47 protein-coding genes and 1 pseudogene are annotated in these 45,612 nt (G+C 68.6%); 29 read left to right on the plus strand and 19 right to left on the minus strand.

From position 1 onward, the window contains the following. From CON77_RS01825 to CON77_RS01835, 3 genes are all read left to right on the plus strand, one after another. Positions 1-663 (plus strand): metal ABC transporter ATP-binding protein (locus CON77_RS01825; protein WP_101047253.1); only part of this gene is annotated, 663 nt, incomplete at its 5' end. Further along, a complete protein-coding gene (locus CON77_RS01830; protein ID WP_198552238.1) occupies positions 663-1,532 on the plus strand; it encodes a metal ABC transporter permease in 870 nt (289 codons plus the stop codon). The genes CON77_RS01825 and CON77_RS01830, both read left to right, overlap by 1 nt. 8 nt (positions 1,533-1,540) lie before the next feature. After that, positions 1,541-2,488: a metal ABC transporter solute-binding protein, Zn/Mn family gene (locus CON77_RS01835; protein WP_101047257.1), complete on the plus strand. Its 948-nt coding sequence runs from the start codon at positions 1,541-1,543 to the stop codon at positions 2,486-2,488. 18 nt (positions 2,489-2,506) lie between these two features. On the opposite strand, the gene CON77_RS01840 is transcribed toward CON77_RS01835, so the two are convergent. The 8 genes from CON77_RS01840 to CON77_RS01875 form a co-directional block, all read right to left on the minus strand. Then, positions 2,507-3,178, minus strand: coding sequence for a DsbA family oxidoreductase (locus CON77_RS01840; protein WP_101047259.1), 672 nt, complete (start codon positions 3,176-3,178; stop codon positions 2,507-2,509). Positions 3,179-3,214: 36 nt separating this feature from the next. After that, positions 3,215-4,471, minus strand: a complete 1,257-nt coding sequence (locus CON77_RS01845) for a putative Na+/H+ antiporter (protein WP_101047261.1) — start codon at positions 4,469-4,471, stop codon at positions 3,215-3,217. A gap of 156 nt (positions 4,472-4,627) precedes the next feature. Further along, complete coding sequence (minE, locus tag CON77_RS01850) at positions 4,628-4,888, minus strand: cell division topological specificity factor MinE (protein ID WP_101047336.1); 261 nt, start codon at positions 4,886-4,888, stop codon at positions 4,628-4,630. A gap of 5 nt (positions 4,889-4,893) precedes the next feature. Continuing rightward, a complete protein-coding gene (gene minD / locus CON77_RS01855) occupies positions 4,894-5,706 on the minus strand; it encodes a septum site-determining protein MinD (protein ID WP_101047263.1) in 813 nt (270 codons plus the stop codon). Between the two features lie 21 nt (positions 5,707-5,727). Further along, positions 5,728-6,465, minus strand: a complete 738-nt coding sequence (minC, locus tag CON77_RS01860) for a septum site-determining protein MinC (RefSeq protein WP_101047265.1) — start codon at positions 6,463-6,465, stop codon at positions 5,728-5,730. 384 nt (positions 6,466-6,849) lie between these two features. After that, positions 6,850-7,365, minus strand: coding sequence for a Spy/CpxP family protein refolding chaperone (locus CON77_RS01865; RefSeq protein WP_101047267.1), 516 nt, complete (start codon positions 7,363-7,365; stop codon positions 6,850-6,852). A 112-nt stretch (positions 7,366-7,477) separates the two neighbouring features. Further along, positions 7,478-7,918: a Cu(I)-responsive transcriptional regulator gene (gene cueR, locus CON77_RS01870; protein WP_101047269.1), complete on the minus strand. Its 441-nt coding sequence runs from the start codon at positions 7,916-7,918 to the stop codon at positions 7,478-7,480. Positions 7,919-7,929: 11 nt separating this feature from the next. Continuing rightward, complete coding sequence (locus CON77_RS01875) at positions 7,930-8,127, minus strand: heavy-metal-associated domain-containing protein (RefSeq protein ID WP_101047271.1); 198 nt, start codon at positions 8,125-8,127, stop codon at positions 7,930-7,932. Positions 8,128-8,260: 133 nt separating this feature from the next. Here CON77_RS01875 and CON77_RS01880 point away from each other — a divergent pair, with 133 nt between their 5' ends. Then, on the plus strand, positions 8,261-10,570 hold the full coding sequence (locus CON77_RS01880; RefSeq protein WP_101047273.1) for a heavy metal translocating P-type ATPase: 2,310 nt from the start codon (positions 8,261-8,263) through the stop codon (positions 10,568-10,570). 338 nt (positions 10,571-10,908) lie between these two features. Then, positions 10,909-11,493 (plus strand): hemerythrin domain-containing protein, encoded by a 585-nt coding sequence (locus tag CON77_RS01885; protein ID WP_101047338.1) that lies wholly within the window; start codon positions 10,909-10,911, stop codon positions 11,491-11,493. 13 nt (positions 11,494-11,506) lie between these two features. On the opposite strand, the gene CON77_RS01890 is transcribed toward CON77_RS01885, so the two are convergent. Further along, on the minus strand, positions 11,507-12,871 hold the full coding sequence (locus CON77_RS01890) for an aspartate aminotransferase family protein (RefSeq protein WP_101047275.1): 1,365 nt from the start codon (positions 12,869-12,871) through the stop codon (positions 11,507-11,509). A gap of 42 nt (positions 12,872-12,913) precedes the next feature. Between CON77_RS01890 and CON77_RS01895 the strand changes: the two genes are divergently transcribed. From CON77_RS01895 to CON77_RS01905, 3 genes are all read left to right on the plus strand, one after another. Next, entirely contained in the window at positions 12,914-14,161 is a 1,248-nt protein-coding gene (locus tag CON77_RS01895) for a YbfB/YjiJ family MFS transporter (protein WP_101047277.1), read from the plus strand. Between the two features lie 169 nt (positions 14,162-14,330). Beyond that, a complete protein-coding gene (speB, locus tag CON77_RS01900; protein WP_101047279.1) occupies positions 14,331-15,272 on the plus strand; it encodes an agmatinase in 942 nt (313 codons plus the stop codon). Positions 15,273-15,284: 12 nt separating this feature from the next. Further along, a complete protein-coding gene (locus CON77_RS01905; RefSeq protein WP_101047281.1) occupies positions 15,285-16,607 on the plus strand; it encodes an NAD(P)/FAD-dependent oxidoreductase in 1,323 nt (440 codons plus the stop codon). Positions 16,608-16,641: 34 nt separating this feature from the next. Here the strand turns inward: CON77_RS01905 and scpC are convergent, their stop codons facing one another. Then, positions 16,642-18,168, minus strand: coding sequence for a succinyl-CoA:acetate CoA-transferase ScpC (gene scpC, locus CON77_RS01910; protein ID WP_101047283.1), 1,527 nt, complete (start codon positions 18,166-18,168; stop codon positions 16,642-16,644). 83 nt (positions 18,169-18,251) lie between these two features. Further along, the gene (gene pdxR, locus CON77_RS01915; RefSeq protein ID WP_101047285.1) at positions 18,252-19,721 is read right to left on the minus strand and encodes a MocR-like pyridoxine biosynthesis transcription factor PdxR; all 1,470 of its coding nucleotides are present in this window, start codon (positions 19,719-19,721) and stop codon (positions 18,252-18,254) included. A gap of 126 nt (positions 19,722-19,847) precedes the next feature. On the opposite strand from pdxR, the gene CON77_RS01920 reads away from it, so the two are divergent. The 7 genes from CON77_RS01920 to CON77_RS01950 all read left to right on the plus strand — a co-directional run bounded on the left by CON77_RS01920 (position 19,848) and on the right by CON77_RS01950 (position 27,772). Then, the gene (locus CON77_RS01920) at positions 19,848-20,651 is read left to right on the plus strand and encodes a gamma-glutamyl-gamma-aminobutyrate hydrolase family protein (protein ID WP_101047340.1); all 804 of its coding nucleotides are present in this window, start codon (positions 19,848-19,850) and stop codon (positions 20,649-20,651) included. Between the two features lie 69 nt (positions 20,652-20,720). Next, positions 20,721-22,094, plus strand: coding sequence for a glutamine synthetase family protein (locus CON77_RS01925; protein WP_101047287.1), 1,374 nt, complete (start codon positions 20,721-20,723; stop codon positions 22,092-22,094). 28 nt (positions 22,095-22,122) lie between these two features. Then, positions 22,123-23,532 carry an aspartate aminotransferase family protein gene (locus tag CON77_RS01930; protein WP_101047289.1) on the plus strand — a complete coding sequence of 470 codons (1,410 nt, stop codon included), beginning with the start codon at positions 22,123-22,125 and terminating at the stop codon, positions 23,530-23,532. A gap of 94 nt (positions 23,533-23,626) precedes the next feature. Then, a complete protein-coding gene (locus CON77_RS01935; RefSeq protein WP_101047291.1) occupies positions 23,627-24,772 on the plus strand; it encodes an extracellular solute-binding protein in 1,146 nt (381 codons plus the stop codon). Positions 24,773-24,867: 95 nt separating this feature from the next. Next, positions 24,868-25,971, plus strand: a complete 1,104-nt coding sequence (locus CON77_RS01940) for an ABC transporter ATP-binding protein (RefSeq protein ID WP_101047293.1) — start codon at positions 24,868-24,870, stop codon at positions 25,969-25,971. Positions 25,972-25,989: 18 nt separating this feature from the next. Further along, the gene (locus CON77_RS01945; RefSeq protein ID WP_101047295.1) at positions 25,990-26,901 is read left to right on the plus strand and encodes an ABC transporter permease; all 912 of its coding nucleotides are present in this window, start codon (positions 25,990-25,992) and stop codon (positions 26,899-26,901) included. Between the two features lie 13 nt (positions 26,902-26,914). Continuing rightward, complete coding sequence (locus CON77_RS01950; protein WP_101047297.1) at positions 26,915-27,772, plus strand: ABC transporter permease; 858 nt, start codon at positions 26,915-26,917, stop codon at positions 27,770-27,772. 30 nt (positions 27,773-27,802) lie between these two features. Here CON77_RS01950 and CON77_RS01955 read toward each other — a convergent pair whose 3' ends face one another. Continuing rightward, a complete protein-coding gene (locus tag CON77_RS01955; protein WP_101047299.1) occupies positions 27,803-28,792 on the minus strand; it encodes a LysR substrate-binding domain-containing protein in 990 nt (329 codons plus the stop codon). Positions 28,793-28,905: 113 nt separating this feature from the next. On the opposite strand from CON77_RS01955, the gene CON77_RS15780 reads away from it, so the two are divergent. From CON77_RS15780 to CON77_RS15455, 3 genes are all read left to right on the plus strand, one after another. Next, positions 28,906-29,262 (plus strand): DUF2917 domain-containing protein, encoded by a 357-nt coding sequence (locus CON77_RS15780; RefSeq protein WP_101047301.1) that lies wholly within the window; start codon positions 28,906-28,908, stop codon positions 29,260-29,262. Between the two features lie 118 nt (positions 29,263-29,380). Continuing rightward, a complete protein-coding gene (locus tag CON77_RS01965) occupies positions 29,381-30,859 on the plus strand; it encodes an aldehyde dehydrogenase (RefSeq protein WP_101047303.1) in 1,479 nt (492 codons plus the stop codon). Positions 30,860-30,866: 7 nt separating this feature from the next. Further along, positions 30,867-32,261, plus strand: coding sequence for a putative bifunctional diguanylate cyclase/phosphodiesterase (locus CON77_RS15455; RefSeq protein ID WP_101047305.1), 1,395 nt, complete (start codon positions 30,867-30,869; stop codon positions 32,259-32,261). On the opposite strand, the gene CON77_RS01975 is transcribed toward CON77_RS15455, so the two are convergent. Continuing rightward, complete coding sequence (locus CON77_RS01975; protein WP_101047307.1) at positions 32,240-33,373, minus strand: alkene reductase; 1,134 nt, start codon at positions 33,371-33,373, stop codon at positions 32,240-32,242. The two genes, CON77_RS15455 and CON77_RS01975, sit on opposite strands and share 22 nt — an antisense overlap. Before the next feature lie 88 nt (positions 33,374-33,461). Between CON77_RS01975 and CON77_RS01980 the strand changes: the two genes are divergently transcribed. Next, a complete protein-coding gene (locus CON77_RS01980) occupies positions 33,462-34,352 on the plus strand; it encodes a lysophospholipid acyltransferase family protein (RefSeq protein WP_101047309.1) in 891 nt (296 codons plus the stop codon). A gap of 10 nt (positions 34,353-34,362) precedes the next feature. On the opposite strand, the gene CON77_RS01985 is transcribed toward CON77_RS01980, so the two are convergent. After that, positions 34,363-34,554 (minus strand): YgaP family membrane protein, encoded by a 192-nt coding sequence (locus tag CON77_RS01985; RefSeq protein ID WP_101047311.1) that lies wholly within the window; start codon positions 34,552-34,554, stop codon positions 34,363-34,365. A gap of 104 nt (positions 34,555-34,658) precedes the next feature. Continuing rightward, positions 34,659-35,333: a Crp/Fnr family transcriptional regulator gene (locus tag CON77_RS01990; protein ID WP_232788368.1), complete on the minus strand. Its 675-nt coding sequence runs from the start codon at positions 35,331-35,333 to the stop codon at positions 34,659-34,661. A gap of 127 nt (positions 35,334-35,460) precedes the next feature. On the opposite strand from CON77_RS01990, the gene CON77_RS01995 reads away from it, so the two are divergent. The 3 genes from CON77_RS01995 to CON77_RS02005 all read left to right on the plus strand — a co-directional run bounded on the left by CON77_RS01995 (position 35,461) and on the right by CON77_RS02005 (position 37,270). Next, complete coding sequence (locus CON77_RS01995; protein WP_101047314.1) at positions 35,461-36,030, plus strand: cytochrome b; 570 nt, start codon at positions 35,461-35,463, stop codon at positions 36,028-36,030. Between the two features lie 35 nt (positions 36,031-36,065). After that, complete coding sequence (locus tag CON77_RS02000; protein ID WP_439650502.1) at positions 36,066-36,635, plus strand: YceI family protein; 570 nt, start codon at positions 36,066-36,068, stop codon at positions 36,633-36,635. Between the two features lie 62 nt (positions 36,636-36,697). Then, positions 36,698-37,270, plus strand: a complete 573-nt coding sequence (locus CON77_RS02005) for a YceI family protein (RefSeq protein WP_101047343.1) — start codon at positions 36,698-36,700, stop codon at positions 37,268-37,270. A gap of 79 nt (positions 37,271-37,349) precedes the next feature. Here CON77_RS02005 and CON77_RS02010 read toward each other — a convergent pair whose 3' ends face one another. The 4 genes from CON77_RS02010 to CON77_RS02025 all read right to left on the minus strand — a co-directional run bounded on the left by CON77_RS02010 (position 37,350) and on the right by CON77_RS02025 (position 39,378). Next, positions 37,350-37,583, minus strand: coding sequence for a DUF2789 domain-containing protein (locus CON77_RS02010; RefSeq protein ID WP_101047316.1), 234 nt, complete (start codon positions 37,581-37,583; stop codon positions 37,350-37,352). A gap of 97 nt (positions 37,584-37,680) precedes the next feature. Continuing rightward, entirely contained in the window at positions 37,681-38,514 is an 834-nt protein-coding gene (locus CON77_RS02015; protein ID WP_101047318.1) for a Rossmann-like domain-containing protein, read from the minus strand. Positions 38,515-38,530: 16 nt separating this feature from the next. Then, positions 38,531-38,788: a YkgJ family cysteine cluster protein gene (locus tag CON77_RS02020; RefSeq protein WP_101047320.1), complete on the minus strand. Its 258-nt coding sequence runs from the start codon at positions 38,786-38,788 to the stop codon at positions 38,531-38,533. Then, entirely contained in the window at positions 38,788-39,378 is a 591-nt protein-coding gene (locus CON77_RS02025; RefSeq protein WP_101047323.1) for an NADPH-dependent FMN reductase, read from the minus strand. The genes CON77_RS02020 and CON77_RS02025 overlap by 1 nt, the downstream gene beginning before the upstream one ends. Positions 39,379-39,519: 141 nt before the next feature. On the opposite strand from CON77_RS02025, the gene mnmG reads away from it, so the two are divergent. The 7 genes and pseudogenes from mnmG to CON77_RS02060 all read left to right on the plus strand — a co-directional run. Next, positions 39,520-41,532 carry a tRNA uridine-5-carboxymethylaminomethyl(34) synthesis enzyme MnmG gene (mnmG, locus tag CON77_RS02030; RefSeq protein WP_101047325.1) on the plus strand — a complete coding sequence of 671 codons (2,013 nt, stop codon included), beginning with the start codon at positions 39,520-39,522 and terminating at the stop codon, positions 41,530-41,532. Continuing rightward, positions 41,529-42,215, plus strand: a complete 687-nt coding sequence (rsmG, locus tag CON77_RS02035; protein WP_101047327.1) for a 16S rRNA (guanine(527)-N(7))-methyltransferase RsmG — start codon at positions 41,529-41,531, stop codon at positions 42,213-42,215. Before mnmG ends, rsmG begins: the two co-directional genes overlap by 4 nt. 67 nt (positions 42,216-42,282) lie before the next feature. Further along, positions 42,283-42,897: a LysE family transporter gene (locus tag CON77_RS02040; RefSeq protein WP_101047329.1), complete on the plus strand. Its 615-nt coding sequence runs from the start codon at positions 42,283-42,285 to the stop codon at positions 42,895-42,897. 30 nt (positions 42,898-42,927) lie between these two features. Then, the gene (locus CON77_RS02045) at positions 42,928-43,698 is read left to right on the plus strand and encodes a ParA family protein (protein ID WP_101047331.1); all 771 of its coding nucleotides are present in this window, start codon (positions 42,928-42,930) and stop codon (positions 43,696-43,698) included. A 1-nt stretch (position 43,699) separates the two neighbouring features. Then, positions 43,700-44,290: an RBBP9/YdeN family alpha/beta hydrolase gene (locus CON77_RS02050; protein ID WP_101047333.1), complete on the plus strand. Its 591-nt coding sequence runs from the start codon at positions 43,700-43,702 to the stop codon at positions 44,288-44,290. 39 nt (positions 44,291-44,329) lie between these two features. Further along, complete coding sequence (locus tag CON77_RS02055) at positions 44,330-45,313, plus strand: ParB/RepB/Spo0J family partition protein (RefSeq protein ID WP_101047335.1); 984 nt, start codon at positions 44,330-44,332, stop codon at positions 45,311-45,313. Between the two features lie 100 nt (positions 45,314-45,413). After that, a pseudogene (locus tag CON77_RS02060) lies at positions 45,414-45,612 on the plus strand (hypothetical protein); the annotation flags it as partial.

Raw genomic sequence — 45,612 nt, forward strand, 5'->3', positions numbered from 1 at the left:
CCCAACGGCGCCGGCAAAAGCACGCTGCTCAAAGGGCTGGCCGGCCTGATGCGGCCGCTGCAAGGCCGCGTCCAGGGCCCGGCAGCGCACGAAGTGGCCTACATGCCGCAAACGTCCCAGATCGACCGCAGCTTTCCCATCGGCGTGTTCGACATGGTGGCCATGGGCCTGTGGCGCGAGACCGGCGCCCTCGGTCGGCTCGACCGGGCCCAGCGCGAACGCTGCCACGAGGCGCTGGCGGCGGTCGGCCTGTCCGGTTTCGGCCAGCGCACCCTCGACACCCTCTCGGGCGGACAGTTCCAGCGCGCGCTGTTTGCCCGCCTGTCGCTGCAGAACGCCGCGCTGATCCTGCTGGACGAGCCCTTTGCCGCCGTGGACGAGCGCACCACCGAGGAACTCACCGCCATGCTGCAGCACTGGCAGCGCGAGGGCCGCACCGTCATCGCCGTGCTGCACGACCTGGAACTGGTGCGGCGCCATTTCGACCACGTGCTGCTGCTGGCGCGCGAGGCCCTGGGCTGGGGGCGGCCGGACGAGGTGCTGGTGCCCGAACGCCTGGCGCGGGCGCGCGGCCTGCACGAAGCCTTCGACGACGACGCCCCGCTGTGTGAGGCCTCCACCCCGGCCCGCCCCGGCGCCACAGAAAGCGCGGTGCACGCATGATGGACCTGCTCTGGCAGGGGCTGCTCGGCCCCTTCGTCGAATTCGGCTTCATGAAACGCGCCTGGGCCGGCAGTCTGGTGCTGTCGCTCAGCGCCGCGCCACTCGGGGTCTTCCTGATGCTGCGCCGCATGAGCCTGATGGGCGACGCCGTGGCCCACGGCATCCTGCCGGGTGCCGCGCTGGGCTACCTCTACGCCGGCCTGTCGCTGGGCTGGATGACGCTGGGCGGCATCGCCGCCGGCATGGTGGTGGCGGTGGTTTCGGGCCTGGTGGCGCGCTCCACCGTGCTCAAGGAAGACGCCAGCCTGGCCGCCTTCTACCTCCTGTCGCTGGCGGTGGGGGTGCTCATCGTCTCGACCCGCGGCAACAACGTGGATCTGCTGCACGTGCTCTTCGGTACGGTGCTGTCGCTCGACAACGACGCCCTGCTGCTGTTGGGCGCCCTGTCCAGCACCACCCTGCTGGGGCTGGCCCTCTTGTACCGGCCGCTGGTGCTGGAGTGCCTGGACCCGGCCTTTTTGCGCCAGGTCAGCCGCTGGAGTCCGGTGGCGCACTACGGCTTCCTGGGCCTGCTGGTGATCAACCTGGTGGCCGGCTTCCACGCCCTGGGCACCCTGATGTCGGTCGGCCTGTTGGTGCTGCCGGCCGCGTCGGCGCGTTTCTGGGTGCAGAAAGTCGGCGCCATGCTGGCGCTGGCGGCGGGCTTTGCGCTGCTGGGCTGCACCGCCGGCCTGCTGCTGTCCTTCCACGCCGACTGGCCCAGCGGCCCCACCATCGTCCTGTGCCTGGGCGGCATTTACCTGCTCTCACTCGTGCTGGGCCGCCAGGGCCTGTACCCATCCCGTCCCCATTCTCACCTCAGGGCCTGAAGCTGCGCATGAAAACCCCCTCCATATCCACCCGCCTCCGCCACACCGCAGGGCTGCTGCTCAGCACCCTCGGCCTGGCCGTGGCCGCACCGGCCCCGGCCAGCGACAAGGTCCAGGCCGTGGCCACCTTCAGCATCCTGGGCGACCTGGTGCAACAGATTGGCGGCGACCGGGTGGACGTGACGGTGCTGGTGGCCCCGGGGGGCGACAGCCACATGTTCCAGCCCAGCCCCACCCAGGCTCGCCGCGTGGGCCAGGCACAGGTGCTGTTTTCCAACGGCCTGGGCTACGAGCCCTGGGTGCTTCGGCTGTTGCAGTCGGCCCGCTTCAAGGGCCAGCACACGGTCGTGAGCGCAGGCGTCAGCCCCCTCAAGGCGGGTGGCGGCGCTGCGCCGGACGCGCACGGCCACCAGCACGGCCACGGCGCCAACGACCCGCACGCCTGGCAGGACGTGGCCCGCGTCAAACGCTACGCCCAGAACATCGCCACCGGCCTGTGCACGGCCGACCGCACGGGCTGCCCCGTGTACCAGCGCAACGAACAGGCCTACCAGGCCGAACTCGACGCCCTGGACCGCGAAATCCGCGCGGCCTGGAGCGCGGTGCCCCCGGCACAGCGCCAGGTCATCACCTCGCACGACGCCTTCGCCTACTACGGCCAGGCCTATGGCGTGCGCTTCCTCGCGGCGCAGGGGTCGAACACCGGTTCCAACGCCTCGGTGCAGAACGTGGCCAAGCTGGTGCGCCAGATCAAGGCCGAGCGCATCCAGGCCCTGTTCGTGGAAAACATCTCGGACCCGCGGCTGGTCGAACAGATCGCCCGCGAAACCGGCACCCGGCCCGCCGGCACCCTGTTTTCCGACTCGCTCACCGCCGCAGACGGCCCCGCGCCCAGCTACCTGGCGCTGATGCGCCACAACACGCACGCCCTGGTCAAAGCCGTGCAGGGCCGCTGAGCCCCAAGCCGGCGCCGCTCAGGCGTCGGCGGCTGAAGCGGCCTGGGCCGCGATTTCGCGCAGGGCCTGTTCGTAGGCCTCGACCGGCTGGCCGCCCGAGATCAGGTGGCGCCGGTTGACGATGACGGCCGGCACCGCGCGGATGCCGGCCTGGGTGAAGAAGGCTTCGCTCTCGCGCACAGCGTCGGCGTATTCGTCACTGGCCAGGATGGCGTGGGCCCGGGCCGAATCCAGCCCGGCGTCCACCGCGGCCTGCACCAGCACAGCCGGCTCGTCCATGGCCTGGCGGTCGCGGTGGCAGGCCATCAGCAGGGCCATTTTCAGGGCCAGCTGGCGCTCGGGGTGTGCCTCGCCGGCCCAGTGCAACAGGCGGTGGGCGTTGAAGGTGTTGTAGATGCGGCCCCGGCCATCGGGGTTGAACTCGAAGCCCACCGCGGCCCCGCGCTCGCGGATGGTCTGGCGGATCTGCGCCTGCTGTTCGGAAGTGGAGCCGTATTTTTCGCTCAGGTGTTCGCCAATGTCCTGGCCCCCCGGGCCCATGCCCGGGTTCAACTCGAAGGGGTGGACACGCACCAAGGCCACCACCTCGGGGTGCAGGCGCTCCAGGGCCAAGGCCAGGGACGACAGGCCCACGGCACACCAGGGGCAGGAAATGTCGGAAACGAAATCGATCTGCACGGTCTGTGTCATGGCCAGGAAAGGGAATTGGAGGTGTGGGGCCCGGGGTCAAAGCAGGCGGAACGCCAGCACCGCCACCAGGGTTGGGGGCAGGGCGGCTACCAGCAGACCCAAGGGGTTGATGGTGCCATCCTCGAATTTTCCACGCAGGATGGACACCCCGGCCGGGTTGGGGGCATTGGCGATCACCGTCAGGCCGCCACCGGTGACGGCACCGGCCACCAGGGCGATCTTGAACTCGTCGCTCAAGCCTTCCACCAACGAACCGAGGTAGGTGAGCGCGGCGTTGTCGGTGATGGCCGTCAACGCCGTGGCCCCAAAATACACCGTGGTGGCATCCATCTGCATCAGCACCGGCTGCAACCACCACTGCTGCTGCCCACCCAGCACCACCAGCCCTGCCAGGAAGAAGGCCACCAGCAGGCCTTCACGCAGGATCAGGCGGTCCTGGTGACGGGCGTAAGCGGTGGCAAAGCCCATGAAGAACAGGAACAAGCCCATGAACACGGCCGCGTGGTGGGCAAACACCACGACGCCCAACAGAAACAGCAGGTGCACCGCCACCACCGGCCAAGGCACCGCAGCCGTCTGCTGCACCGGCGACTGGGCCATGTGCCCCAGTTCGCGGCGGAACAGCAACATGGCAGAACCGGCATTCACCAACACCGCCACAGCGGCTTTCCAGCCGAAGTTGGACACCATGAACCACAGGTCCCAGTTCCACTGGGCCGCCACCATCAGCACCGGGGGTGCGGCAAAGGGGGTGAGCGTGCCTCCGATCGAAATGTTGACGAACAGCACCCCCACCGTGGTGTAGCGCAGCACACGCGACACCGGCTGCGCGAACAGGGTGTCGCGCAGCATCAGGGCGGCCAGGGTCATGGCCGCCGGTTCGGTGATGAAAGACCCGAGCAGGGGCACCAGGGCCAGCACCAGAAAGTACATGGCCATGCCCCGCGGCATGGGCAAAAAAGTGGCCACCAGGCGCACCAAGGCACCGGCGAACTGCAAGATGGCCCGGGTGCCTGCGATCACCATGATCGCGAACACGAACATGGGTTCGGTGAAGTTCCGGCTGTCGAGGTAGGCGGTGGCGGCCTGCTTGCCGCTGATGGCGAACATGAAGACCATGAGCACCATGGCCCAGAAACCGAACACCACCTCGACCTCGCCCAGCAGGTGCCAGATGCCGGCGTGGCGCGGCTGGGCGTGCGCCAGGCGCTCGAAAAATTTGGTGGAAAACGTGTGCAGGACGGCCAGCCCGAACAGGGCAGCACCGATGGTCTGGATCAGTGTGGGATTCATGGGTCGAGGAAGTGCCGCGAGGCGGCCCGACCTTCGCATGAACCTGCCCACCACCCATCCGCGGAATGGACACCCGTTTGCAGTTTAGTCCGAAACGCAATTCCCCGCGTGTGCACAGGGAACTGGCGCGGCGAACCCTGGCCTGTACCGCCCGGGTCAGCGGGCGTCCGGCAGCTCGATCTTGACTTCCAGCACTTCCAGGTTGTCCTGGCGGTCCAGCTGCACCTTGATGTCGTCCGGGTTGATCTTGATGTACTTGCCGATCACCGCCACCAATTCCTGCTGCAAGGCAGGCAGGTAGTCGGGTTCGGCGGCGTTGCGGCCGGACCGTTCGTGGGCCAGGATGATCTGCAGGCGTTCTTTGGCGACGCTGGCCGTCTTCTTTTTTTCGCCCAACAGGAAAGACAGGAAGGACATGCCGCTCACCTCCCGAACAGGCGTTTGAAGAAGCCCGGTTTTTCGGCCTCAATGAAGCGCAGCGGCTTGTCTTCGCCGAGGAAGCGCTCGATCACGTCCTTGTAGGCCTCGGACACGTCGCTGCCCTGCATGTGCACCGCCGGCACGCCTTGGTTGGAGGCTTGCAGCACGCTTTCGCTTTCCGGGATCACGCCGATCAGCGGGATGCGCAGGATGTCCTGGATGTCTTCCAGCGACAGCATCTGCCCGTCTTGCACCCGGGTCGGGTTGTAGCGGGTGATGAGCAGGTGCTCCTTGATCGGCTCGCCGCCGTCCATGGCGCGCTGGGTCTTGCTGCCCAGCATGCCCAGGATGCGGTCGCTGTCGCGCACGCTGGAAACCTCGGGGTTTGTCACCACCAGGGCCTCGTCGGCGTAGTGCATGGCCATGAGCGCACCGGTCTCAATGCCCGCGGGCGAATCGCAGACGATGTAGTCGAACTCCATGGCGGCCAGGTTTTTGAGCACGCGCTCCACGCCTTCCTGGGTGAGTGCGTCCTTGTCGCGCGTCTGGCTGGCGGCCAGCACGTACAAGTTCTCGCACTGCTTGTCTTTGATGAGCGCCTGGTTCAGGTTGGCTTCGTTGTGGATGACGTTGATGAAGTCGTACACCACGCGCCGTTCACAGCCCATGATCAGGTCGAGGTTGCGCAAGCCGACGTCGAAGTCGATGACGACGGTCTTGAAGCCCTTGAGCGCGAGGCCGGTGGCAAAGCTGGCGCTGGTGGTGGTTTTGCCCACACCGCCCTTGCCGGAAGTCACGACAACGATTTTGGCCATTTTGGGGGTTCTTTCAATGCATCAAAGGATGAGTTCGAGCAACAGCTTGTCGCCGTCGGGGCCGCTGTGCAGGCGCACCTGGGCCGGTTTGCCGCGCACATTGTCGGGCAAAGCCACGTCGCTGGTGCGGTACACGCCGGCGATGGAGACCAGTTCGGCCTCCAGCGACTGGGCGAAGATGCGCGCGTCGGCGTTGCCCAGGGCACCGGCGATGGCCTTGCCGCGCAGGGGCGCGTAAACGTGGATGTGGCCGTCGGCGATGACTTCGGCCCCGGGGTTGACCATGGCCAGCACCACCAGGTCGCGCCCACGGGCGTAGACCTGCTGGCCGGAGCGCAGTGGCCGGTCCACCACCAGGGCTGGGGGAGTATTGGGCACGGCCGCAGGTGCGGGCGGCGGGGGGGGCGGTGCCGCGTTCTGGGCCCGCACCCAACTGGCTTCGTCTGCCCGCACCAGCCCGGCACTGGCCGCGGCATTCTGGTGTGCCGGGCTGCCACCGCGGTAGGCCACCGGTTTCAGGCGGAAGCGGCGCAACACCGCCAGCACGGCCTGCATTTCCAAGGGGCTGGTGGCACCTTCCAGGCCGGTCATGTCGATCAGCAGCGGGTCCTGGTCGAAAAAGTCGGGGGTGCTGCCGAAACGCCCGGTCAGGTCCTGTTCCAGCACCGCCGGGTCGGCCGAACGCAGCAACAGCGCCACCAAGGGCAGTTGTGCGCTCTTGATTTCGAAGGACACGGCGCCGGCGGCGGGAGAAGACATGCGGTGTGGGCGGGGAAAACTCAAATCTTAACAGTCGGCACCACACATTCTGGAGAGTGCTGGGCCATGGTGCACCCGGGTTCCTGGCGCACGCCCAGGTTTGCCATGGCTATTTGTCTTTGTTCTTATTTTTCAAAATAGTCGTAGTAGTAGAGCCCGCCCCTGGCTGTGCACAAGACCCAAAAAACCCGTCGGATCATGCACTTGCTTGCGTGTCAAAGGTGTGGACCGAGGGCCGGCAAGGGCGTGGGCGATTGGGTACAACTTTCCACTTGCTCTTCGAGCTGTGGATAAGATTCAACTTGTTCAAGTTTTGTCCACAGGGTTGTGGATGGCAAAAAAAAACCAGCCCGGAGGCTGGTGTGGGGCAAAAGTGGCCAGGATTCAGCCGTGGCGGTGTCCATGCGGGCCACCATGGCGGCCGGGACCGCCCATGCCGTCGAGGCGCAGGTGCTGGGCGTCGAACACTTTTTGCTGTTCGGGGCTGAGCGTGGCGTAGAAGCGCTGCAGGGCTTCGATCCGTTGGCCCATGCGGGCCTGGCGGGCAGCCTGGAAGGCCTGCATCTTTTCCAGGCGTTGCGGCGTGGTGAGCCGCGTCCAGTCGTCACGCTCCAGCCCTTGGTGCGGGGTGGGACTGGTTTGCAGGGCCTGGGTGAACTGCTTCCAGGCGCCTTCCTGGGCCGGGGTCAGTTTTAGGGCGGCCTTCAGTTGGGCCTGGTGTTCGGCCATGCGTTGGGCCCCACGTTCGGCGTGGCGCTGGTGCAGGCGTTCGGCGCGCGGACCATCGGCCGGGCCGTGGCAGGTGCCGCGGTCGCCGGTGGCGGCCCAGGCGGCGGCGGTGGTGCCCAGCACGCCGGCGGCGGCCAGGGTCAGGAGAAGGCGTTGGGTGCGGCGTTTCATGGTGTGTCCTTTCGTGTGAACCACCCGGTGGTGGGGTGTGTTCAGTGTCCGTGGCCCATGTGTCGCGGGTGTGCGCCAAAAGTTGCGCTTGTGTAAAGCCTGGCCGCGGCGTTCAGGGGCGGGCCAGGTCGTCGAGGATGGGGCAATCCGGCCGGTCGTTGCCCTGGCAGCACTGGGTCAGGTGTTGCAGGCTGCGCTCCATGGCCTGCAGCTGTTCGATGCGCAGCCGCAGTGCCGCGACGTGGCGCTGGGCGATGCGCTTGACCTGGCCGCTGGTGCGGGCCTGGTCGTGCCACAGACCGACGAGCTCGCCGATGTCGGCCATGGAGAAACCCAGGTCGCGGGCGCGCTTGACGAAGCGCAGGGTGTGCACGTCGGCGGCGCTGTAGAGGCGGTAGCCGCTGTCGGTGCGGCCCACCGGGGCCAGCAGCCCGAGCGCCTCGTAGTGCCGCACCATCTTGGCCGACACGCCCGACAGGGCCGCGGCCTGGCCGATGTGCACCGGCCAGTTGCTGCCGCCGCGGTCGGACGGCGGGGTGGCATGGGCCTGCATTCGGGCGGGTGTCAGGCCTCGACCCGGTAGCCTTCTTCGGCGATGGCCTGGGCGATGGTGTCGCGGGTTTGGGTGGAATCGACCTCGACCTTGTTCTGCTGGCGGTCGATGCGCACCTGGGCCTGAGGGTCGGCGGCCTTGATGGCCTGGGTGACGGCTTTTTCGCAGTGGCCGCAGGTCATGCCGGTGACGGTGAGGGTGTGGGTCATGGGGGCTCCAAAGGGGGGATCAACAAGGGAACGTATGGGAGTATGAACCTTTCCATGGTGGGAAGGTCAAGGGGGCGACCGGTGGTCGGTGGGGGCTTGACTCTGACACGGTGTCAAGGTTCATACTGCTCGTATGAACACAAAAACCGCTCCCCTGGACGGTGCCGATGGCACCGTCTGCGAACTGGACCTGGGTATCGGCGGCATGACCTGCGCCTCCTGCGTGTCGCGGGTGGAAAAGGCCCTGAAAAAGCTCCCTGGCGTGCAGGACGTCACGGTGAACCTGGCGACCGAATCGGCCCGGGTGCGCTGGACCGACAACGCGGCCGCCGAGGACGCTGCCGGCCAGCCGGCCATGGCCGCCCGCATCCAGCGTGCGGTGCGCGACGCGGGTTACGAACCCCGGCCGGTGCTGGCAGACGACCACACGCAGCAGGCCGCCGTGCTGGGGGTGCCGCGCGACGCCTGGCCGGTGCTGCTGGGGGTGGTTTTGTCGCTGCCGCTGGCCGGTCCCATGGTGGGCGACCTGTTCGGTCAACACTGGATGCTGCCGGCCTGGGTGCAGTTCGTGCTGGCCACACCGGTGCAGTTTGTGCTGGGCTGGCGCTTTTACCGGGCGGGCTGGCACGCGCTGAAAGCGCGCACCGGCAACATGGAACTGCTGGTGTCCATCGGCACCAGCGCCGCCTGGGGTATGAGCACCTGGTTGTGGTGGCGCGCCGAACCGGGCGAGATGGTGCACCTGTACTTCGAGGCCTCGGCCGTGGTCATCACCCTGGTGCTGCTGGGCAAATGGCTGGAAGCGCGCGCCAAACGCCAGACGACCGAGGCCATCCGCGCCCTGCACGCGCTGCGCCCCGAACTGGCGCACCTGATGCCCGACGGCGTCAAGCGCGAAGACGTGCAGGACGTGCCCGTGGCCGAACTCTTGCCCGGCGACGTGGTGCTGGTGCGCCCGGGCGAACGCATGCCCGCCGACGGCGAAGTGCGGCAGGGCCAGACGCAGGTGGACGAATCGATGCTGACCGGCGAACCCATGCCGGTGGCCAAACAGCCCGGCGACCGTGTCACCGGCGGCAGCCTGAACGGCGACGGCGCGGTGCAGGTGACCGTGACGGCGGTGGGTTCACAGAGCGTGCTCAACCGCATCATCGCGCTGGTGCAGGACGCGCAGGCGGCCAAGGCCCCGGTGCAGCGACTGGTGGACCGGGTGGCGGCGGTGTTCGTGCCCACGGTGCTGGTGATTGCGCTGATCACCTGCCTGGCTTGGTGGTGGCAGGGCGCGCCGCTGGAAGACGCTTTGCTGCACGCCGTGGCGGTGCTGGTGATCGCCTGTCCCTGTGCCCTGGGCCTGGCCACGCCCGCGGCCATCATGGCCGGCACCGGGGTGGCGGCCCGGTACGGCATCCTGATCAAAGACGCCGAAGCCCTGGAAGTGGCGCACCGGGTGGACACCGTGGCCTTCGACAAGACCGGCACCCTGACCGTGGGCGAACCCCGGCTGGTGAAGCTGGTGCCCGCCGCCGGCGTGGACGAAGCCGGGGCCTTGCAGGCCGCGGCCGCCTTGCAGGCGCAAAGCGAACACCCGCTGGCGCGGGCGGTGGTGCAGGCCGCTGCAGCGGCCACTGCCGACGCGCAGACCGCCGAGGACGTGCAATCCGTGCCCGGCCGCGGCACGCATGGGCGGGTGCAGGGCGCCTGGATTTACGTGGGCAGCCTGCGCTGGATGGAGGAACTGGGGCTGACACTGGGGCCCTTGGCTGCACAGGCCCAGGCGCTGCAGGCCGAGGGCGCCACCGTGTCCATGCTGGCCATGGGGCAAGGTGCCGAGGGTGGCGAGCCGGACCGGGTACAGCCCCTGGCGCTGCTGGCCTTTGCCGACGAAGCCAAACCCGGGGCCGCCGAGGCCGTGGCCGAACTGCGCGCGCGCGGCCTGCGCCTGACCATGATTTCCGGCGACAACCGGGGCGCGGCCGAGGCCATGGCGCGCCGCCTGGGGTTGCGGCCCGACGAAGGCGAGGTGCTGGCAGAAGTGCTGCCCGGCGACAAGGCCGCGCGCGTGGCCGAGTTGAAGGCCGGTGGCCACCGCGTGGCCATGGTGGGCGATGGCGTGAACGACGCCCCGGCCCTGGCGGCGGCCGACGTGGGCTTGGCCATGAGCCATGCACAGGGCGGGTCCGATGTGGCCATGCACGCCGCCGGCATCACCCTGATGCGCGGCGACCCCCGGCTGGTGGCCGCGGCGCTGGACATCTCGCGCCGCACCGTGGGCAAGATCCGGCAGAACCTGTTCTGGGCCTTTGTTTACAACGTGGCCGGCATCCCGCTGGCGGCGCTGGGCTTCCTGAACCCGGTGGTGGCCGGTGCCGCGATGGCGCTGAGTTCGGTGAGCGTGGTGACCAATGCGCTGTTGCTCAAACGGTGGCGTCCGCCGGGGGTGTGAAGCGGTGTTGTGGGGCGGCCAAGGGCTTTCTGACTGTCTTCATATGAATCTATTTTTCAAAGTAGTGGTAGTAATAGAAGCGCCATCGACCTTGTGCACAAGCCCGGAAAGTTTTTAAAAATCAAAGGCTTGCCCTGGCGCAAAGGGTGTGGACCAGGCCCCCGGATCGCCGCGGGCGATTGGGGACAACTTCCTACTTGTTCCATGGGGTGTGAACAACTTTTAGGTTGTGCCTTTTTTGTCCACAGGGTTGTGGGGGCCGAACCCCGCTTGACCTGCGTCAAGCCCCCGACCGTGGGCTGCTGCCATGCTCTGGGGCCATGAAGGAGACCTTGCCCATGGCCACCCCCGCTTCCCTGCGCATCATCCGCGACGAACACATGGCGCTGTCGGCCATGCTGCGGTCGCTGCACCTGCTGGTCCAGCAAGGGCCGGGCACCGACCCGAAACGCTTTTTCGACAGCCTGCGCGCCATGCTGTTCTACATCGACGAATTTCCCGAGCGCCTGCACCACCCGAAAGAGTCGAATCTGCTGTTCCCGCGCGTGGTGCGGCTGGCGCCGCAGACCATGGCCACGGTCGAACGGCTGGAGCAGGACCACCTGCGCGGCGAGGCCGCGGTGCGCGAGCTGCAGCACCTTTTGCTGGCCTGGGAACTGCTGGGCGAGACCCGCCGCGCGGCCTTTGTGGACGCCTATGAGCGTTACCACCGTTTCTATCTGGAGCACATGAGGCTGGAAGAGCAGGACATCCTGCCCGAGGCGGAAAAGCACCTGAGCGCCGAGGACTGGCGCGAGCTGGACCAGGCCTTTGCCAGCAACCGCGACCCTTTGACCGGCCAGTACCCGGCCGCGCCCGAATACGAGCGGCTGTTCCAGCGCATCCTGCACGACGCGCCGGCCCCCATCGGTCTGGGCGCTTGAGCGGCGCGCCCGTTCAGGCGGGTAGGGTGGCCAGCAGTTCGTCGAAGTGGCGCAGCAGTTGCTGCACCTCCTTTTCGCCGGTGGCGGGGGCGCAGAGCATCATGCTGTGGAAGGGGGTGAGCAGCACGCCCCGGTTGAGCATGAACAGGTGGGTGAAGGCTTCCAGCTCGGGCTGCCCGTGGTCGCGCACGTCTTGGGCGTGGCGCGGGGTGTGGGGCATGAACTGCAGTTCCAGGCGCGCGCCGATGCGGGTCACGGTCCAGGGCCGGCCCGCCGACCGAATGCGTTGCAGCAGCCCGGTTTCCAGGGATTCGGCCTGTGCCAGCATGGGCCGGTAGCTGTCGGGCGTGTGCAGGTGTTGCAGGGCGGCGTGGAGCGCGGCCACCGTCAGCGGGTTGGCGGTGAGCGTGGTGCCGATGCCGCTGTGGCCTTCGGGCGCCTGGTCTTTGGCTTGGCGCATGCGCCAGGCCAGGGCGTCGGTGAAACCATAGACGGCACACGGCAGGCCACCGGCCACGGCCTTGCCCGCCACCAGCAGGTCGGGTTGCAGGCCGTGGTGGCGGGCGTAACCGCCGGGACCGCTGGAGAGGGTGTGGGTTTCGTCCAGCACCAGCAGGGTGCCGTGGCGCCGGCACAGGGCTTGGGCCGCGTCCCAGAAACCGGGGGTGGGCGGCACCAGGCCACAGTTGGTGAGCGCAGGTTCGGCCAGCAGCGCGGCCACCTGGCCGTCGGCCAGGGCGGCTTCCAGCGCGTCCAGGTCGTTGAAAGGGACGACGCGGGTGTAGGCGTGGTGGTTGTGCACCTGGCCCAGCACCGAGGGCCGGGCCAGGGTGGCGCCACTGGCCGGGTCCCGGTCCACCAGGGTGTCGTCCACGGCGCCGTGGTAGCAACCGTCGAACACCAGCAGCTGGGGCCGGCGCGTCACGGCGCGGGCCCAGCGCAGCACGAAGCGGTTGGCGTCGCTGGCCGTCAGGGCCAGTTGCCAGCAGGGCAGGCCGAAGCGCTGCGCCAGCAGTTCGCCGACTTCGGGGGTTTGTGTGGCGGGCAGCATGCAGGTCAGGCCGCGCGCCGCCTGGCGGGCGATGGCCTCGGCCACGGGCGCCGGGCTGTGGCCGAACATGGCGCCGGTGTCGCCCAGGCAGAAGTCGGTGTGCTGCAGGCCGTCGGCGCATTCCAGCGTCACGCCCTGGGCCTGGCGCACGAACAGCGTGGCCGGGGTGGGCCAGTCGCGCATCCAGTGCAGGGGCACACCGAACAGAAAGTGCGCCTGCGCCTGCTGGGCTAGGGCCAGCGATTGGGGGTGCGCGGCGACGAAGCGCTGGCGTTCGGCCTCGAACAGCGGCGCCAGCCAGGGTTTGGGTGGGGCGGTGTCACTCATGGTGCCACAGCTTAAGGGGGGCTTGCCGCAGAATGCGGAACCATGTCCACCTTGCCCGACAGGTCCGCTTCGACCCCATCCGCCGCCTGGGACCGGCGCGGCCTGCTGCTGGCCGTGGTGCTGTCGCTGGGGGCGGCGGTGTCGCTCGGCGTCACGCGCTTTGCCTATGGCCTGCTGCTGCCGCCGATGCGCGCCGACCTGGGCTGGAGCTACACCCTGGCCGGGGCCATGAACACCTTCAACGCCATCGGCTACCTGCTGGGGGCCTTGGGCGCGCCCTGGCTGATGCGGCGCCTGGGGCCGGAGCGGCTGCTGCTCTGGGGTGCGGGGCTGGCCAGCGTGTTCATGGCGGGCAGTGGCTTTTTTGTGGACGCCACGCCTTTGTTGGTGCAACGCTTGCTGGCTGGATTGGCCAGTGCCTGGGTGTTCGTGGCCGGGGGCCTGCTGGCCGCCCGGCTGGGGGCGCACTGGCCCCGGCGCAGCGGCCTGCTGCTGGGCCTGTACTACGGGGGCACGGGTTGGGGCATTGTGGCCTCAGCGGTGTCGGTGCCGTGGGTGTTGCAGGCCATGGTCGACCGGCCCCACGCCTGGACCTGGGCCTGGTGGTGGCTGGCCGGGCTGTGCGTGGCGGCCACCGCGGCCCTGGCCTGGGTGGCGCGGGCCCTGCGCCGGCACGAGACCGGAGTGAGCAGCGCACCCGTACCGGCGTCGGCGCAGGCCGTGGGCGTGCCCGCCCCCGTGTCGCTCTGGCGTTTTGGCCCGGCATTGGCGGGTTACACCTTGTTCGGGGTGGGCTACATCGGCTACATGACTTTTGTGATCGCGCTGCTGCGCGACCAGGGCCACGCCAGCGCGGCCATCACCTTTTTTTACAGCCTGCTGGGGCTGGCGGTGGTGGCGTCTTCCCGCATCTGGGCCGGCCTGTTGGACCGGCACCGCGACGGCCAGCCCCTGGCCCGGCTGAACGCGCTGCTGGGGGTGGCCACGGTGCTGCCCGCGCTCACCTCGACCTGGCCGGTGCTGCTGCTGTCGGGGCTGATGTTCGGTGGGGTGTTCCTCTCGGTGGTGGCCTCCACCACGGCCTTGGTGCGGCACAACCTGCCGGCGGCGCGCTGGGCGGCGGGCATCAGCGCCTTCACCACCGTGTTCGCGGCCGGGCAGATCGTGGGGCCCACGGTGGTGGGCTTCATCGCCGACGGTCCGGGCGGGCTGGAGCGTGGCCTGCTGTTCTCGGCGGTGGCGCTGTGGCTGGGCGCGGCGTTGGCCTGGCGGCAGAAAGCCCTGGTCTGACCTCTGCGGCCGAACGCCCCTGCACCGGTCGCGTGGTCCGGTCCGGGCGCCGAGTGGCCGCCACACCGGCCCTGCCAATGGCACCATGGGCACGGCGGCTTGGCGCTAAGGTACAGGGCCATGGGCAGGCCTTGGGGGGCTTGCCGCCACGGATGGAAAAGGACGCTCCATGGCCCTGGGTGAATTTGCCTACGCGCAGAACAGCAACCGTTTTCTGGCCGCCGCGCCGCTGGCCGGCCAGCCCTTCGCGGTGGTGGGCGTGCCGTTCGACGGTGCCGTGACCCACCGACCCGGGGCCCGGTTCGGCCCGCAGGCCATCCGCGCCGCCAGCCTGATGCTGTGCGACGGCATCCACCCGGTGTTCGACGTGTCGCCCCTGCCACATCTGGGCGATGCGGGCGACCTGCGCCTGCCCAACGCCTCGCCGTTGGCCGAGGTGCGCAGCCACATCCAGCGCCAGGCGGCGGCGCTGATGGCGCGGCACCACTGCGTGTTTCTGGGGGGCGACCATTCGGTGACTTTGGCCTTGCTGCGCGCGGCCCGGGAACGCCACGGCCAGCCGCTGGCGCTGCTGCACTTCGACGCCCATTGCGACACCTGGACCGACCATTTCGGCGAACCCTCGGGCCACGGCACCTGGACCTACGAGGCCCTGCAGGAAGGCTTGGTCAGCCCCGCGCACACGGTGCAGATCGGTATCCGCTCCAGCGGCGAACGGGCGGCGCGCGAGTACGTCAAGGACCAGGGCGGGCAGATTTTCACGGCGCGCGCCTTGCGCGGTCTGGACGGGGCAGGGCTGGCGCCGGTGTTGCAGTCCGTCCGCGAGCGCATCGGGGCGCGGCCCTGCTACCTGACGCTGGACATCGACTGCCTGGACCCGGCCTTTGCGCCCGGCACGGGCACGCCCGAGCCGGGGGGCATGACGAGTTCGCAGGTGCTCACGGTGCTCGAAGGGCTGGCCGACCTGAACTGGGTGGGCATGGACTGCGTGGAAGTGGCGCCGGCCTACGACCACGCCGAGCTGACCAGCCACGCCGCCGCCACCTTCGTCTGGACCTACCTGAGCGCGCAGGTGGCGCGGCGTGGCGCCTCGACCACGCCGGCGGCCTGAGGCGGGTGACCCATGGTGTTCAAACCCTCCCTGCTCCAGTCCGACACGCAGCTCAACCAGCGCAGCTATTACGAGGCCAGTGTGCAGCGTGCGCCGTCTCTGCCGCCCCTGCGGGGCGAAGCCGAGGCCGATGTGCTGGTGGTGGGGGCCGGTTTTGCCGGGCTGAGCGCGGCGCTGGAACTGGCCGATCGGGGCTTCAGCGTGGTGGTGCTGGAGGCCGACCGCGTCTGCGCCGGGGCCAGTGGCCGCAACGGCGGACAGGCCATCGTCGGTTTTGCTTCCGGCCAGGGGCCGTTCGAGCAACAGCTGGGCCGTGCCGACGCCCGCCGCGCCTGGGACCTGTCGCTGCAGGCACTGGACCTGATCGACCGGCGCATTGCGCGCTTCGGCATCGCCTGCGATGCGGTCAAGGGCTACCTCTACGTGGCCGATTCCCCGGGCAAGGCCAAGGCGCTGCTGGCCGACCTGGAGGCGCAGGAACGCGACTACGGCCTGCGTTGCGAGGTGGCCACCGGGGCCGATGTGCAGCGCCACATCGCCAGCGCGCGCTACCACGCCGCTGGCTACGAGCGCCTGTCGGGCCACCTGCACCCGCTCAAGTACGGCCTCGGGCTGGCCCGGGCGGCGCAGCGCCTGGGGGTGAGGCTGCACGAGCACACCCCCGTGCGTTCGCTGGCGCAGACCGGTGCCGGTGTGGTGGTGCAGACACCGTACGGCACGGTGCGGGCCCGGTTCGCCGTGGTGGCGGGCAACTGCACCCTGCCCGAGCACGGTCCGGGCGTGCTGCCACCCATCCACACCCGGACCATGCCGGTGGGCACTTACATCGTCGGCACGGCGCCGCTGGCGCCCGAGCTGTGCCAGCGGCTCATCGCGCGCAATGCCGCGGTGTGCGACAACAACTTCGTGCTCGACTACTTCCGCTTCAGCGCCGACCACCGGCTGCTGTTCGGCGGGCGCGTCAGCTACACCACCCGCACGCCGCCGCGCCTGGAGCAGGTGATGCGCCAGCGCATGGTGGCCATCTTTCCCGAACTGGCCAGTGTGCCGGTGGAGTTTGTGTGGGGCGGCTTTGTCGACATCAGCATGAACCGCGCACCCGACTTTGGCCGGGTCGGCCCGCACATTTACTACCTGCAGGGTTTCAGTGGCCACGGCGTGGCGCTGACCGGGCTGGCCGGGCAGTTGGTGGCCGAAGCGGTGGCGGGCCAGGCCGAGCGTTTCGACCTGTTCGCACGTTTGCAGCACCGGCCCTTCCCCGGCGGGCCCCAGCTGCGCACCCCGATGCTGGCCCTGGGCATGCTGTGGCACCGGTTGAAAGACGCGCTGGGCTGAAGCGCCGCCGCCATGCCGGTGCCGGCCCGGGCCTTCAGGCCACCATGCGCCCTTCGCGCTCAAAGCGGCTGTGCCAGCTCAGGGCCTCGTCCAGCAGGTGCGGGGTGTGCAGGCCCCCCAGGCCCTGGCGCGCGCTGCGTTCGGCGCGGGCCACGTAGTCGCGCAGCGCCGGGCGGAAGTCGGGGTGGGCACAGCGCTCGATCACCACCTGGGCGCGCTGGCGTGGCGCCAGGCCGCGCAGGTCGGCCAGGCCCTGCTCGGTCACCACCACCTGCACGTCGTGCTCGGTGTGGTCCACGTGGCTCACCATGGGCACGATGCAGGAAATGGCCCCGTCTTTGGCGGTGGACGGCGTCATGAACATGGCCAGGTAGGCGTTGCGGGCGAAGTCGCCCGAGCCGCCAATGCCGTTCATGATGCGCGTGCCCATGATGTGGGTGGAGTTCACGTTGCCGTAGAGGTCGGCCTCGATCATGCCGTTCATCGAGATGATGCCCAGGCGGCGGATCACTTCGGGGTGGTTGGAAATCTCCTGCGGGCGCAGCACGATGCGTTCGCGGTAGAAGTCCAGGTGGTCCAGGAACTCGGTCATGCCGGCCGGGCTGAGCGACAGGGCGGTGGCCGAGGCCATGGCCAGCTTGCCGGATTTCAGCATCTCCAGCATGCCGTCCTGCAGCACCTCGGTGTAGCCGGTCATGCGCTCGAAGGGGCCCTGGTTCAGCCCCGACAGCACGGCGTTGGCGATGTTGCCCACGCCCGACTGCAGCGGCAGCAGCTCGGGCGGCAGGCGGCCTTTTTTCACCTCGTGGCCCAAAAAGTCCAGGATGTGCGCGGCGATGCGGTTGGATGTCTCGTCCGGCGGGGTGAAGCTGGAGTTGCGGTCGGGCAAGTGGGTTTCCACCACCGCCACCACCTTGTCCAGGTCCACGTGCAGGTAAGGCTCGCCAATGCGGTCGCCGGGGTGTTCCAGCGGGATCGGCTTGCGGTGCGGCGGGCGGTGGGTGCCGTAGTAGATGTCGTGCATGCCCTCCAGCCCGGCCGGCTGCCAGCTGTTCACCTCCAGAATCACCTTGTCGGCCTGGTCCAGCCAGGTCTTGTTGTTGCCCACCGACGAGGCCGGGATCAGGCGGCCGTCTTCCAGAATGCCGGCCACCTCCACCACCGCCACGTTGAGTTGGCCCAGGAAGCCGAACCAGACGAACTGCGCCACGTGCGAGAGGTGGATGTCGATGTACTCCATCTGCCCGGCGTTGATGCGGGCGCGGCAGGTCGGGTCGGACTGGTAGGGCAGGCGCATCTCGATGCCGCCGACCTGGGCCAGCGCGCCGTCCAGCTCGGGCGCGGTAGAGGCGCCGGTCCAGACGCCGATGCGGAAGGTTTCGCCGCTGGCGTTGGCCTGTTCGATGTGCCGCGCCAGCGCCGCCGGCACCAACTTGGGGTAGCCGGCGCCGGTGAAGCCGCTCATGCCCACGTGGTCGCCGTGGCGGATCAGCGCGGCGGCGGCCTCGGCCGACATGATTTTCTGGCGCAGGCCGGCGTGCTGGATGCGGGATGCGGACATCGGAACTCCTCAAAACCTAGGGTTAACCCTGATGGAAAAGCTGGGTTTATACAACACCGCCTTCCATCCCCTGGGCGGGTGCTTCAGCCGCGGCCCAGGCCCTGGGCCACCAGTTCGGCCAGTTGGCGGCCGTAGCGGTCGATCAAGGCCGGTGCGGCGTAGCCGTAACCGATGGCCAGCCCACGCAGGTCCTGGCGTTGCAGGCAGTAGGCCGACAGGGGCCGCACCGTCAGGCCGCGTTGCGCCGCCTGCTGGGCCAGCGCCCGGTCGTCGGCGCAGGCGGGCAGGCGCAGGCACAGGTGCAGGCCCTGGGCCGCGCCGTGGATGCGCCCCTGGCCGCTGTGCAGCACCGGGGCCAGCGCGTCCACCAGTTTCTGGCGGCGTTCGGCGTAGGTCTGCCGGGCGCGGCGCAGCGCGCTGGCAAAGTGGCCCATTTCGATGAACTCGGCCAGCGCCGCCTGCAGCGGCATCTGCCCGGGGCGGTTCAGGTCGTAGTGGGCTCCCTTGAAGGCCGCCACCAGCGCCTTGGGCACCACCAGGTAACCCAGCTTCAGGCCGGGGTAGAGCATTTTCGAGAAGGTGCCCATGTAGAGCACGCGGCCTTCGGTGTCCAGCCCTTCCAGCGAGGAAATGGGCGGCCCGCTGAAGCGGAATTCGCTGTCGTAGTCGTCCTCCAGCACCCAGGCCTGGCAGCGCGCGGCACAGGCCAGCAGCTGCTGGCGCCGCGCCAGCGACATGACCGCACCGGTGGGGTACTGGTGCGACGGGGTCACGTAAATCAGCCGGGGAGGGTGCGCCTCGTCCGCCGCGCTCGGGGCCATGCCTTCGTCGTCCACCGGCACCGGGTGGATGGCCAGCCCGGTGGCGGTGAAGGCCTTGACCGCGCCCCAGTAAGCCGGGTCTTCCAGCCAGACGGTGTCGCCGTTGTCGGCCAGCAGGTGTGCACACAGCTCCAGCGACTGCTGCGTGCCGCTGGTGATCAGCACTTGGTCGGCGTCCAGCCGCACGCTGCGGAACACGCGCAGGTAGTCGGCCACGGCGCGGCGCAGTGGGCCGTGGCCCCCCGAGTCGTTGTAGTCCAGCATCTCGGGCTGGGCGCTGCGCCAGTGCTTGTTCTGCAGGCGCTGCCACAGGGCGATGGGGAAGGCGCTGAAGTCGGCCACGCCCGGGGTGAAGGGCTGGATCTCCAGGTCCCGGGCGCGGTGCTGGTGGGCCAAGGCCTCGCCCCGGCGCGAAAGCCGGGCGTCTGGCGCCGCTTGCCCGGCCCGCGGACGCACCCCCGGCTGGGGCACGTGTTCGTGCACGTAGGTGCCGCTGCCCACGTGGCTCACCAGGTAGCCCTCCACCGTGAGCTGGCCCAGGGCGGCGACCACGGTGTTGCGCGACAGGTCCAGGTCGTGTGCCAGGTCGCGGCTGGACGGCAGGCGGTCGCCGGCGCCCAGCTTGCCGTCGAGCACGGCGCGGCGCAAGGCCTCGTACAGTTGGCGGTGCAGCGGCAGGTCGCCCTGCGCGGCCAAGCGGCCCATTTCGGCCAGGAGGTGTTCGGACAGCATGGCGCGGTTCCTGCGTGTGGCTGGGGCTGGGTGGCCGGGGCAAGTGGCACCGTCCGATTGGCCCAAATGGCCCCCATTTTGAACCAATTTCCCCCGCAGAATGGTCCTCAACTTATGGAGTTTGCGATGAACCCCCCACCGTGCATGGTCTGGCTGCCGGCCGACCACCGCCTCATGGGCAACCACGGTCACCAGATGCCCTACCTGCTGCTGGGCGACAAATACGCCCGTGCGGTGAAGGTCGGCGCCCAGGCCCAGCCGGTCATGTTTCCCCTGGCCGACGCGGCCCAGGTGCCGGAGCTGCTGTCGCTGGTCGATGGCGTGATGCTCACCGGCTCGCCGTCCAACGTGCACCCCTCGCACTTTGACGAATCCGTGCACAACCCGGCGCTGCCGCTGGACCCCGAGCGCGACTCGCTCACCCTCACCCTGGTGCGCGCCTGTGTGGCCGAAGGCGTGCCGCTGCTGGGCATCTGCCGGGGGTTCCAGGAAATCAACGTCGCCCTGGGCGGCAGCCTGCACCAGACGGTGCACGCCGTGCCCGGCCTGATGGACCACCGCGAGCCCGGCGGCACGCCCGACGAGCAGTACGCCCCCAGCCACCCGATCGACATCGTGCCCGGCAGTGTGCTGGAACGCTGGGCCGGCGGCACTCGGGCCATGGTCAACTCCCTGCACGGGCAGGGCGTGGGCCGGCTGGCCCCCGGTCTGCGCGCCCTGGCGCACGCGCCCGACGGCCTGGTCGAGGCCTTCGAGGTCGAAGGCGCCCGCACCTTCGCCTGCGCCATGCAGTGGCACCCCGAGTGGCGCTGCTGGGACAACCCCTTCTACCTCGCCATCTTCCAGACCTTCGGTGAGGCCGTGCGCCAGCGCCAGGCCACCCGCCTGCGCGACGCCCGCGCCTACGCCACCGCCCCCGAAAAGCCTTGAGACCGTGATCCCACGGCGGGCCCGATCCGTTCTACGATCCGGCCCAGGTACCCACCCACAAGGCGAGACATGAGCAGCACCCCCACCACCCCGCACAATTTCAACGAACTGGAACACTGGCTCAACCAGCGCCGCGTCACCGAGGTCGAATGCCTGGTGCCCGACCTCACTGGCGTGGCCCGCGGCAAGATCCTGCCGCGCGAAAAATTCACCGAAGACCGCGGCATGCGCCTGCCCCAGGCCATCGTTGGCATGGGCGTGACCGGCGAGTTTCCCGAAAGCGGCCCCTACTACGACGTGGTCGATCCGACCGACAAGGACATGCAGCTGCGCCCGGACCCGACCACCGTGCGCATCGTGCCCTGGGCCACCGACCCCACTGCCCAGGTGATCCACGACTGTTTCGACCACAAAGGCCAACTGGTGCCGTTCGCGCCGCGCAGCGTGCTGCGCAAGATCTGCGACCTGTACGCCGCCGAAGGCTGGGACCCGGTGGTGGCCCCCGAACTGGAGTTTTACCTGACCGCGCGCAACACCGACGCCAACACCCCGCTGCGCCCGCCCATCGGCCGCAGCGGCCGCGCCGAGACCTCGCGCCAGGCCTACAGCATCGACGCCGTCAACGAATTCGACCCGCTGTTCGAGGAAATCTACGACTACTGCGACAAGATGGGCCTGAACGTGGACACCCTGATCCACGAGGTCGGCGCCGGGCAGATGGAGATCAACTTCTTCCACGCCCACCCGCTGGGCCTGGCCGATGAGGTTTTCTTCTTCAAGCGCACCGTGCGCGAGGCCGCGCTGCGCCACGACATGTACGCCACCTTCATGGCCAAGCCCATCGCCGGCGAGCCGGGCAGCGCCATGCACATCCACCAAAGCATCGTGGACAAGGCCAGCGGCCGCAACATCTTCAGCAACCCGGACGGCTCGCCTTCCGACGCCTTTTTCCACTACATCGGCGGCCTGCAGCGCTACATCCCCGCCGCCATGGCGCTGGTGGCGCCCTACGTGAACAGCTACCGCCGGCTGGCGCGCCACACCGCCGCGCCCATCAACATCGAATGGGGGCACGACAACCGCACCGTCGGCATCCGTTCGCCCATCGCCTCGCCGCAGGCGCGCCGCGTCGAGAACCGCGTCATCGGCGCCGACGCCAACCCCTACGTCGCCATGGCCATGACGCTGGCCTGCGGTTACCTGGGCATGAAAAACAAGATCCAGCCCAAGCCCGAGATGAAGGGCGACGCCTACCTGGCGCCTTACTCGCTGCCGCGCAGCCTGGGCGAGGCGCTGGACTGGTTGCGCCGCGAAACCGACCTGCACGAGGTGCTGGGCGAGGGCTTCATCACCATCTACACCGAGATCAAGGAACTCGAATTCGAAGAGTTCATGAAAGTCATTTCGCCCTGGGAACGCGAGCACCTGCTGCTGCACGTCTGACCCGAACGCCACGTTGAGGAGCCCGCCCATGAACGCCGCCACCGACCCCAAGCACCTGAGCACCGCCGAACTGCAGGCGCTCGACAGCGCCCATTTCCTGCACCCCTTCACCGACCACAAAGGGCTGGCGGCCAAAGGCGCGCGCGTCATCACCCACGCCGACGGCATCTACGTCTGGGACAGCGAGGGCAAGCAAATCCTCGACGCCATGAGCGGCCTGTGGTGCGTCAACGCCGGCTACGGCCGGCGCGAGCTGGCCGACGCCGCCCACGCGCAGATGCTCAGGCTGCCCTTCTACAACAGCTTCTTCAACACCACCAACGAACCGGCGGTGCGCCTGGCCGCGCGCCTGGCCGAGCTGGCGCCCAGCGTCGGCGGGCGCACTTTCCAGCACGTGTTCTTCAGCTCCAGTGGCAGCGAGAGCAACGACACCAACGTGCGCATGGTGCGCCGCTACTGGGACCTGCTGGGCCAGCCGCAGCGCAAGGTCATCATCAGTCGCCACAACGCCTACCACGGCTCCACCATGGCCGGGGCCTCGCTCGGCGGCATGGGCGGCATGCACGCCCAGGGCGACCTGCCCATCCCCAACATCACCCACATCCAGCAACCCTATTTCCATGAGTTGGCCGAACCGGGCGAGAGCAAGGAGGCGTTCGGCCTGCGCGCCGCGCGCTGGCTGGAAGCGAAAATCCTGGAAGTCGGCCCCGACAAGGTGGCCGCCTTCATCGCCGAGCCGGTCCAGGGCGCGGGTGGCGTCATCATCCCGCCCGACAGCTACTGGCCCGAGATCCAGCGCATCGTGGACCAATACGGCATCCTGCTCATCAGCGACGAGGTGATCTGTGCCTTCGGCCGCCTGGGCCACTGGTTCGCCTACGAGAAATTCGGCATCCGCCCCGACCTGGTCACCTTCGCCAAGGCCGTCACCAGCGGCTACATCCCGCTGGGCGGCGTCATGGTGGGCGACCGCGTGGCCCAGGTGCTGATCGAAAAAGGCGGCGAATTCAACCATGGCTACACCTACAGCGGCCACCCGGTGGCCTGTGCCGTGGCCCTGGCCAACCTCGACCTGATGGCCCGCGAAGACCTGCCGGGCCGGGTGAAGCACGATACCGGCCCCTACCTGGCCCAGCGTTTCACCGAATTGAAAGACCACCCCCTGGTGGGCGACGCCGAAACCTGCGGCTTCGTCGCCGGTCTGGTGCTGGTCAAAGACAAAGCCACCGGCGCACATTTCCCCGAAGACCTGGCCGTGGGCATGGTCTGCCGGGCGCACTGTTTCAACAACGGGCTCATCATGCGCGCCGTGGGCGACCGCATGATCATCGCCCCGCCGCTGACCATGGACCGGGCCCAGGTGGACGAGATGATGGCCCTGATCCGCCAGGCCCTGGATTTGACCCTGGCCGAGCTGCAGCAACGCGGGATTCTGTGATTTTCCTGACTAGAATGGTTCTGGGTGCGGATATTGCTTGACGGTGGTGTCCGCTTTTCGTTGTTGGATCCGCGCACCTTTTTGGAGCCCGTAAATGAACAAAAACCTCTTGGCCTTGGCCCTGTCCGCCGTTTTCCTGGTGGCCTGCGGCAAGAAGGAAGAACCCGTTGCTGCCGCCCCCACCCCCGCACCGGCGCCCGCCGCCCCGGCCGAGGAAAAGGTCCTCAACATCTACAACTGGCCCGATTACATCCCCGAAGGCATGATCGCCGCCTTCGAGAAGGAAACCGGCATCAAGGTCAACTACGACACCTTTGAGACCAACGAGGCCCTGCACGCCAAGCTGGTCGCCGGCAACACCGGTTACGACATCGTGGTGCCAGGCACCGTCTTCGCCAAGCCGCAGATCGAAGGCGGTCTGCTGCAGCCGCTGGACAAGGCCAAGATCCCCAACCTGGCCAACCTCGACCCCGAGTTCATGAAGACCATGGCCACGGCCGACCCGGACAACAAGCACCTGGTGCCCTGGGCCTGGGGCTTCACCACCGTGGGCGTCAACAAGACCAAGCTGGAAAAGGCCCTGGGCAAGACCCCCATGCCCGAGAACGCCTGGGACCTGGTGTTCAACCCCGAATACACCAAGAAGGTGAAGGCCTGCGGCATCGCCTACCTGGATTCGCCCACCGAAATCATGCCGGTGGCGCTGCACTACATCGGCAAGAACGCCTACTCCAACGACCCGGCCGACTACGCCGCCGCCAACGAAATGCTGGCCAAGGTGCGCAAGGACATCCGCCTGTTCAGCTCCACCATGATCGACGACGTCGCCGGCGGCAAGGCCTGCGTCGCCATCGGTTGGTCGGGTGACATGAACATCGCTGCCCAGCGCGCCAAGGAAAACGGCTCCAAGGACGTGATCGAGGCGCTGCTGCCGTCCACCGGCGCGCTCATCTTCATCGACTCCATCGGCATCACCAAGGACGCCAAGCACCCGGGCAACGCGCACGCCTTCATCGACTTCTACCTGCGTGCCGAGAACGCCGCCGCCATGGCCAACGAGATGAGCTACCCCACCGGCAACAAGGCCGCGCTGGAGAAGATCAACCCCGAGATCGCCGGCAACAAGACCATCTTCGTTGACAGCGGCTACATGGGCAAGATGATCCCGCCGAGCAGTTTCACCAACGAAGCGCGCGAAGCCATGGCCACCGCTTACAACACCTTCAAGCAAGGCAAGTAAGTCCACACCGACTCCGCCACCGGGGGCTGTTTGTACGCACCGTATGAACAGCCCCTGTTTTTTTGTATCTGCGCATTGGGATGAGGGGGCCGAGCATGGCTGAAACGGGCGTGAAAGAGGGTTACCTGGTCACGGAAAAACTGGTCAAGCGTTTCGACGAAGCGCTGGCCGTGGACGAGGTGTCCCTGTCCATCGGGCGTGGGGAGATCTTCGCCCTGCTGGGCAGTTCCGGTTGCGGCAAGTCCACCCTGCTGCGCATGCTGGCCGGCTTCGAGAAGCCCACCTCCGGCCGCATCCTGCTCGGCGGGCAGGACGTGGCCGGCCTGCCGCCCTACGACCGCCCCATCAACATGATGTTCCAGTCGTATGCGCTGTTCCCGCACTTGGACATCTGGGAGAACATCGCCTTCGGCCTCAAGCGCGAAGGCTGCCCCAAGGCCGAGGTGCAGCAGCGCGTGGGCGAAATGCTCGACCTGGTGCAACTAGGCCAGTACGCCAGGCGCAAGCCGCACCAGCTCTCGGGTGGCCAGCAGCAACGCGTGGCGCTGGCGCGCAGCCTGGCCAAGCGGCCCAAGCTGCTGCTGCTCGACGAGCCCCTGGGCGCGCTCGACAAAAAGCTGCGCGAGCAGACCCAGTTCGAGCTGGTCAACATCATCGAAAAAGTGGGCGTGACCGTGGTCATGGTGACGCACGACCAGGAAGAGGCCATGACCATGGCCAGCCGCATCGCCATCATGAGCAAGGGCCGCGTGCTGCAGGTCGGCAGCCCGGAGGAGGTGTACGAACACCCGGCCAACCGCTTCGTGGCCGACTTCATCGGCAACGTCAACCTGTTCCAGGGCAAGCTCAGCACCGACGAGCCCGACCACTGCGCCGTCACCGCCGCCATCGGCGAGATGCACGTGGGCCACGGCGTCAGCGGGGCGCTGGGCATGCCGGTGGCGCTGGCCGTGCGGCCCGAGAAGATCGAGATCGCCAAGGAGCGCCCCGCTGGCGTGAGCCACAACCTGTTCACCGGCCGCGTCAAGGAAATCGCCTACTTCGGCTCCTACAACACCTACATCGTGGTGGCCGGCGACGGCACCAAGGTCAAGATCACCGAGGCCAACACCTCGCGCCACGAGCTGTCGGACATCACCTGGGAAGACGAGGTCTTCTTCTGGTGGCACGACAAGGCCGGCATCGTGCTGCGCGACTGAACCCGGGGGACACGCACCATGGCCGCTCCCTTCTCCATGCCCGGCAAGCGCTTCGTCATAGGGGTGCCCTACGCCTGGCTGTTCGTCTTTTTCTTCCTGCCCTTCCTCATCCTGCTGTACATCAGCTTTGTGGACATGGGCAACGACATCCACCCCTTCAAGCCCCTGTGGGACCCGGACACCGGCATCCTCAAGCTGAAGTACGAGAACTACTGGACCATCTTCCGCAGCGAAGAAGGCGCCCTGTTCGACACGCTCTACATCGAGGCCTACCTGCGCTCCATCTGGTACGCGCTGTGGACGGCCCTGCTCAGCCTGGGCATCGGCTACCCGTTTGCCTACTTCATCGCCCGCTCGGCCCCCAGCGTGCGCCCGGCCCTGCTGCTGATGGTGATGCTGCCGTTCTGGACCAGCTTCCTGCTGCGCGTGTACGCGTGGAAGGGCATCCTGGCCGACCAGGGCGTGATCAACCAGCTGCTGATGGCGCTGGGTGTGGTGAGCGAGCCGGTCCAGATGCTCTACACCAACGTCTCCATGCTGGTGGGCATGACCTACGTCTACCTGCCCTTCATGGTGCTGCCGTTGTACGCCAACCTGGTGAAGATGGACTTCCGCCTGCTCGAAGCCGCCTACGACCTGGGGGCCTCCCCCTTCCGCGCCTTCTGGCTGGTCACGGTGCCGCTGTCCAAAGCCGGCATCGTGGCGGGCTTCATGCTGGTGTTCATCCCCTCGCTGGGCGAGTTCGTCATTCCTTCGCTGCTGGGCGGACCCGAAAACCTGATGATCGGCCGCGTGGTGTGGGACGAGATGTTCACCAGCAACAATTGGCCGCGCGCCACCGCGCTGGCGGTGGTGATGATCGCGCTGATCGTGGTGCCCCTGGCGTTTTATTACCACTACAGCGGCCGGCAGGCCGAAGGCCAGGCCTGAAGGAGCCCATGCGATGAAACCCTTCCTGGAAAAGCATTTCGGCAAGGCCTGGATGGCGCTGGTCTACCTGTTCCTGTACCTGCCGCTGTTCTTCATGGTGCTGTTCTCCTTCAACAGCACGCGGCAGGACGCGCGCTTCACCGGCTTTTCGCTGCGCTGGTACGAGGCGCTGACGCGCGACACCAAGATCGTCGAGGGCTTCTGGCTGTCGCTCAAGGTGGCGGCTGTCACCGGCGTGCTGTCGGCGGTGCTGGGCACCTTCGCGGCTTTTGTGCTGGTGCGCTACCGCCGCTTCATCGGGCGAACGGTGTTTTCCGGCATGGTCAACGCGCCGCTGGTCATGCCCGAGGTGATCATCGGCCTGTCGCTGCTGCTGCTGATGGTGGGGGCGCAAAACCTGTTCGGCTGGCCGCAGCGCGGCATGCTCACCATCATCCTGGGCCACACCCTGCTGGGCATGGCCTACGGCATGGTGGTCATCCAGAGTCGCCTGATGGAGATGGACCGCCGCATTGAGGAAGCCGCCATGGACCTGGGCGCCCGCCCGCACCAGGTGTTCTTTTTGGTGACGTTGCCCAACATTTTCCAGGCCATCCTGGCGGCGTTTTTGCTGTCGTTCACGTTGTCGTTTGATGACGTGGTGATCTCGGAATTCCTCTCGGGCCCGGGGGTGAATACCCTGCCGCAGGTCATCTTCGGCTACGCGCGGCGCGGCATCAACCCCACCATCTACGCGGCGGCCACCATCCTCATCGCCACCGTCACGCTGGTCATCGTCGGCTACGCGGTGTGGGTGGCGCGCAGCACCCGCAAGCGCGAGCGCGAAATGGCCGCTGCCGCGCGGCAGGAGTTGAAGGCGCTGGGGGGCTGACCTGCCCCGGCCCGGGCCGGCGGGGCTGCCTCAAGAGGCGTCGCCCATGGCCACGCGGGTCTCAGCGGCCTCTTCCAGCAGCCAGTCCCGGAAGGCCCGCACTTCCGCGCGCGGTGTGCTGTGGGGGGCCGGCACCAACCAGTAGACGTAGGGCGAGCCCAGGCGCGTGTCGGGCAGGGGCTCCACCAGATCGCCGCTGGCCAGGCTGTGCGCCACCATGGGCAGGCGGGCCAGGGCCACGCCCTGGCCGGTGAGCGCGGCCTGCACGATCTGGCTGGCGTAATTGAAGTACAGCCACCGGTGCGGCTGGAGGCTGGGCCGGGGGCCGGCGCTTGCCGTGCGGTCGCCGCTGGGCGCGGCGTGGGTGTCCAGCCAGCGCTGCCAGCTCAGCCATTCTTGGTGGGCCGGGTGGATGTCGCCGGCCTCGATCAGGGTGAGCTGGCGCAAATCCTCGGCCGACCTCAGGGGGTGCTCCCGCAGCAGCCAGGGGCTGGCCACTGGGGTGAGTTGTTCGCCAAACAGGCGCACCGCGTCTGCCGTCACCGACTGCGGCACCGCGTAGCGCAGTGCCAGGTCCACGTCGGAGGTGGCCAGGTCCTGCGTCGCATCGCCCGCGTCGATGCGGATGTCGATGTCCGGGTGCCTGCGCTGGAAGGCCTCCAGCCGGGGGATGAGCCACATCGAGGCGAACGATGCCCAGGTGGTGAGCGTCACCGTGCGCCGGCCCGCGCGCTGGCGGATCTGCCGCACCGCCCCGTCGATGCGCTCCAGCGCCGTGCCGGTGGCGCGCAGCAGCGTCAGGCCGGCGCCCGTCAGCTCCACGGCGCGGGTGTGGCGCAGGAACAGCGGGCTGCCTACGTCGTCTTCCAGCGCCTGGATCTGGCGGCTCACCGCACTTTGGGTCAGGTACAGCTCCTCGGCGGCGGCGCGGAAGTTCAGGTGCCGGGCCACCGCTTCGAAGGCGCGGAGCTGGCCCACCGGGATGGGACGCGAGCGGGCAGTGCGTGTGCCGGTGGACATGCCGGGGTCTCCAATTGATGCCTGAAAGGAATCAATAGATTACCGCAGTTTCATTGGACGCAAAGGGCCAGGGGCCGGATCATTGGTCCATCTCGTCATCACTGGAGCAAGCCATGTTTTACCCCTCATTCGGTCTGTGGTCTGCGGCGTCCCTGTTCTGGGCCCGTGCCTTGGGCAAGCCGACCCCGCCTGCACCTTGCTGGCCCGCGGGGCGCTGGTGCCTGGCGCCAGGCCGGGCCGTCTCCTTGTCCGCTACCCGCCTGAGTCGGTTGCGCGTGGTCCAAGGCCGCGCGTGGGTGACGTTGGCCCGCCCATGCGCGGGCTCACTCGACGATCAGGGTGACCGCTTCCTGGCACCTGGCGACACGCTGGATGTGCCGGCCGGAGCGCGGCTGGTGGTGGAGCCGCTGGTGCTGCGCGGCGAGGGCGGTGCGGTGTGGTTTGATTGGGACAGTGGCGCAGGTCGTTGAGCGAAATGGCCGGTCAACAGATACCGGCCCTCCGTCCTTGCCCGAAAGTGGTCGCCTTCGTCGCTGTCTTTCGGCGGTACCATGGGTCCAATCCCCGTTTTCCGCCCGGAGCCCACCCATGACGACCCACTCCATCCCCACCTTCGACGGTCGCGCCCTCATCAACGGCCAGCGCGTCGCGGCCCGCAGCGGTGCCGTGTTTGACTGCATCTCCCCGGTCGATGGCCGCGTGCTGACCCAGGTGGCGCGCGGCGCCGAGGCCGACATCGACGCCGCGGTGCAGGCCGCCCGCGCCGCCTTCGAGGACCGCCGCTGGGCCGGCAAACCGCCCGCCGCGCGCAAGCGCATCCTCATCAAGTTCGCGGAACTGATCCAGGTGCACGGCGACGAACTGGCGCTGACCGAAACCCTGGACATGGGCAAGCCGGTCAAGTACGCCAAGGGCGTGGACGTGCACAGCGCGGCCAATTGCATCCGCTGGTACGGCGAGGCGGTGGACAAGGTCTACGACGAAATCGCTCCCACGGCCGACACGGCGCTGGCCCTCATCACCCGCGAGCCAGTGGGCGTGGTGGGCGTGATCGTGCCGTGGAACTACCCCATGATCATGGCGGCGTGGAAGATCGCGCCGGCGCTGGCGGCAGGCAATTCGGTGGTGCTCAAACCGAGCGAAAAATCCCCGCTGACCGCGCTGCGCCTGGCCGAACTGGCGCTGGAAGCCGGCATCCCGTCCGGGGTGTTCAACGTGGTGCCGGGCTTTGGGCCGGAGGCCGGCAGCCCGCTGGCGCTGCACATGGACGTGGACTGCATCGCCTTCACCGGCAGCACCCGCGTGGGCAAACAGATCCACGTCATGGCCGGGCAGAGCAACCTCAAGCGCGCCTGGACCGAACTGGGCGGCAAGTCGCCCAACATCGTGTTCGCCGATTGCCCCGACCTGGACCGCGCGGTGGAGGCCGCCGTGGGCAGCATCTTCTTCAACCAGGGCGAAAGCTGCAACGCGCCGTCGCGCCTGTTTGTGGAGGCGTCCATCAAGGACGCTTTCCTGGAAAAAGCCCTGGTCAAGGTGCCCGCCTACCAGCCCGCCAACCCGCTGGACAAGAACACGGTGATGGGCGCGCTGGTGGACACCACCCAGCTCCACACGGTGATGCGCTACATCGAGTCCGGCAAAGCCGAAGGCGCCAAGTTGTTGGCCGGCGGCGAGGCGGTGCAGCCCGTGGCCGGCGGCTGCTACGTGCAGCCCACCATTTTTGACGGCGTGCACAACACCATGACCATTGCGCGCGAGGAAATCTTCGGCCCGGTGTTGAGCGTGTTGAGCTTCACCGACGCTGCCGACGTGGTGCGCCAAGCCAATAGCAGCGTTTACGGCCTGCAGGCCGCGGTGTGGACGCGCGACCTGAACAAGGCCCACGGCGTGGCGCGCGCCCTGCGCGCCGGCACGGTGCACGTGAACCAGTACGACGAGGACGACATCACCGTGCCTTTCGGCGGTTTCAAGCAGAGCGGGGTGGGGCGCGACAAGTCGCTGCACGCTTTCGACAAGTACACCGAAACCAAAACCACTTGGATCCGCATCGACAGTCCGATATGATGAAAATATGAACTTGCCCCGCCCCAGCGCCGCCGCCGATTGGGACCTGTCGGCCGAGGAGGCGCTGCACCGCCGTCGCGTGCGCCGCATGCTCCTGACGGGGGGCACGGTGATGGTGCTGGCCTCGCTCTGGTGGGGGAGCTACTTCGCCGCGCAGCGGTGGTGGGGGATGGTCGCGTCGGACGTGCTGATCTGTGCCGCGGGGCTGGCGGTGGTGGTCTTGGCCTGGCGCCAGCGCTTGCGCGCCTCGTCCCTGCTGATCCTGCCGGTGGTCGTGCTGGTGCTGGTGCTGCAGTCGCTGCTGCTGGACGTGCCCACGCTGGCCGCCCCGCGGTCGGTGCACCTCTACCTGCTGCCCCTGGGCGTGTTCGCGCTGGTGGCGTTCCGCCACGAAAAACCCTGGCTGGCGCGCGGGGCACCGCTGCTCTGCTTGGCGCTGTTCCTCGGGTTTTCCGCGACCCAGGCCGGCCTGGACAGCCCCTTCCAGCTGCCCGACGCGCTGCGCGTCTGGGGCACCTGGGTCAACGCCCTGCTGGCCGTCTCCACCCTGTTCGTGATGCTGCACATCCTGCAGACCGATGCTTCGCCGCTGACCGCGCGCCAGATCGAGCTGCGCAAGGCCATCGAGCGCGGCCAGATGGTGCTGCACTACCAGCCGCAGGTGGATGCCGAACGCGGCGTGGTCGGGGCCGAGGCCCTGGTGCGCTGGCGCCACCCGGCGCGTGGCCTGGTCATGCCCGGGGACTTCATCCCCCTGGCCGAACGCACCGGCCTGATCCTGCCCTTGGGCGACTGGGTGCTGGACGAAGCCTGCCGGCAATTGGCACAGTGGGGCCGCGACCCGGTGCTGGCGCCGCTGGTTCTGTCGGTGAACGTGAGCGCGGCGCAGTTGCACCAGGCCGATTTCGTGCCCCGGGTGATCGACGGCCTGCGGGCCGCCGCCGTGGCGCCCGAGCGCCTGCGCCTGGAGCTGACCGAAAGCGTGCTGGTGCAGGACCTGCAGACCATCGCTGACAAGATGGCGGCGCTCAAAACCCACGGCGTCACCCTGTCGCTGGACGATTTCGGCACGGGCTTTTCCTCGCTCAGCTACCTCAAACGCCTGCCGCTGGACGAACTCAAGATCGACCAGAGCTTCGTGCAGGACCTGCTGGAGGTCGAGAGCGACGCCACCATCGTCGACTCCATGCTGGCGCTTGGCCGCAGCCTGGGCCTGAAGGTGATCGCCGAGGGGGTGGAAACCGAGGCCCAGTGGCGCTACCTGCGCGACCACGGCTGCCACCTGTTCCAGGGCTACTGGTTTTCGCCGCCGCTGCCGCAGGAGGCGTTCGAGGCCTGGGTGCGCCAGCCCAAGGCCCCGCTGGCCGACGGCGACCGGCCTCAGGCCGCCAGCGCCGGGTAGTCGGTGTAGCCCCGGGCGTCGCCGCCGTAGAAGGTGCTGCGGTCGGCGGCGTTGAACGGGCCGTCCTGGCGCAACCGGCGCGTCAGGTCCGGGTTGGCGATGAAGCCCTTGCCAAAGGCCACCAGGTCGGCGCCATCGGCCAGGGCCTGCTGGGCCAGTGTGGCGTCGTAGCCGTTGTTCACCATCCAGGCGGCTTGGCCGCCCGCGTCGCGGTAAGCCTGGCGCAGGGCGGCGTAGTCGAACGGCGCCGGGCCTTGTTGGAAGTCGCGGGCACCGCCAGTCTGGCCTTCGATCACATGCAGGTAGGCCAGCCCCAGGGGGGCGAGTTGCCGTACCACGTGCTCGAACAGCGGCTGCGGCTCGTCGTCCTGGGCGTCGTTGGCCGCGGTCACCGGGGACAGGCGCAGGCCGACGCGGTCGCCCCCGATCTCGTCCACCACCGCCCGCATCACCTCCAACAACAGGCGGGCGCGGTGCTCGATGGCGCCGCCGTAGGCGTCGTCCCGGTGGTTGCTGCCGCGCCGCAGGAACTGGTCCAGCAGGTAGCCGTTGGCGCCGTGGATCTCGATGCCGTCAAAGCCGGCCTCGATGGCGCGGCGCGCCGCGTCGCGGTAGGCCTGCACGATGCCGGGCAGCTCGTCCAGGCGCAGTGCGCGCGGCTCGGAGGTGTCCACAAAAGCGCCGACCTTTTGCCCGTTCTGTTCCTGGAAGACGAAGGTCTTGGCGTTGGCGCGCACCGCCGACGGCGCCACCGGCGCCTGCCCGTTCGGCTGCAGGCTGGTGTGCGACACCCGGCCCACGTGCCACAGCTGCACCACGATGTGGCCGCCCACGGCGTGGACCGCGTCGGTCACGGCTTTCCAGGCGCGCACCTGTTCGTCGCTGTGCAGGCCGGGGGTGTCGGCGTAGCCGTGGCCCTCGGGGCAGATCGGCGTGGCCTCGGTGACGATCAGGCCGGCGCCGTGCTGCGGGTGGGCGCGCTGGGCGTAGTAGGTGGCCATCAGGGCGGTGGGCAGCTGGCCGGGGGCGCGGTTGCGGGTCAGGGGCGCCATGACGCTGCGGTTGGGCAGCGACCAGGCGCCGACGCGGATGGGGTCGAAAAGGGTGCTCATGGCGCACGATGATAGGTCGCCCGCCCGGGCCGCGTCTGTCGCCTCGGCGAAGCCCTCTTGCATAATCCGGCTTCCGCTGCGTCCCACCATGCCCGATCCGCAATCCACCTCTCCCCCGGCCGAGCGCCCCTGGCTGCGCCGGTTGGCGCGCCTGCCCTTGCCGCTGTTCCGCGCGGCGGGCTGGGTGGTGGGCGCGGCCCTCTACCTGGGCGCGGCGCGGCGCCGGCGCATCGTGCAGCAGAACCTGGACCTGTGCTTCCCGGGCGAAAGCGCGGCCACCCGGCGCCGTTGGACCTGGGAGACGTTCAAGCATTTTGGCCAGTCCTTTGTGGACCGGGTGTGGCTGTGGCACGGCCCGGCCGCCCTGGTGGAACGCCGGGTGGCGCTGACCGGGGCGCTGGAGGTGTTGTCGCGGCCCGGGGCGGTGCTGCATTTCGTGCCGCATTTCTACGGCATGGACGCCGGCTGGGCCCGCCTGACCCTCTCGGTGGACAAACCCTGGTGGACCTTCTATTCCCCGCAGGACAGCGAGGCCCTGGACCGCTGGGTGCGCGAAGGCCGCCAACGCTTTGGCGCGCCGCGTCTGATTTCGCGCCACGAAGGCACCCGCCCGCTGCTGCGCGGCCTGCGCGAAGGCGCGGCCCTGTGCCTGCTGCCCGACATGGACCTGGGCGCGCGCGACTCGGTGTTCGTGCCTTTCTTCGGGCTGGAAACGGCCACGGTCACCTCCCTGCCGCGCTTGGCCAAGGCTGCGGGGGTGCCGGTGGTGCCGTGGATCTGCCGCCTGGTGCCCACGGGCTATCAGGTCGAACTGCTGCCGCCTTGGGCCGACTACCCCAGCGGCGACGACGTGGCCGACGCCCGCCGCATGAACGCCGAGCTGGAGGCCTACATCCGCACCATGCCCGGCCAGTACCACTGGCTGCACCGGCGCTTCAAAACCCGGCCGCCCGGCGCGCCCGTGCTCTACCGGGACTGAGCCGCAGCGCTCAAGACTTGGTCTTGCAGGTGTTCCAGCCGAAGATGGCGTAAGGCGGGCACCAGCCGATCAGGCCGGTCAGCAGCGGCACCACGCCGATGTAGCCCCACAGGCCCACCGTGCCGGTGAACGCCAGTGCGATCAGCACCAGGCCCACGGCGATGCGAAGAATGCGGTCGATGCCGCCCACGTTAGAGGTCATGGTGTGCTCCTGACGCAGTGCGTCTTGGTCGAAGTTTCGGAAATGCCCCCGAGGGGCCCATCAAGAATTGAACCTGGATCGCGCCCATTCTTCTGTGACCGCGGTCACACAGCCGTGGCCAGGCCGTCACCGACCGGGCCGGCCGCCAGCGCGCGCAGGCCTGCCCCGTCGCGGATGGTGATGCATTCGCGCGACAGGGCGACCAGGCCCTCGCGCTCGAAACGGTGCAGCAGGCGCGAGACGATCTCGCGCACCGTGCCCAGCTCGTCGGCCAGGGCCTGGTGGGTGGTGCGCACCTGGGGGCCGTGGCCGAGCAGGGTGCCGGCCAGGCGGCTGTCCAGGCGCTGGAAGGCGACGGATTCGATCAGGGCCGTCAGGTCGGCCATCCGCGCGGCAAACAGGCCGAGCACGAAGTCGCGGAAGGTTTCGCCGGCCAGGGCTTCGCGGAACAGCGCCGGGGGCAGCAGGACCAACAGCGTCGGGCCGGTGGTCAGCCCGCGTGCCGACAAGGCCTGGCCGGTGAACAGGCTGGCCGAGGACACCAGGCACATTTCACCGGGGTGCACCCGGTACAGCTCCAGCTCGCGCCCGTTGGGACTGGCGCGCGACACGCGCACCTCGCCCTCCAGCAGCAGGGGGAAGCCCTGGCAGGCGTCGTGTTCGCGGAACAGCGGGGTGCCGCCGTCCACCCGGTGGCAGGGGAGTTCCGCCAGGCGGGTGTGCAGCCCGGCCAGAGCGGGGTAGTGGTCCAGCAGGCGTTCCAGTTGCGGCGGGTGCATGTGCCGCATTGTAGGCAGCGGCACCGGGCGTGGGGCCGTTCAGGGGGGCTCGAGCATTCGAATTTATTGAATGGTTTCTTCATCCGTGCCGCGTCCGGGGGGCGGGTTGCGTCCGTACACTGACCGCATGTCTGCTGCCTCTGCCCCTTCCCCCGTCGGTCGCTACCACCCCGTGGCCATCGCCCTGCACTGGTTGCTGGGGGTGGCGCTGGTGCTCTTGTTCCTGGTCGGCCTGTACATGACCGATCTGCCTTTTTCGCCGCAGCGCCTCAAGCTGTTCAACTGGCACAAGTGGGCGGGGATGGTGGTGCTGGCCTTGTCTTTCGTCCGCCTGCTGTGGCGCCTGACCCACCGCCCGCCCGCTTTGCCGGCGGCCATCGAGCGTGCCATGCCGGCCTGGCAGCGGTGGGCGCACCACGGCACCCACCTGGGCCTGTACCTGACCTTCTTCGCCGTGCCGCTGCTGGGCTGGGCCTACAGCTCGGCGGCGGGCTTTCCGGTGGTGCTGTTCGGGGTGCTGCCGCTGCCCAACATCGCGCCGGTGGAACCCGCGTTGGCCGACGCGCTCAAACCCTGGCACGGCTGGGCGGCCTACGCCATGGCGGCCCTGGTGCTGTTGCACGTGGCCGGGGCCCTCAAGCACGCGCTGATCGACCGCGACGGCCTGCTGGCCCGCATGGGCCTGGGTCGCGCCTGAGGGGCCGAGCCTCTGTGTTTTTGCTCTTTATCCGAATGGTGTCCATGAAATTCCCGATCCTTGCCGCGGCCGTGCTGGCCGCCACCGCTGGCCCCACCTGGGCGCAGCAGCAACTGCAAGCGGCGCAGAGCGAAATTGCCTTCGTCAGCAAGCAGATGGGCGTGCCCGTGCAGGGCCATTTCCGCAAATTTGCCGCGCAGATCGCCTTCGACCCGGCCAAGCCGGCCAGCAGCAAGATCGCCTTCACCGTGGACGTGGCCAGCGCCACCCTGGGCGTGAAGGAAACCGACGCCGAACTGCCCAAGCCAGTGTGGTTCAACACCGCCAAGTTTCCCCAGGCCAGCTTCCAGTCCACGGCGGTCAAAGGCCTGGGCGGCGGCAAGTTCGAGGTGGCCGGCAAGCTGGCCATCAAAGGGGTGAGCAGCGACGTGGTGGTCCCGGTCACCCTGACCCAGAGCGGCGCCACCACCACCGCCACCGGCACCTTCCCGATCAAGCGCCTGAGCTTCAAGATCGGTGAGAACGAGTGGGCCGACACCTCCATGGTGGCCGACGAGGTGCAGGTCAAGTTCAAGCTCGCGCTGACCGGCGTGGGCAAGCTGTGAGTCCCATCCCCTTTTCCGCGTTCCCTTTGTCTTTTTCCTTCCTTTTTTCTGGAGTGAACACCATGCGCAAAACCTTGACCGTTCTGGCCGCTTCCCTGCTGTTCGTGGGCGTGGCCCAGGCCGCCCCCGAGACCTACAACATCGACCCGTCGCACACCTTCCCGCGCTTCTCGTACAACCACATGGGCCTGTCCACCCAGCTGAGCAAGTTCAACAAGACCACCGGCACTGTGGTGTTCGACAAGGCCGCCAAAACCGGCGCCGTGGACGTGGTGATCGACATGAAGTCGGTGGACACCGGTTTCGCTGTGTTCGACGGCCACATCCAGGGCGAAGATTTCCTGGACACTGCCAAATTCCCCACCGCCACCTTCAAGTCCACCAAGGTGGTGTTTGAAGGCGACAAGCCGGCCGCCGTGGAAGGCAACCTGACCATCAAGGGCGTGACCAAGCCGGTGACGCTGAAGGTGACCCACTTTGTGAACACCGAGCACCCGATGATGAAGGGCAAGCAGGCCATCGGCGCCGACGCCAGCGTGGTGATCAAGCGCACCGAATTCAACGCCGGCAAGTACGCTCCCTACGTGGGCGACGACGTGACCATCACGATTTCCCTGGAAGCCGTGAAGCAATAAGCGGTTTCAAGCCGGTCCCAGACCACCGCCCCGCGTGCGCGCCGGGCGGTTTTTTCATGGTGGTGTGCGCCGGTGGCGCTCAGGCGCGCAGGGCGGCGTTCAGCCGGTCCACGACTTCGGCCCAATCGGCGTCTTCCGCCCATTCTTCGCGCAGCAGCGCGGACTGCGCCGGGTTCCAGAACGGGGCGTCGGCCAGGGCGATGTGGCCGGGCAGGGGGCGGTGCGCGCACAGAAAGGCGGTCACGCTGGCCGGGTCGGCGGGCAGGCCGAGTTGGGCGAAGAGTTCGCCAAAGCGGTGGAAAGAGGGGTCCATGGCACGGCCTCCTGCGCCTGGGTGGGGCGCCGATGTCTGGATTGTGCCGGGCTGTGCCGGTGGCGTCAAAGCCGCAGTGTCTCTGCGCGGTCCGGGCTCACAGCCGAGCGAGCAGGGCGGCAAAACCCGGGTAGGTGTCGGGGGTGAGGCTGTACTTGCGGGCGGCATCGCCGCGTTTCTGGCCGGCTTTCAGGGCGTCGATGAAGACCGGGCGGTCCACCACTTCGCTGCTGCCGACCAGGCTCACCCCACGGGCGAAGAGGGCGTCGGGCAGGCAGCCCGCGCTGGGGCCGAGCAGGGCAAAGTGCCGGGCCTGGCGGCACAGGCCGAGCATGCGGTCGAGCGAATCGTTGAGCAGCAGGGTGCTGGTGGCCAGGACCTTGTCGCACCCGCGCAGCGCCTCGGCGTCCAGGGTCACGCGGTGGTCGTGGTGCTCGGCCACCAGTGCGGGGTTGAGTTCGACCACCGTCAGGCGCGCGCCGTGGCGCGTGACGGCGCGCACCAGCGGGGGGAAGAGGCCGATCATGCCGATGTGCTCCCCCGCCTGGGGCGCGGTCGCGCCGATGGAGTCGGTGCTGTCCGCGGGGGTGAAGCCGGCGCGCCGCCACAGGCTCTGGCTCAGGGCGTTGGCCGCGGCGAAGCCGACGGTGCGTGCCGTGCCGCTGCCCTGGGCGTAGTGGCGGGCCAGGGTGAGGGCGTCGGCACCGGCGAGGGCCTCGTCGCCGTGTTGGGCGCGCAAGCGCGCCAGGGTGTGGTCGAACAGCACGTAGGACAGGCCGATGGAGCCGTCGTCTAGCTCCAGGGCGCAGAACTCGCCCAGGTTGTCTTTGTGCGCCGGCTGCGGGGGCAGGTGCAGGGCCCGCACGCGCGGCAGGTGCATCCACTCGGCCACGGCTTCGATCTGGTCCAGGTAGGCGTCGGCGAAGTCCATGGTGGGTGTCCGGGTGTCAGTGGGGGGCGGTGGCCGCTTCCAGGGTGCGCAGGAAATGCAGCGCGTGGGTGCGGTCGGGGCCGCACATCTCGGCCGAAGGCGGCAGCGAGGCGCACACCCGCGGCCGTTCGGGCCGGCCGAACAGGCGGCAGCGCAGCGCGCCGTCCAGGTGCGGGCAGGGCGTGTTCGCCGGTTTGCCGTGGGGCAGCCTCGGCATGGGGCTGCTGATGGACGGTGCGATGCAGCAGGCCGCACAACCGGGGCGGCAGTCCATCAGCCGTGCAGCCGGCGTGCGGCCCAGACCACCTGTTGCACCACCCCTTGCACCGCTTGCAGGCTGGTGTCCTGGGTCAGTCGGCCGTCGGCGTCGAAGGCGTCGGCGGCCTTGGCCAGGGCGAACTGTCTGGGCGACACCCAGCACTGCAGTTGCATCAGCAGGGGCGCCAGGTGCGACAGGCTGCGCAGCCCGCCCAGGGCGCCGGGCGAGGCCGACAGCAGCCCGACCACCTTGTTGGCGAAGGGCTTGGTGCCGCTGGCCCAGTCCGGGTCGCCCTTGACGGGGCTGGAGACCCAGTCGATGGTGTTCTTCAGCAGGGCGGTGTAGCCGCCGTTGTATTCGGGCGAGCAGACCAGCCAGGCCGGGTGGGCGTGGAAGATCTCCTTGAGCCGGATCACGTCGCGCGGCGTGCCGCGGGCTTCCAGGTCGGCGTTGTAGAGCGGGATGTCGAAGTCGGCGAGTTCCAGGCGGGTGACCTGTGCGCCTTCGGCGCGGGCCAGTTCGGCGGCCACGCCGGCCAGGCGGCGGTTCCAGGAGGCGGCGCGGGTGCTGCCGGCGAAGACCAGAAGGGGGAGGGTGTTGGACATGGGAGCGATTGTGACGCATCCCGCCGGGGCGTGGGGGCATGGGCATTCCGGGGTTGCTCAAGTAAAATCAAAGGCTTACCGGCACCCTGTGTGCTGGTTTCTTCTTTTTGGGCGCCAACGCGGCGCCGCACGGATGCCACCATGCTTTATCCCCAGGAATTTGACGTCATCGTCGTGGGCGGCGGTCACGCCGGCACCGAGGCCGCGCTGGCCGCGGCCCGCATGGGCTGCCAGACCCTGCTGCTCACGCACAACATCGAGACGCTGGGCCAGATGAGTTGCAACCCGTCCATCGGCGGCATCGGCAAGGGCCACTTGGTGAAAGAGGTGGACGCGCTGGGCGGCGCCATGGCGCTGGCCACGGACGAGGGCGGCATCCAGTTCCGCATCCTCAACAGCAGCAAAGGCCCGGCGGTGCGCGCCACCCGGGCCCAGGCCGACCGCGTCTTGTACAAAGCGGCCATCCGCCGCATGCTGGAAAACCAGCCGAACCTGATGCTGTTCCAGCAGGCGGTGGACGACCTGATGGTGGAGGGCGACCGCGTGGTGGGCGCGGTGACGCAGGTGGGCATACGCTTCCGTGGCCGTGCCGTGGTGCTGACCGCCGGCACTTTCCTGGACGGCAAGATCCACGTCGGCCTGGACAACTACGCCGCCGGCCGCGCCGGCGATCCGCCGGCGGTGAGCTTGTCGGCCCGTCTGAAGGAGCTGAAGCTGCCGCAGGGCCGCCTGAAAACCGGCACCCCCCCGCGCCTGGATGGCCGCAGCATCGACTTTTCGCAGTGCACCGAACAGCCGGGCGACGGCATGCCGGGCGCCGACACCGCCGACCAACCGGTGCCGGTGTTCAGCTTCATGGGCCGGGCCGAGATGCACCCGCAGCAGCTGCCGTGCTGGATCACCCACACCAACGAGCGCACGCACGAGATCATCCGCTCCGGCTTCGACCGCAGCCCCATGTTCACCGGCAAGATCGAGGGGGTGGGCCCGCGCTACTGCCCCAGCGTGGAAGACAAGATCAACCGCTTCGCCGACAAGGACAGCCACCAGATTTTCCTGGAACCCGAGGGCCTGACGACGCACGAGTACTACCCCAACGGCATTTCCACCAGCCTGCCGTTTGACATCCAGTACGCGCTGGTCCGTTCCATGAAGGGGCTGGAGAACGCGCACATCCTGCGCCCCGGCTACGCCATCGAGTACGACTACTTCGACCCGCGCGAGCTGAAAAGCAGCTTCGAGACCAAGCAGATCCAGGGCCTGTTTTTCGCCGGCCAGATCAACGGCACCACGGGTTACGAGGAGGCGGCGGCACAGGGCTTGTTCGCCGGCATCAACGCCGCGCTGCAGGTGCGCGGCGAGGGCGCGTGGTTGCCCCGACGCGACGAGGCCTACCTGGGCGTGTTGGTGGACGACCTCATCACCAAGGGCGTGACCGAGCCCTACCGCATGTTCACCAGCCGCGCCGAGTTCCGCCTGCAGCTGCGCGAGGACAATGCCGACATGCGCCTGACCGAGCAGGGGCGCCAAATGGGCCTGGTCGATGACGCACGTTGGGACGCCTTCAACCGCAAACGCGACGCGGTTTCACGTGAAACAGAACGCTTGAAGTCCACCTGGGTCAACCCCCGCATCCTGTCCGCCACCGAGGCCGGGCGCGTGCTGGGCAAGGCGATCGAGCGCGAGTACAACCTGTTCGACCTGCTGCGCCGCCCCGGCGTGGCCTACACCGAGCTGATGGCGATGGAAGGCGGGCGCTTCCAGGCGGTGGCAAAAGAGGGCAAGCCGGCGCCGGTTTCACGTGAAACACTGGGCGAGCAATATGGCGCCGTGCTGGAGCAGGTGGAGATCGCGGCCAAGTACTCGGGCTACATCGACCGCCAGAAGGACGAAGTGGAGCGCGCCGCCTACTACGAGGGCCTGAAGCTGCCGGCCGAGCTGGACTACATGCAGGTGGCGGCTTTGAGCATCGAGGCGCGCCAACGCCTGAACAAATACCGGCCGGAAACCCTGGGCCAGGCTTCGCGCCTGTCGGGTATCACCCCGGCGACGATTTCCCTGTTACTGATCCACCTGAAGCGCGGCAATTTCAAGGGTTTTGAGGCCGCCCCGGGGCAGGCCGAAGCCAGCCCGACGCCCGAGGCGCAGGCATGAGTGCGCACCCGTTGGAGGCGCGCCTGCGTGAAGGCCTGCAGGCCCTGGGTTTGCCATTGAGTGACGCCCAGGTGCACACCCTGCTGGCTTACCAGGACTGGGTGGCCAAATGGAACAAGGTCTACAACCTGACGGCGGTGCGCGACCCGCAGGAAATGCTCACCCACCACCTGCTGGACAGCCTGGCGGTGATCGCGCCCTTGCGTCGGCACCTGGCGGACGCGGGGTTGGGGCAGGGCGCCAGGCTGCTGGACGTGGGCTCGGGGGCGGGTTTGCCGGGCGTGGTCATCGCCATCGCCTGCCCCGAGGTGGATGTGAGTTGTGTGGACACGGTGGCCAAGAAGGCGCTGTTCATCCAGCAGGTGGCGGCCGCTTTGCGCCTGCCCAACCTGCATGGCGTGCACGCCCGGGTGGAGCGCCTCACCCAGACCTTTGATGTGGTGACTTCGCGCGCCTTTGCCTCTTTGCTGGACTTCACCACCTGGTCGCGTCGGGCGCTGGCGGAGCAGGGCGTCTGGTTGGCCATGAAGGGCAAGCACCCGGCCGATGAGGTCGCCGCCTTGCCGGTCGCGACGCAGGTGTTTCACGTGGAACCGTTGCAGGTGCCCGGCCTGGACGCCGAGCGTTGCCTGTTGTGGCTGCGGCCTGCGGCGGGCCACGGCTGCGCCGCCGAAACCACGTAAACTCGGGCTTCTTGAAGGAATGGGGCGGTCACCGCCCCGTTCGGCTTTTCACCCAAGGGATCGCAGCATGTTCGGTGTGGCCGACTACGGCGCTTTCGTCGCCGCCATCATCCTGTTTCTGGCCATTCCCGGGCCAGGCAACCTGGCCCTCATCACCTCCACCGGCAAGGGCGGGGTGCGGGGCGGTCTGGCCGCCACCCTGGGGGTCATCGCGGGCGACCAGGTGCTGATGTGGCTGGCCGTGGCCGGTGTGGCCGCGCTGTTGCTGGCCTACCCGGCCGCTTTCCACGCGGTCCAGTGGCTGGGCGCGGCCTACCTCGCGTGGCTGGGCGTGCTGATGCTGCGCAGCCGGCCAGGGGCGGCCCCGATCCTGAACATCCGGCCCCGGCAATATTTTCGCCAGGCCCTGACCATCACGCTGCTCAACCCCAAGGCCATCGTGTTCTACATGGCGTTTTTCCCGCTGTTCGTGGACCCAGCGCGCCACCAGGGCTTGTGGACCTTTGGCGCCATGGCCGTGACCATTGCCGTGCTCACCTTCGTGTACGGCCTGGTGGTGGTGGGGCTGACGCACTGGCTGGCCGACCGCCTGCGCGCCAACCCGCACATCGTCCAATGGCTCAACCGCCTGGGCGGTGTCTTCCTCATCGGTTTTGGTGCCAAGCTGGCCCTGTCCCGCTGACCGTTTTTTTTGATTCCCCGGACCCGACCCATGGCCAAAATCTTCTGTGTTGCCAACCAAAAAGGCGGGGTGGGCAAGACCACCACCACCGTCAACCTGGCCGCCGGCCTGGCCAAGGTCGGGCAGCGCGTGCTGATGGTGGACCTCGACCCCCAGGGCAACGCCACCATGGGCTCCGGGGTGAACAAGCGCGAACTGGCCTTGAGCGTGTACGACGTGCTGCTGGGCTCGGCCGGCGTGGCCGAGGCGGCGGTCCTGGCCGAGCGCTGTGGCTACCACGTGCTCGGTGCCAACCGCGAACTGGCCGGGGCCGAGGTGGAATTGGTGGAGCTGGAGCAGCGCGACAAGCGCCTGAAGCAGGCCCTGGCCGCGGTCGATGCCGATTACGACTTCGTGCTGATCGACTGCCCGCCCTCGCTGAGCATGCTCACCCTGAACGGCTTGTGTGCCGCCCACGGCGTGGTGGTGCCCATGCAGTGCGAATACTTCGCGCTGGAGGGCCTGAGCGATCTGGTCAACACCATCAAGCAGGTGCATGCCAACCTGAACCGCGAACTGAAGATCATCGGCCTGCTGCGGGTGATGTTCGACCCGCGCATCACCCTGCAGCAACAGGTGAGCGACCAGCTCAAGGACCATTTCGGCGACAAGGTGTTCAACAGCATCATCCCGCGCAACGTGCGCCTGGCCGAAGCCCCCAGCTACGGTCTGCCGGGGGTGGTGTTCGACCCGTCCGCCCGGGGCAGCAAGGCGTTCGTGGAATTTGCCCGCGAAATGGTCGATCGCATCGACACCCTCTGACATGGGCTGCCCGACCCCCCAGGTGCTGTTGCTGCCCGGCTGGCAGAACAGCGGCCCCGAACACTGGCAAAGCCGCTGGGAGCGCCTGCACGGCCACCGGCGCGTCGAGCAGCACGACTGGTTGACGCCGCGCCGTGGCGACTGGCTGGCCCGGTTGGACGAGGTGGTGATCGACAGCCCCGGCCCGGTGCTGCTGGTGGCGCACAGCCTGGGCTGCATCCTGACCGCGGCCTGGGCCCGGTTTTCGCGCCACACGGACCGCGTCCGAGGCTCCCTGCTGGTGGCCCCGGGCGACGTGGAGCAAGCCGACCTGGCCGCCCAGCTGCCCGGCTGGGCCCCGGTGCTGCGCGAACCCTTGCCCTTCCCCAGTGTGCTGCTGGCCAGCCGCGACGACCCCTACTGCCGTTTCGAGCGGGCCCAGGGCTTTGCCCGGGACTGGGGCAGCACCTGCCTGGACATGGGCGCGCGCGGTCACCTCAACGCCGAGTCCGGTCTGGGCGACTGGCCCGAGGGCCTGGCGCTGATCCAGCCCTGGCTGGCACCGGCCGCTGGCGCCACCCCTTCCTTCCCGCGGGGGCGCTCGCCGGCCTGAGGTCCGCGCCGCCCCGTTCTCCCACACAAAGGACGCCCCATGGTGACCAAGAAACCCAAAGGCCTGGGCCGCGGCCTGGAGGCCCTGCTGGGCCCCAAGATCGACGACGGCGCCAGCGTTGCCTCCCCCAGCGCCGACCTGCCCAGCACCCTGGCCCTGAACGACCTGGTGCCCGGCACCTACCAGCCGCGCACCCGCATGGACGAAGGCGCGCTGTACGAGCTGGCCGAGAGCATCCGCAGCCAGGGCATCATGCAGCCGATTCTGGTGCGGCGGCTGGACACCGCCGATGGCGAACGCCGCCTGGCCGAATGGCAGGCCGCGCAGGGCCTGCCCGCCACGCCGCGCGGGGCCCGACCGGTGTACGAGATCATCGCCGGTGAGCGCCGCTTCCGTGCCGCCCGCCTGGCCGCGCTGGAAAGCGTGCCGGTGCTGGTGCGCGACGTGCCGAACGAGGCCGCCGCCGCCATGGCGCTGATCGAGAACATCCAGCGCGAAGACCTGAACCCCCTGGAAGAAGCCCAGGGTTTGCAACGCCTGGTCAAGGAGTTTGCGCTCACCCACGAACAGGCGGCGCAGGCCGTGGGCCGCTCCCGCAGCGCGGCCAGCAACCTGCTGCGCCTGCTCAACTTGGCCGAGCCGGTGCAGACCATGCTGATGGCCGGCGACATCGACATGGGGCACGCGCGGGCCCTGCTGTCGCTGGACAAGGCGGCGCAGATCACCGCGGCGCACCAGATCAGCGCCAAGACGCTGTCGGTGCGCGAGGCCGAAAGCCTGGTGAAGAAGCTGGGGGCGGAGTTCGCCCTGACGCCGCAGCAGCCGAAAAAAGAAAAGTCGCGCGACGTGCGGCGGGTGGAGGAGGAGCTGTCCGACCTGCTGACGGCCGCGGTCGAGGTGCGGGTGAAAAAGCGCGTCAAGCGCCACGGGCGGGTGGAGGAGATGGGCGAGCTGGCGATCCAGTTCGGCTCGCTGGAGGAGCTCAATGGCCTGATCGACCGCCTGCGCGGTCCGGCGCACTGACGCGGGTTGCCGACGTGGTGGACCGTGGGCTGCGCTTGCCCTGGCCGATGCCGGCGGTGCTGGTGTGGTTGCTGGCCTGGGGCCTGTTCGTGGTGTTGCGTTGGGGCGGTACCGGCCTGGGCTGGGCGGCCGCGGCGGCCACGGCTGCGGGGGTGGGCCTGGCCTGGCGCGCGCCCACCTGGGCAGCCTGCACACGCACGGCCTGCGCCTGCCGATTGCGGTCAACATCAGCCCACGCCAGTTCCACAACGCCGACTTCGTCGCCGACCTGCTCGCGCTGTTGGACCGCACCGGCGCGC

Source organism: Macromonas nakdongensis (genome assembly GCF_002837145.1).
GTDB classification, from domain to species: domain Bacteria; phylum Pseudomonadota; class Gammaproteobacteria; order Burkholderiales; family Burkholderiaceae_C; genus Macromonas_B; species Macromonas_B nakdongensis.

What these genes read in the sequence shown, in the direction of transcription:
- CON77_RS01880 (WP_101047273.1), top strand. Translation starts at nt 8,261, where the DNA reads ATGAACACAAAAACCGCTCCCCTGGACGGTGCCGATGGCACCGTCTGC.
- minD (WP_101047263.1), bottom strand. Translation starts at nt 5,706, where the DNA reads ATGGCCAAAATCGTTGTCGTGACTTCCGGCAAGGGCGGTGTGGGCAAA.
- minC (WP_101047265.1), bottom strand. Translation starts at nt 6,465, where the DNA reads ATGTCTTCTCCCGCCGCCGGCGCCGTGTCCTTCGAAATCAAGAGCGCA.
- CON77_RS01885 (WP_101047338.1), top strand. Translation starts at nt 10,909, where the DNA reads ATGGCCACCCCCGCTTCCCTGCGCATCATCCGCGACGAACACATGGCG.
- CON77_RS02040 (WP_101047329.1), top strand. Translation starts at nt 42,283, where the DNA reads ATGTTCGGTGTGGCCGACTACGGCGCTTTCGTCGCCGCCATCATCCTG.
- CON77_RS01875 (WP_101047271.1), bottom strand. Translation starts at nt 8,127, where the DNA reads ATGACCCACACCCTCACCGTCACCGGCATGACCTGCGGCCACTGCGAA.
- CON77_RS01965 (WP_101047303.1), top strand. Translation starts at nt 29,381, where the DNA reads ATGACGACCCACTCCATCCCCACCTTCGACGGTCGCGCCCTCATCAAC.
- CON77_RS01830 (WP_198552238.1), top strand. Translation starts at nt 663, where the DNA reads ATGGACCTGCTCTGGCAGGGGCTGCTCGGCCCCTTCGTCGAATTCGGC.
- CON77_RS02045 (WP_101047331.1), top strand. Translation starts at nt 42,928, where the DNA reads ATGGCCAAAATCTTCTGTGTTGCCAACCAAAAAGGCGGGGTGGGCAAG.
- CON77_RS01975 (WP_101047307.1), bottom strand. Translation starts at nt 33,373, where the DNA reads ATGAGCACCCTTTTCGACCCCATCCGCGTCGGCGCCTGGTCGCTGCCC.
- pdxR (WP_101047285.1), bottom strand. Translation starts at nt 19,721, where the DNA reads ATGCTGTCCGAACACCTCCTGGCCGAAATGGGCCGCTTGGCCGCGCAG.
- CON77_RS02005 (WP_101047343.1), top strand. Translation starts at nt 36,698, where the DNA reads ATGCGCAAAACCTTGACCGTTCTGGCCGCTTCCCTGCTGTTCGTGGGC.
- CON77_RS15455 (WP_101047305.1), top strand. Translation starts at nt 30,867, where the DNA reads ATGAACTTGCCCCGCCCCAGCGCCGCCGCCGATTGGGACCTGTCGGCC.
- CON77_RS01920 (WP_101047340.1), top strand. Translation starts at nt 19,848, where the DNA reads ATGAACCCCCCACCGTGCATGGTCTGGCTGCCGGCCGACCACCGCCTC.
- CON77_RS02015 (WP_101047318.1), bottom strand. Translation starts at nt 38,514, where the DNA reads ATGGACTTCGCCGACGCCTACCTGGACCAGATCGAAGCCGTGGCCGAG.
- CON77_RS15780 (WP_101047301.1), top strand. Translation starts at nt 28,906, where the DNA reads ATGTTTTACCCCTCATTCGGTCTGTGGTCTGCGGCGTCCCTGTTCTGG.
- CON77_RS01995 (WP_101047314.1), top strand. Translation starts at nt 35,461, where the DNA reads ATGTCTGCTGCCTCTGCCCCTTCCCCCGTCGGTCGCTACCACCCCGTG.
- CON77_RS01940 (WP_101047293.1), top strand. Translation starts at nt 24,868, where the DNA reads ATGGCTGAAACGGGCGTGAAAGAGGGTTACCTGGTCACGGAAAAACTG.
- CON77_RS01945 (WP_101047295.1), top strand. Translation starts at nt 25,990, where the DNA reads ATGGCCGCTCCCTTCTCCATGCCCGGCAAGCGCTTCGTCATAGGGGTG.
- CON77_RS01980 (WP_101047309.1), top strand. Translation starts at nt 33,462, where the DNA reads ATGCCCGATCCGCAATCCACCTCTCCCCCGGCCGAGCGCCCCTGGCTG.
- CON77_RS02055 (WP_101047335.1), top strand. Translation starts at nt 44,330, where the DNA reads ATGGTGACCAAGAAACCCAAAGGCCTGGGCCGCGGCCTGGAGGCCCTG.
- cueR (WP_101047269.1), bottom strand. Translation starts at nt 7,918, where the DNA reads ATGCAGGCCCATGCCACCCCGCCGTCCGACCGCGGCGGCAGCAACTGG.
- minE (WP_101047336.1), bottom strand. Translation starts at nt 4,888, where the DNA reads ATGTCCTTCCTGTCTTTCCTGTTGGGCGAAAAAAAGAAGACGGCCAGC.
- CON77_RS01990 (WP_232788368.1), bottom strand. Translation starts at nt 35,333, where the DNA reads ATGCACCCGCCGCAACTGGAACGCCTGCTGGACCACTACCCCGCTCTG.
- CON77_RS01950 (WP_101047297.1), top strand. Translation starts at nt 26,915, where the DNA reads ATGAAACCCTTCCTGGAAAAGCATTTCGGCAAGGCCTGGATGGCGCTG.
- CON77_RS02010 (WP_101047316.1), bottom strand. Translation starts at nt 37,583, where the DNA reads ATGGACCCCTCTTTCCACCGCTTTGGCGAACTCTTCGCCCAACTCGGC.
- CON77_RS02020 (WP_101047320.1), bottom strand. Translation starts at nt 38,788, where the DNA reads ATGGACTGCCGCCCCGGTTGTGCGGCCTGCTGCATCGCACCGTCCATC.
- rsmG (WP_101047327.1), top strand. Translation starts at nt 41,529, where the DNA reads ATGAGTGCGCACCCGTTGGAGGCGCGCCTGCGTGAAGGCCTGCAGGCC.
- CON77_RS02000 (WP_439650502.1), top strand. Translation starts at nt 36,066, where the DNA reads ATGGTGTCCATGAAATTCCCGATCCTTGCCGCGGCCGTGCTGGCCGCC.
- speB (WP_101047279.1), top strand. Translation starts at nt 14,331, where the DNA reads ATGGCCCTGGGTGAATTTGCCTACGCGCAGAACAGCAACCGTTTTCTG.
- CON77_RS01935 (WP_101047291.1), top strand. Translation starts at nt 23,627, where the DNA reads ATGAACAAAAACCTCTTGGCCTTGGCCCTGTCCGCCGTTTTCCTGGTG.
- CON77_RS01925 (WP_101047287.1), top strand. Translation starts at nt 20,721, where the DNA reads ATGAGCAGCACCCCCACCACCCCGCACAATTTCAACGAACTGGAACAC.
- CON77_RS01955 (WP_101047299.1), bottom strand. Translation starts at nt 28,792, where the DNA reads ATGTCCACCGGCACACGCACTGCCCGCTCGCGTCCCATCCCGGTGGGC.
- CON77_RS01895 (WP_101047277.1), top strand. Translation starts at nt 12,914, where the DNA reads ATGTCCACCTTGCCCGACAGGTCCGCTTCGACCCCATCCGCCGCCTGG.
- CON77_RS01865 (WP_101047267.1), bottom strand. Translation starts at nt 7,365, where the DNA reads ATGAAACGCCGCACCCAACGCCTTCTCCTGACCCTGGCCGCCGCCGGC.
- CON77_RS01930 (WP_101047289.1), top strand. Translation starts at nt 22,123, where the DNA reads ATGAACGCCGCCACCGACCCCAAGCACCTGAGCACCGCCGAACTGCAG.
- CON77_RS01835 (WP_101047257.1), top strand. Translation starts at nt 1,541, where the DNA reads ATGAAAACCCCCTCCATATCCACCCGCCTCCGCCACACCGCAGGGCTG.
- CON77_RS02025 (WP_101047323.1), bottom strand. Translation starts at nt 39,378, where the DNA reads ATGTCCAACACCCTCCCCCTTCTGGTCTTCGCCGGCAGCACCCGCGCC.
- scpC (WP_101047283.1), bottom strand. Translation starts at nt 18,168, where the DNA reads ATGTCCGCATCCCGCATCCAGCACGCCGGCCTGCGCCAGAAAATCATG.
- CON77_RS01890 (WP_101047275.1), bottom strand. Translation starts at nt 12,871, where the DNA reads ATGAGTGACACCGCCCCACCCAAACCCTGGCTGGCGCCGCTGTTCGAG.
- mnmG (WP_101047325.1), top strand. Translation starts at nt 39,520, where the DNA reads ATGCTTTATCCCCAGGAATTTGACGTCATCGTCGTGGGCGGCGGTCAC.
- CON77_RS02050 (WP_101047333.1), top strand. Translation starts at nt 43,700, where the DNA reads ATGGGCTGCCCGACCCCCCAGGTGCTGTTGCTGCCCGGCTGGCAGAAC.
- CON77_RS01905 (WP_101047281.1), top strand. Translation starts at nt 15,285, where the DNA reads ATGGTGTTCAAACCCTCCCTGCTCCAGTCCGACACGCAGCTCAACCAG.
- CON77_RS01845 (WP_101047261.1), bottom strand. Translation starts at nt 4,471, where the DNA reads ATGAATCCCACACTGATCCAGACCATCGGTGCTGCCCTGTTCGGGCTG.
- CON77_RS01840 (WP_101047259.1), bottom strand. Translation starts at nt 3,178, where the DNA reads ATGACACAGACCGTGCAGATCGATTTCGTTTCCGACATTTCCTGCCCC.
- CON77_RS01985 (WP_101047311.1), bottom strand. Translation starts at nt 34,554, where the DNA reads ATGACCTCTAACGTGGGCGGCATCGACCGCATTCTTCGCATCGCCGTG.